This window comes from bacterium, assembly GCA_016708025.1.
Classification (GTDB): domain Bacteria; phylum Zixibacteria; class MSB-5A5; order GN15; family FEB-12; genus FEB-12.
Genome location: JADJGQ010000001.1, coordinates 807,400 through 864,811 on the forward strand (window position 1 = coordinate 807,400; position 57,412 = coordinate 864,811).

Below are 57,412 nucleotides of genomic sequence, written 5' to 3' on the forward strand. Positions count from 1 at the left end.
AGCGAAACTCTCGAGTTGAAGACCCGGAACCTGAACTTCTCACTGCGGCTTTGTTTATTCTGGTCGCCTCGCTTATGGCCGGGCTGTTATTGATCGGCGTTCGCGGCTATTCGTCTTTCCTTTTTCTCTCCGTGATTCTCATGGGAGGGCTCGGCTTACTCCTCCGGCAATATATTCGGTGGCCGATATTGATCGCTATTGCGGGGGTGTCGCTCGTCATGATCGGCATTTACCCGTATATTTGGGGATCTCTTGCGGCTGCGGCACTGGTCCTGGTGTTGGGGCTGCTCTTCAATGTGGCCGGATGGCGCGCCGCTCTGCTGGTGTTGGTGATGGCGGCGGCCGGGTTCTCGGTCCATTATTTCATCTGGGTTCGGTCTGCGCAGAAACCGTATATCAATGAAAATAACCCTTCCCAGAGTTGGGATCAGATGCGCGGGTTCCTCGAGCGCAAGCAGTATGGCAGTCAGTCGATGACCGAGCGGATGTTTGAGCGCCGGGGAGAGTGGGAAAACCAGTTTGGTGCATGGCGCCGGATGGGGTACTGGGGATTTTTCCAGAACCAGTACGGCATCAACGGCCGGGCATTTTTTGCGGTCTTCATCCTCGGTGTGTTGGGACTCTGGGAAGCGATCCGAAGGCGATCGGAATTGGGGCTGGCTTTGGCCTTACTGATCATCGTCTCTTCTATCGGCTTGGTTTTGTATATGAATTTTGCAGATGGAACCAGACAGGATCCGATCACGGGAGAGGACTATCTGGAGGTTCGGGATCGCGACTACTTCTTTACACCGGCCTACGTTCTTTTCGGGATGGCGATCGGAATGGGGATCACTGCTCTGGTGCAGTTTATCCGCGATGCGCTGGGACACTTCAGCGGGCCCGCCCGACAGGTGGTACTTGGCTCGCTCCTCGTCCTGTTCCTTCTGCCGACCTTCGCTCTCGCGAAAAATTACTACGAGTGCGACCGAAGCGACAATTGGATCGCGCACGACTACGCCAAGTCACTGCTTTCTTCGGCCGATCAGAATGCGGCGTTTTTCACCTACGGAGACAACGACACCTTCCCGCTCTGGTGTATGCAGGAGGCGTATAAATACCGCAAGGATGTCAAACTGGTCAATCTCTCCCTGGCCAACACTAAGTGGTATATCAAGCAGGTCCAGGAGTACATGGGGCTCGATCTCGGCATGACCGAAAAACAGATCGACGATATGCGCCCGTTCCGCACTCAGGATGGCCGTTCCTTCTATTTGAATAATCAGGTGATTGACGCTATCATCACGCACAACCGACACCGGGTGCCAATCAATTTCTCAATCACGGTTGCCAATGATGCGCGTAAATACCTTGGACGGCCGGTCGACTCGCACCTGACTCTCAGTGGCCTGAAGTGGCGACTGGGTGACACAGCCGATGGTCCGAAGATGGCGGTAGATGAAGGGTTGAGATACTTCCATGACCTGTCGCAGTTCCAATTGCGCGGTATATTTGATTCCACCGTTTACAAGGATGACAACCAGCTCAGGCTACCGCGGAATTTCTCGAACGCGATGATAATGGTGGCGGATTCGCTCCGCAAAGCTCGTCGTCACCCCGAGGCGATCCGCTTGCTGGAGTACGGTTACGAAGTCCTCCCGCTCGATAACGAATTGGTCAATTACCTTGCCGGCCTGTATACTGATATCGGCCGCGAAGATGGCCTGCGCAAGCTGTTGGAGCGATCCGCAGGTGGGGACCCGAAATGGCTGTCCGTCCTGTTGGGGAGACAGATGCGCGCGGCCAGGAAATTTCAGGAGGCCGAGGCTACACTCAACCAGGTCTTCATCGGTGACCCGACCTACCGTGCGGCGTATGAAGAACTCTGCATGCTGTACAATGACCAGCAGAATTACCGGATGCTTCGAGCGACACTCGTGACCTGGGTCAAAGCCAATCCTGGCGATACTGAGGCATCGGAAATGTTGACGCGTCTCGATGAATTCATGGCCACTTATAAGAGTACCGACACCGGCAAATGAATATACTCGCCCTTAACTGGAATGACCTCAAGAATCCGTTTGCCGGTGGGGCAGAGGTGCACCTCGAAGAGCTGCTTCGGCGGTTGGTCAAATACGGCCATCAAGTGACTTTATTCTGTTCGGGATGGGAAGGCTGTCCGGCCGAGGAGCAGATTGAAGGGATCCGGATCATCCGACGGGGAAATCGCTACAATTTCAATCTGATCGCGCCACTGCACCTTCGGCGACTGGCGAAGGAGAATCGGTATGATCTGTTGATCGAAGATATCAATAAGATCCCGTTTTACACGCCGGCCTATCTTGATCTAAAGACCATGGTGGTTATTCCTCACTTGTTCGCCACGACCGTCTTTCAGGAGATCAATGCAGTCCTTGGCACGTATATCTATCTTGCGGAAAAACCGTTGATCTCAGTCTACAAGGGGAGACACTTTAATGTTATCTCCGAATCAACTGCCGCTGAGATCGAGGCCCGCGGCGTCCCGCACAAAAATATCTCGGTCATACACTGCGGGATCGATAGAGAGCTGTATTCGTATCGTGCAGACATCACCAAGTTCGAAAAGCCGACTGTGCTTTATCTCGGTCGTCTCAAGAAATACAAATCGATACAACATCTGATAGTCGCTTTCAATCAGGTGAAAAAGCAACTGCCGGATGCCCGCTTAATGGTCGTCGGGACCGGCGATTATCTTCCGGAGTTGCAGAAGTTGGTCCTGTCGCTTGGCCTGAGAGATTCAGTGGAGTTTCCCGGCTTCGTCACGTCGGCCGACAAAGTCGAGAGGATGCGTCGTTCGCATGTGTCGGTCCTCCCCAGTCTGAAAGAAGGGTGGGGGTTGACCAATATCGAAGCAAACTCAGTCGGCACGGCGGTGGTAGCGGCCAATACTCCCGGTTTGCGCGACTCAGTTCGACACAACGAAACGGGATTGCTGTATGAGTACGGTGACACCAACCAACTGGCGTCGCACCTCCTGTCTATCTTGACTGACCAGCCGTTGCGTGAACGGCTCCAGCAGGGGGCACTCGCCTGGGCGGCACGGTTCAGTTGGGATGATGCCGCGAAGAAGTTCGATTCGCTGATCACCGAATATGTCGCGGGGCGTCGATGACTCGATCGAACAAACGGACGCTCTTTGTTCTGCTGGGGATCGCCATTTCGATCGGTCTGCTCTGGATGCTATTTCGTAAGATCAATTTCGCCGAACTGGGACAAGCGCTCGCACAGGCAAACTACTGGTGGCTTCTTCCCAATATGGCCTTGGTCGTGTTCGCCATGTATCAGCGGGCCTATCGCTGGCGCTTTATGCTGGCCCCGATCAAGCAGGTCAAATACAGCAATCTTCTCGCGGCAACCTCGATCGGTTTTATGGCGAACAATGTCCTGCCGCTCCGACTCGGCGAATTTGTACGAGCATACTCGCTGTCATATCAGGACCCCGAAATCACCAAGTCCGCCTCTCTGGCCACGATATTTGTCGAGCGAATGGTTTTTGACCTGGTCGCTCTGCTGTTGATCTTTGGCGCGGTCCTGCCATTCTCGCATTTGCAGATCCCCGAAGAGATGAAGTTCGGTACGACGATCGCCGTCGCGATCGCGCTCCTTGGTGTGGCCTTCATGCTGTTGATGGCGCACCGGCCGGCGAAAGCGGGGGAGATGATGACCCGCTATCTCTTTTTCGCGCCGGAATCAGTTAAGTCGCGCATCAAAGACATCGTGCTGCGCTTTGCGCGTGGTCTCGAATTTATCACCGACCCAAAGATACTGGGTTCGGTCACACTCCAGACGATCCTCATCTGGATATGTATGGGGATCTCCAACTACTTTGTTTTCCTGGCATTCGGGTTTGATCTGCCGATTTCCGCTTCCTACGTGCTATTGGTGGTAGTGTCGGTTTCCATCCTGATCCCATCCTCGCCAGGGTTTGTCGGTGTTTATCATGCCGGCACGGTCTGGACCTTGCTCTCCTACAATATCAGCCGTGAGCAGGCGCTTTCCTTTGCGCTGGTGCTTCACGCCGCCCAGTATATCCCGATAACTGTCATGGGGTTCTACTTCCTGCGGAAAGAACATTTGTCGCTCAAAAAGCTCGAAGCTGATGCCGTCGCCGAGGATGTCGTCTGATTCCCGCGACCATCGCGACAAGTTCAAACTTGACACTCTACCTCTATTTCCGTTACCAATCTGGCAGAAAGACAAAATGCTGCCATGAAAAAACTCGCTTTAGCCTTCGTCCTGCTTCTCGCCCTGTTAGCGATCAGCTATGTGACCTCGCTCAGGTCACAGGCCAAGCTGAAACAACAGTATGATCAGGGATTTGAGCGGGGAAATCAGGAGACAGTTGAAGCGACTCGACGCGCCGATTCGCTCCGCACGGCGATGGAGCAGTCAACCAGCCGGTATCAGGAGTCTTTGAAAGTGGTTCAGGCGGAGTATGCGTCTGAGACTGATTCACTCCAGTCCATCATATCCGACAAAGACTCCACCATCCTGGCGCTGAAGCAAAAAGCGAAAGTGACCAAGGCATCGGCATCCAAGCCAACCACAAAGCCCGCGGCATCGCAGGCATCCTTAAATCACACACAGATACTTAACTACTATAAGCGGCGGTTGGGTGATCTTCCCAAGGACCTCTCCGAGTATGAACGACGAGTCGCCCTGACCGAGCTGCGTGATGAAACCGCCCGCAAATTTGCCATATCGCTGGGGGAATTGGACAAGATACGTCAGAACAATAGTCTGAAGGACTGACCCTGCACGCGAGGCTACTACTTGCCAAGCCGTAAGATACCTGAAGCTCTGGTGGAGCGGCTTTTTGTCGAGTCCAAAGCCAATGAGGATTCGATCTATGCCAATGGCTACTATGTGGCGCTCGATGAGAAACGTCGGGCAGAGCTGATCGCCAAGTTTACCTGGCATGTGAATCACTCACTCTCTCCACGACAAAAACAGGTACTTAAACTGCATCTGATCGGTTATACCGAACGGGAAATAGCCGCCAATTTAGGGGTGACCCAGCAGGTTGTGCACATTTATAAGATGCGTGCATTCAATAAATTACATGAAAAGCTAAGTTAAGTCGGTGTATGTCAAAGCGCCCCCTATTAATAAGGGGAGTGACGTGCGAATAGTAGACTTCGGTGACCCATTGTGGTCTCGATTTGAAGGAGGTGGTAGCGTTCAGTAGACGGCATCCCTTACTTTCACTGCAATCTACTGTCTTGTTTTTGGGTAACTACTTCAAGGTAGAGGGGAAGAAAGAATAGGGAGTTGCACATGCCAAAGAGAAAAGAGGCCGAAGTATTTGCCGATGTCGGCAAAAAGGATTGCTGGCATTCCTACAGCCTTCAGGTACTTGCACCGGGCAAGTTCGCACGTGTCGTAGGAAACATTCTTAAAGGGAATTATGTGTTGGTCAACTCAAGGATGGAGGATAGAGCCTCCGCCTGACCGTTGACGCAAGTGGTTCAAATCCTGAACTGCCAGCAGTGACGAACTGACCCTGTGGTCAGGAAAATAATGGGCCGGTTGCCAAACCGGCCCTTTTTGATGCCGATAACTCCATGATTTTCACTTGACTAAGCCTGACATGCCCCCTTCATTGGCGACCGTGCAGACAACCCTGATTTACTATTCAGCCATACTTTTCATCGCCGCTTTTCTCTTCGGCCTCCTGACGTTGGTCCGGAAATGGTCGGATGAATGGCTTCACCTCTTCATTTCGTTCGGAGCCGGGGTATTTCTCGGGGCAGTCTTTTTTGAACTGCTTCCGGAAGCAATGGCGGTTGATCACCGCGAGATGGTGGGAATCGCCATTCTGGCGGGTTATCTGCTCATTTTCTTCGTCGAGAAGTTCCTCTTCAGCCGGGCGGGGAGTGGCGAGGTCCACAGCCACCGGGTGATCTCCATTGCGGCCTTCATCGGGCTCTCTGTCCATTCGCTGATCGATGGTTTGGGGATGTCTGTCACCGCAGTCGACCCGCACCTTGGACGGACCGTTTTCTATTCGATCCTGGCGCACCATCTTCCGGCGGCGTTTTCAGTCGGTTCGTTATTAACCCTCGCCAGAATCAAGAAATCATCCGTGGTGGGACTTCTGGCGCTATTTGCGGCCATGCCACCGCTCGGGGCGCTGTTGTTCGCCCCTTTGGTCGAACATAGCTCTGAACAGACCTACTCGATGATCGTAGGCTGTATGACAGGCACTTTTCTCTATGTCGCTACTGGTGATCTCCTGCCGGAGGTCTTTCACTCCAAATCGAAACGGTGGCAAAATCTCGGTCTGCTGGTGATCGGTTTGGTGGTTATGGCGCTGATCGGATTCGGCTTCGAACATGTCCATTAAAAGAGTAGTGAACTAACGGTTCGGGCGCGGGTATAACCTCGAAACCAATGGGGTAGAAGATCTTGAAATCAACGTTCATGCAATTACTGATCCTGCTTCTGATCTCGTGCGCCGTCAGTATCGGCGTTAACGCGGTCTCGCCAAATGGCATTGACCTGATCGGGAAGTACCGCGACCTTTCCAGCTCCGAAGGACCGATCGTCCCGCCGACCGCCGAACCGAGTGATCCGCCTTTCATCGACATAAATGTCGCCCAGATGGAACATGCCGCCGGTCAGGCGTTGTTTGTCGATGCCCGCAATCCGGAAGACTTTGAATGCTCAACCATCCCGGGATCGGTCAATCTCCCGTTTGAGATGCTTCCCGAGGGTGACCTGGCGCCATTTTTCGACTCTGTCTTAGCGGCCCCCAAAGACCGTATGCTGATCGTCTTTTGCTCGGGAGAGGAGTGCGATCTCTCGCTGCACCTCGGGCGCAATCTCCAGCTTCAGGGATATACCAATATCGCCATCTTCTTTGGCGGAGCGAGAGAGTGGGAGAAGTTTGGGCTTGATGTCGAGCGGAGGAAGCAGTGCGAATAGTTCACAACGATTATCTGACCATGCTCTCCCGCCTGGTGATTGGCATCATGCTGATCTATGCATCGTTCTACAAGATCATCGAACCGGCATCCTTCGCCAAAGCGATCTGGTATTATCATCTGGTCCCCGGCAACCTAATTAATCTGATGGCGCTGATCCTCCCGTGGCTGGAATTGATATGCGGACTTGGGCTGATCCTGGGGATATTCTACCAGGGGGCAAAAGTCTGGACCGCGCTCATGATGGTGATGTTCATGATCGCACTCGCTTCGACCATTGTCCGGGGGATCGATATTGACTGCGGATGCTTTAAAGCGTCGCAGGGAGCGACCGGTTCGGCCTGGAACTCCCTGATCTTTGATCTGGTCGCGATGCTGTTTGTCATTCAGATGATGATCAGCAAATCGCGACGGTGGTTGATCTGCCCCTGATGATCAGGGGAGAATGCGCGGCGTGATCAGGATGATCAGGTCGGTGGTCGATTTCTCTTTCGATTTGTGAGTAAAGAGCGCGCTTCCCAGAAGCGGAATATGTCCCAGGAAGGGGACGCGCTGGGTTGTTTCAATCACGTCTTCTTTCAGCAATCCACCTAAAGCGGCCGTTTCTCCCTCTTTCACCGTGATCCGGGTCTTGATCGAACGGGTCGCCGTAATCGGCTTCTGATTGCCCGAGGGCCCGCTGTATCCGATGATATCTTCGACGATCGGTTCGACATCCAGCGTGATATTCCCATCCCCATTGATCCGCGGCGTTACTTTCAATGAAATGCCGACCTCGAAATCCTGGAACGTGACGATATCCTGCGTGGCCGCAGCTTCGGTGAATCTATTGATCGTCTGGATCGGGATGACGGTCGCGATTTTGATCTCAGCTTCGTGATTCTCAACAGTCGTAATGCGAGGATCGGAGAGCAATTTGGAGTTTCCATCCTGATCGAGCATATCCAGAACTGCCGTGAGCTGGTTGACCGAAAGCGTTCCCCAGACCCAGCGCCCGTCTTCGAGATTCATGGAGCCCATCGCGCTTGAAGTTGATGTCTCTCCTTCGGTACCGGTCGAAGTACCATCGCTTGCCCCGGCTATCTTTCCGGAGATGGCTGTCGGCCATGAGAAACCGAGTTGGGTATCGTTACTCACCTTTGTCTCGACTATGCGGGCCTCGATCTGGACGATCCGCTCGGGGATATCAATTTCGGCAACCAATCTGGCCATATCATCCACCACCGAAGGATAGTCTGTGATCAGGATCCGATTCGGGTGGTAGGAGGATGTTGTGCCGGAGGATGCACCGGTGACATCGGTTCCGACTTTGTCCAGTATGATCACCTGTCCTTTGGCGGATTTGCGGGAATCGAGCGCGGATTTCACCGTCACTGGGTCGCTGTAATTGAGGCGGATCACCCGGGAGGCCAGGATATCTGCCGATGCTTTTTCAACCGAAGTGATCACGACGACATTATCTCGAATGACATAGGCGAAGCCATTGGAGGTCAGGATCGCATCGAGCGCGGTCTTGAGATCGACATCTTCCAACTGCAGAGAGATCTCTCCCTGGATATCGTCACCCATGACCAGGTTGAGTTTGTTCTGGGTGGCGATCATCCCGAGTACCTTGGTCAGCGGGACCGACTCAAGCGAGATGCTCAATCTCTGCTGGGTATCCAGTGGAGCTGCACCAGCCGAAATTGTCGCGGCCAACAGAAGTATGACAGTAAACTTTTTCATATGCTCAACCTTTGGTTACCTTCAAAGCGACATGGCTGCCGTTGATCGACAGCGTGACCGTCTGTTTTTCTATCTTAACGACCCGGGCCTGATCGATCAGGTCGCCGACTTTGACCATTTTGCCGTTGATAAAGGCAAATGGGGTAGTGCCGTTGTCAATTATTCCGGTGAGCGACCATCCCTGGCGGTTTGATTTGGTCGTGGTGGTTTTGCTCTTCTGGCCGGAGACAGAACGAGATTCGGCCGTACGACTGATCGACCCGCTGAAAGGATCCCGCCCCCATCCCTCTTTTCGCTTAGCCTCGACATCGAATGAAACCTGCGCTGAGGCAGCAGTTACCGGAGCAGTCATTTCCGTCGCCGCAGGCGTTGCGGGCTGCAGGACAATTTTCCGGGGCGTCATCAGATTCCAGGCTCCCCAGATCACGGCCACCACCAGGATGCCGTACATCATCTGCTTGCGGCGTTGTTCGGTCATGACACTTCCTCCACTGTCATGCCAAGCAGTGCCTTAAATCCGAGCGAGTAAGTCACCTGTTCGCCGCTGTCTATATCGCGGGCAACCACACAGGACTGGACTGATCGGAAGTACGGGGCCCGTTCAAGCGTCTCAACATATCGACCGAAATCGATGAAATTCCCTTTAAGGACGACTGTCAAAGTCAGGATCTGCGGTTCGCCTTCACTTGGCAGTGCCCGATTCAGCTCCAGCAGTTCATTGACCGGCGGGGTGATATCGATCAGACGGAGCCCATTGTCCCTGGCACTTCGTTCCAGTTCATTAAACAGCAGCACCAGGTCTTCCTTGGCATAGAGATTGGAATTGGCCAACTGCAATTTTTTCTGCAGTTCCGCACGTGATTCGATATAAACCGGCAATTGCGCGATAGTAGTTTGGTACTCTCGAAATTGCGCCTGGGCAGACTCAACCTCGGCGCTCAATTTGGCCTGCTTGCTGTTCTCCGGGATGAACAGCAGGAAGATCCAGGCGACCGTGATCGCTAATGAGACCACGATGGTAATAGTCAGTCGGCGGGTCATTGGACACCTCGCATCGACATACTGAAATTCAGGTACGCTTTGCCATTCTCGGTTCGTTTGGTGTAGCGCTGGATAGTCACTGACTCAAAAAGCGGCGAACGCTGTAACGTCTCTACATACTCCGCCAGGATCACTTCGGGAGGGAGCGAACTTGAAATGACAAGCCCGTCCATGGCGATATTCTGGCTGGGGTCTTCGGTCTGATAGTTCAGATTCGCCAACTGGATCTCCTGCGGAGTCCGGTTGGATATCTCTTTGAGCAGGAGCGCAAAGTACGATGGTGCGCTCTTGATATTCTCAAGATACCGGTTACCCGCGGCTATCTCGCGCTTGAGCACATTATAGGTGTCGAACAGCGTCGACTGCTGGAAGCTGGCGATCTCGTTGTTGATATTCTGCAGACGGGACTTGGTGGCCGAGGTCTTCACGCTGAGTGAACCGTAGAAGATCATCAGAATCACCGCGAGCGCCACCGCTCCAAAATAGGCGGCTCGCTCAAGCCGTTTGCTTTTGGTCCGGCTCATCAACTCGGCAGGGATCAGGTTTGCTAACCCGACTGAGCAGACTGCCGAGGCAAGTACCGGCAAGCAGACCGACATCTCTTCCAGACGACCGCGATCACCAGAGACAGGCACACTCAGAGTTTCGGTCGGGAAGCGGCGGAATTCGTAACCAAATCGGTTATGCAACAATTCCAGCAATTCATCGGTGTAGGCCAGGTCGCCGTGAATGTATATCCGGGTGGTGAAAAGACCGGAATACTGACCCGTGTAGAAGTCGAGTGAGTTCTGGATCTCGCCCGCCAGCGATTCCGCGAAATACTCAAATACGGTCGGATCGGAGCGACGCGCCAGGAATGACGAGCCAATCGAGCAGTTGTGGTAGAATTCGAGGTTACTGCCGCGATAGTACGAGATCTCCGTCCGCGTTTTCTCAACATTGATCAACGTGTAATGCTGGTCCTGACTGTAATCCGGCAGGAACCGGAGCAGTTGGCCTATGACGTCGTGCGTATGATACACATGCGCGACGTCATACCCCAACTGGCGGAAAGGAGCCAGCCGTTCTTCGATCGCTCGATTCGTGGCCGCATGCAAAGCGACCTTGAGCGTGACCTTTGATCCGGACTGAATGCGGCTGACCGGACGGAAATCAAAGTGGCACTCGTTGGGTGGGAACGGGACCTGACGTTTCGCTTCAAAATTAACCGCGGATGCCAGCGCGCGGGAAGAGAGCTCAGGCATGTTGAAGACACGAAACGCCGTTTCGGGGCCGGAAGCGGAAAGGGCTATCTCCGCATGACTGCCGCCATGTTCGCCGACGTACTTAGCGATTGTGTCGGAGATAAAGGCGGCGCGAGCTTGTTCGCTTTCACTCTGAGACGGGAAATACAGCTTGCGGGCATCGATCAGTTTGCTTTCGACACCAAGCTGCGAACTACAGCCAAGCTGGATGCCGGACTGGTCGACATGGAAACTGATCTTGCGTTTGAATCCGAAAGTCGGTTTGGCACTGATCGGGGTCTCAATATAGCCGGCTTTCTGCTGCGGATCATCCGCAACAGCCGGTGCCGACTTGGTTGCTCGCTTGAAAATGTTTAGCCCGTTCATATGCATACTTTCGTCAGAACGTAACCACAAGACTGTCAGACCCACCGGTCGACATGATCCGCCGCGTTGCGCGATCGTAGCTGTAATTAACTCCCCAGGCATCCTGGAGATAACTTCCACCGGCGCTGTCGATATACGGGCCGTTCCAGCCGAGTCGCGTCAGCTTGTTGTAAGCTGCAATAGAATCCGGCTTTGCAGCGAGATCCTGCAGGCGCGATGGGGCATAGCCGAGGTCACCCTCAAAGCCGCGATCAATATACTCTCCTCCGGCGGTCGCCGAGGGATTGCCGATGATCGCCTTCTTCAGGCTTTGCATTTCATCCACGGTGGCCGTGACCTTGGCGTTCGCTGTCAAGTCGCCAAAGCGGGGGACAGCAAACGCGGCGATGATCCCCAGGACCACGATAACGATAACAAGCTCGATCAGCGTAAAACCGCGCCGATCGAGCTTTGAAATCTGCATGGATGGATGCGAAGATCGCATTCCGTTTACCAGGCGTTTTCCCCGGCGACGTTGGTGTTCGGCCAGACTTCGCCAGTGCTTGGCTTGTACGCCCAGCCACCGCGAGCGCCGACAACCACGCCTTTGGTCACGCCAGTGACGATCGAGTCGGGAGCGTTGGTGTCAGTCTGATACGGGTTTTTCGGGATCGACTGAGCCATCACGGTGTCAACCGCCGCAAGCTGAGCCACGGTCGGCCAGGTGGCGGTGCCGGTCACAACAGCCTTGTTGGCGTAGAAGATCGTGATACCGGAACGGAGCGCACCAAGCGCCGCACGCGCAGACGCTTCTTTCGCCTCGGACGTGATATCCTGATACCGCGGAATTGCTACCGCCGCCAGAATGCCGAGCACGACAATGATGATCACCAGTTCGATAAGGGTGAAACCCTTCTGGTTGTTTACACTAGTCAGACGCATGTTCTCTCCTTGTCTGCACAGGGTCATAGGTCGATTTATCTTATGTCACTTTATCGGCAAATTATGCTCAATCCTTGAGCATCCCTCACCCCTTGAACACCTTGATCAGGTTCCACATCGGCAGGAACATGGCCAGTGCCAGAATCAGGACGAACACCCCCATTACCACGGTCAGGATCGGCTCAATTATCGAGGTCATCTGGCGACTCCGATACATCACCTCTTTAGAGTAGTGATTGCCGACCTCTTCCAACGTGCGATCCAGAGATCCCGACTCCACACCAATTGCCATCAATTGTAACGCCATCTCGGGGAAGTACTTAAATTGGTCGAGTGAGCTGCCGATGTCCTGGCCCTTGCGAAACAGCTCTTGGAGGATCACCAGTTCGCCAGAGATCGCGGAGTTCTTGATGGCACCAGTCAGCAGGTCAATCGACTTGATGATCGGAATTCCAGAACGGAAGAGAATCCGGAACATCAGCGAAAAGCGGGCGACATTACTCTTGATTATCAGATCACCAAAGATGGGAAGCGATACCAGCTTGCGATCAAACCAGGCCCGTCCATTTGGATTATTCAGCATCTGGCGGAAGCCAAAGACCGAAGCGGCAATCAAAGCCAGGGTGTACGGCCAGTAGTTCGTCAGCAAATTGCTGGCGCCTATCAGCAGACGGGTGGGGAGCGGAAGCTCGGCAGAAAACGCGCTGTAGAAATCTATGAACTTCGGAATGACATAAACCATCATCACGGTGGCGGCCGCGAACAGGATGCCAACGACAATGAGCGGATAGCGAGTGGCGGTCTTGAGCTGACGCGCGATCTCCATCTCCCGTTCGAGCATGATCGCCAGCTCATCCAGGGTGACATCGAGCTTGCCCGACTCTTCGCCGGCGGCGACACCGGCAAGATACACTTTGCTGAAGAGGTCAGGATAGTCAGACATCACTTCCGAGAGCTGTCGCCCTGATTCGACTCCAACGCGAAGCTGGTTGATCACGTAATTGAACCGGCCATTTGCCTTGCCGATCTTCATTAGCGTCAAAGCGCGCAACAGCGGAATACCGGCTCGATACAGCGTGGCCAGTTGATTAGTGAAAGTGATCAGATCTTCATAGGTATGCCCCTTGAGCATACCGAATAGCGTGAGGGGGCGGCGTTCCTGAAGTTGTGAAATCGTGATCGGGAGCAGACGCTGCTGGGTCAGGTATTCTTCGACCTGTTGAGCGCTGACGGCCGCAATCACACCTTCTTGCGTACTGCCATCGACTGCCACTGCCTGATACTTAAATTGCGCCGGCATGGCTCGTACCTACTCGTGATTGGTCACCGCTATGATCGAAGTAATCTTCGATGTTGGAGGTCTCTTTGAGCAATTCTTCAAGGCAGATCAGTCCGCTGGTCAGTTTTTCCAGTCCGGACTCGAAGAGGGGGACATAACCGAACCGGCGTGCCTCGGTGCGCAGCCTGTGGAGCGACGCTCCCGACAGCATCAGATCGGCCAGCGGCGGGGTCACTTCCATATACTCGAATATGCCGGTCATCTTCTGATAACCGGTGCCGCGACATTGACTGCATCCGGTCCCGCGCTTGAACTCAAGCGCATCGGCCAGATCCTGAAGGCCGGACCGTCTCAGCAACGCATCCGGAGGGCGGTATGTCTCAAGGCAATTTTTGCAGTTCAGGCGGATCAGGCGCTGGGCCAGCACACCCTTGATAGCGGCAACCACCAGATAATTCTCCACACCGATATCGATAAGGCGTGTGATGGCGGAGGGTGCATCATTGGTGTGAATGGTCGAAAAAACAAGGTGGCCGGTCAGTGCCGAGCGAACTGCCATCTGGGCAGTCTCTCGATCACGGATCTCGCCGATCATGATGATATCCGGGTTCTGGCGGAGGATCGAGCGGAGCGATGCCGGGAACGTGAGTCCCGCCTTCTCGTTTATCTGCACCTGATTGATGACCGGCATCGAATACTCAACCGGGTCTTCAACCGTGATGATGTTTTTTTCGATCGAGTTGATCTCCTGGAGAGTCGCGTACAGAGTGGAAGTCTTTCCACTGGAGGTCGGTCCGGAGATCAGCACCAAACCTTCGGGCTTATGAATGATATTGGTCCATGCCTCCTGCATCGATTCGCGGAAACCAAGCTGGCGGAAAGAGAGGAGGAGGTTGCGGCGATCCAGAATACGGATAACGATCTTCTCTCCGTGAATGGTCGGCAGAGTGGAGACACGAAGGTCGACCGGCATGTTGTCGACCAGCATCATAAAGCGGCCATCCTGCGGGAGGCGCTTCTCGGAAACATCCAGATCAGCGGCGACTTTAATGCGCGAGATCACTTCGTTTTGCATGGATTTCGACGGAGAGGCTTCTTCACGCATATTGCCGCTGACACGGTAGCGAATACGAAGGGTTGTCTCATCCGGTTCGATATGGATATCGCTGGCACCTTCATTCACCGCTTTGGTGATGATCAGGTTGACCAGTTTGACGATCGGTGATTCGGCTTCCCCTTTGTCGGTGACCAGGACCGAGGTGATCCGGCGGTCGGCATCATCGGAACGACGGGTCCCCATGATCTCGTGAAGTGAATCGGCGACGGAGTAGTACTGGTCGATCGCCTGCTTGATTTCGGAGGACTTGGCGACCGCGCGCTTGATCTCATAGCCCGACTGATATTTGATCTCATCGAGAGCGATGATATTCAGGGGATCTGCCATCGCCAGCGTCATGGTCGTGCCGATGACAAAAATTGGTATAACGGTGTAACGACGGGCTGTCTCTACCGAGATCAACTGAGTGACTTCCGGGGAGAGCACCATCGAATTGAGGGAGACTTGTGGAATGCCGAGGCGTTCCGATATGGTATCAATGAGTTGGTCTTCAGTGATATTGCCATGTTCGACCAGGATCGCACCGATACGTTTACCGGTCGTCGCCTGTTCCCGGAGGGCATCCTCCAGGACATCGGACGTGATAAATCCCTTATCGACCAGCAGGTCGCCGATTTTCTTGCGCGTAGTTACCATGTTGAGACTGTTACTTTCGCTTTCGTTATCGGCAGAAATCGCCAATATTTTACGCGACAAACTGTTGCCTCAGTCGCCGGTTTGCCGCTATGTTACCGCGGAAAGGAAAGTTCACTCTCTGGCCAGACTACTTGCACAGCTTTTCTGGATCGTTCTGATTCTCTCGGCTGCCTCCGTTTCGGCTCGGTCCGGCGTGAATGTGTACGGGACGGTCACTTCGGAGAAAACCTCTGTCATTGAAGAGGATACGCTGTCCGAAGACGATGGCTTGGTCATTGACAGCCTGGTCATTGATAACCGGGATATCTACGACACCTCGGACCCACGATACGACAACTTCCTCTTCCGGACCGCCAACAAGCTGCACATTGTCACCAAAGAAACGGTCATCCGGCGCGAACTGCTCCTTGCCGTCGGTGAACCTTTCGCCGCGGCCAGAGCGGAAGAAACCGCGCGTAATCTCCGTCAAAAATGTCGGCTGGTGGATGCCTGGGTTGAGACGGAAATGCTATCGGATGGTCGGCTCCTGGTGCGAGTGGTAACGATCGACCAGTGGAGTTTGTTAGGTGGCGCAGAGTTTTCCCGCGATGGCAATCGGAGTCGCTATAAGATCGGTTTTGAAGAGAGAAATCTGATCGGCTACAACCAACTCCTCGGATTTGATTGGGTGGCACAGGAGGGGGACGATAACTACACTCACAGTAAATTTCAGGATTATCGATTTTTCGGCAAACCGATCATGGTCCTTGCCGAACATAATACCGACCCACGCAGTGAGCTCTCTCAGTTTGCGCTGATCCGCCCTTTCTACAGCCTTGAACAGCATCTCTATTGGAGCGCAACCATATCTCGAACCGGCGGGCGTCGCGATGTCTACCTTGACAGTGAGCGAACCGGGTATTGGAAGAGTCGGGCAGACCTGTTTGATCTGGTAGCGGAATACCGATTTGGCAGTCGTAACACCAAGATCGGAGTGGGGACCTGGTACACCTATCATGCCGACAAGGTGACCGAGAGCTTCGGGCACGGGTTTGAGGTTCCTCAGGATTCACTCTATCACATCCCAGCGTTGTTGCTGAAAGGACTGCACACTGACTACTTGCGCCTCCGCCGCATTTCGAATTTCCAGTTGCTCGAGGATGTCTCACCGGCGACCGGGATTGAACTACTGGTCGGGCGGGCATTCAATTCGGATTTCAGGAGCCATGTCTACGATGTGTTTGATGTCACCACTCGTTTCGGAGATCTCTTCGGCCACAACCTGATCCTGGCATCACACCAACAAACGTGGTGGCTGAAATCAGGTAGCCAGTTGCGGAGTCGAGGGATCAGCAGTCTACGCTATTACAATAACGGGCTCTCGTTTCTTACGGTGGCCGCTCGGTTACAATATCAGTCTGACGAATACGAATCACTGGAAACGCCCCTCAAGTTGGGGGGGACCTCCGGGCTTCGCGGCTATGACGAATACGCCTTCACCGGGGACAGGGCCGGGACATTCAATCTCGAAACCCGGTGGTTTCCGGGATTGGACTTTTTGTCAGCGTTGATTGGCGGCGTGCTTTTTCTTGATACCGGGAAGACCTGGAAGCGTGGAGAGTCGTTTAATCTGAATGACTTGCAGTACTCGGTCGGGGGAGGATTGCGAATCTCGCTAGAACGGGCGACCCGGTCCGAGATCATCCGGATCGATTGCGCTTTTCGCGAAGACGGGATAGTTCAGGTCGCCTTTGGCACCGGGCAATTTTTCTGACCCCTTTCCTCTTGACAAAATCTTGAATCACAATACATTACCGTTAGTCGCGGAAACATAAATACAACCGCTAACAGTCTTCGCACTACTTCCTCCCGCCGAGACCTGACGGGAGATTTACCGTTGGTTGCCGAACATAGTCAAAGTACGCCGTCACGATAATACCGCGCCAGACTGAGCCGGTTGAAAACCTGGAGATCGTAGGGAGCCATATGAAGGGACCCATCGTAATTGCCATTACTATCATGCTGCTCGTTGCCGCATCGGCTGTGGCTTCGACCGGACATTCCCACCTTTCAGACAAAGACCCGATCGGCGCGATCGAACGTGATTTCGCCGCCGGTCAATTAACCTACAGCCAGAAAGCGCTGCTCCAGATCAAAGCAATCAAGCGCCCGACCGAACTTCCAGCCAAATACCAGCTTTTTGATGCCGCCACCGGCATGAGTCACTCGCGTTGTGCGACCGATGCCATTGTCGATATCAAACAGAATTGGTCACTCCTCGATCTGACCACCCAGCAGGAGATCACCACGCTGTTGCAGCGTTGGTCAACTGCATTCACCTATAATTCGCCGGGCGGGTTCTTCAAACTACATTACGATATCAGCGGCACCAATGCCGTCCCTTCTGCCGATGGTAACGGCAACACCATCCCTGATTACGTCGAAAAATGCGCCGCCTATATGGATACCTCGCTGGCTAAACACCAGGCGATGGGCTATCTCAATCCGCCATCCGATGGTTCCCTTGGTGGAGACGGACTTTTTGATGTCTATTTTGAATCAATGGGGTACTACGGCTATGCGGTCCCGGAGGGAGCCGGTCCCAATCCGTGGCCCGACTACTACAGTTATTTAGTGCTTCATCGCAATTTCCTCGGATTCCCGAACAACGACGATCCTGAAGGTAACCAGGCCGGTGCGGCCAAGGCGACCGCCGCCCATGAGTTCCATCACTGCATTCAGTTTGCCTATGACGGCAACGAAGCAAGCTGGTTCATGGAACTGGATGCCACCTACATGGAAGATATCGTATTCGATCAGGTCAACGACAACTACAACTACCTCGACAGCTACATGGATGATCCGCAGATCAGCCTCATGGATCAGACCATTCACATGTACGCCTCATTCGTTTGGGGAATGTATATGGCGGAGCGGTTCGACACGACACTTATGCGCGCTTGCTGGAATGGTGCCCGCTATAAGTCGGTCTACGACGCAATGTCGGACTCATTGGTTGCGATGACCGGATACACGCAGGATTCTGCCTTCGCCGAATTTGCGGTATGGAACTATTTCACCGGGTCCCGCGATCTTGGGCAGCACTATCTGGAAGGTTCATTTTATCCAGCTATGACGGTGGACCGTCAGCACACGATCTATCCCACCAATAACCAGACCAGCCCGGTCAGCCCGCAGGGATATGCCGCATGCTACGTTGAGTTTTATCCAACTGCCGCGACAGGAAAATTACGCGTGACCTTCGATGGCGGCAATGCCGTCGAGTGGGGCGCCTACCTGATCAAGTTCACGACCCCGACAACCTATACCACTGAAAAGTTCTTTTTGACCGGGCCGAATTGGGTCGACACTATTGATGTGTTGAACTTCAACACCTACCACAAGGTCGTTCTGGTGGGAGCGAATGTCACGCAGTTCGGGGTATCTTCCGCATTCAACTATTCTGCCGCCATAGCCCAGCCTCTGGAGATGAGCAGCAGCATCGGCGGTGGATCGCCGGTCTATTCCGGTGGACAGCGCACCTGTAGCGTGCTGGTGAAAAATACCGGGACTATCAACAACTCAGTGCGGGTCTCTTACAGCGATGCGCTCGGCTGGGTAACAACCGGGAACCAGTCGCGCTTCCTCGTACCCGGAGACAGTTCATTTGTGACTTTCCCGGTTCAGCCACCCCAGGGCACACCCCTAGGCTCAAATTCATATGTCACCGCTCAGATCGTCTCGCTCATTGACACCACCGTCACGCAAACGAGAAACACGAATGCGACCACGGTCCTTTATCGCGGCGATGTCAATTTCTCGGGAAGCATTGATGTGAGTGATCTTTCCGTGCTCATCGCCTATGTGCTTGGATTGGGCCCGCAACCCCAACCGAGTATCGAGGCCGGAAATATGGACTGCGCGGGAGGTGTGGACCTCAGCGACCTGTCGTATATGATCGCATACATGATCCTCGGCACCGGAGGGAGTCCCTGTAACCCATACTAGGTAGCCGACATAACCGGGACATTTTAGTTGACATTGTTGGGGGCTGCAAATATCCTGTAGGCAACAGGTATACAACACATTTGCTGGCATCACACGGACTGTGATGGCTTTGAGAGGGGGAACCCGGTGGAAAATAACTTCCAAAACAGGGTTCTTGTTTGCAGCGAATGTCGTGAGGAGTTTGTTTTTACTGTTCAGGCGCAGCAATACTTTGCTGAACGAGGTTATACAGAGGATCCCAAACGCTGTAAAACCTGCCACCAGCAGTACAAAAGGACGCAACGCGGCCAACATCACGACATGGAACATCAGGAAATCCAACTTCCTGAGTGAGTCGATTGAACAGAAAAATTAACCCCGGCTACTAGCCGGGGTTGATCAGAGAGGAGGGGGAAAGGGACACTCGCGTGTCCCATCGGAACAGGTCTGTCTAATTATCGCATCAAAACCATCTTCCGCGTCATCTGCTCGTAATCTGAAGTGAATCGATAAAGATATATCCCCGAAGCGACTGGCTGACCGTCATCGGTCGTCGCATCCCAGGTCAATGTCGTTTCGCCTATCGGCGCCCGATCAGAGTAGAGACGGCGCACTTTCTGCCCAGTCAAATTGTAAATGTCAACCGTGACATCCTGCGACACGATCAGTTCGAACTTGATCACTGTCGACGGATTAAACGGATTCGGATAATTCTGGTCAAGTGTCGCCGTTACCGGTAGGACCGACGGCGGGTCATCCTCGGTTCCCGATGCCAGGGTGACGATCAGGTTTGCCTGGATTATCTGGCCGATCGTCGCTATAGACGATACCTGGACATTGGTGGTCGCACCGGCATACGTGGTAGCGGCCGGAGTCGAGGAATCGGAGAACGTGGTGTTATTTGTATTTCCAGGGAACGGATCGCCGCCATCGCCGGCATCCACCTTATGCTCCAATTCATACAGGCCGTCTGCCTGTTCCAGCGCAACACCGTAGTGGTTGGCGGCTGTTTGGCCGGGCCACCATTCCTGCGAATTCGGAGTTCCACCCGCATTTTTGAGATCATCGATATGCCATATCAACAGGCCGGTCGATGGCAGATAGGCATCATAGCCAACATGCTGACGATTCTCGACCAGGAAGTAATTGGTCGTAATCAGGCCACCAGTCCACATGCGATAGATCGTTCCACCAGCCTCGACATTGGTGATCTGCTGGTTTGACAGCGGAGTCGTCACATTGGTGGAAGTCGCAAAGCCCATATCGATACGGCACCAGGCGGACGGATGCGAGGGGGATCCGCCACGGTTAGAGGGGCCATTCCAGCTTCCATAGGACATCAGGCACCAGCGGCCAATACCATTGGAGCTGTTGTCGGTGTCATACAGGTCGGGCAACCCAAAGCCGTGGGCCAATTCATGCGCATACACGCCGATGGTCATATCGCCGGGATTGGACCAATACTCCGGCTGCATGGTATAGTTGAAAACTCTCACGCCATCGAGAAGGCGCGGAGTGATACCCCACTTGTGCGACCAGATATCGGTATTGGCGCCGGTGAATTCCGCGCCACGTCCGGAGTGGATCACCATGACGACATCGACGTAACCGTCACTGTCATTATCATACTGAGTATAATCAACCAGTGGATTGATCTGATCTACCAGATCTTCGACCAATTTCTGGGAGTTATTCGGGTAAGAACCGAGACCCTGCGCATTATTGACATAATAAGCGTAGGTCTGCGGAGCGGTCCGCCAGCCGAGCGATGACGGCATATTGACCGTCACGATATCGATCTGCGCATACGAGACCTCATCAAAGTAGTCCCGCACGGTATTGCCTGAAGTACTGAAGACCAGGGAATCGAAAAACGTCGCACTGACCTGGCTGGCATGGTCCGAGAACTGAACCAGGATCGCCAGGATACGGAACGGCGTTCCGGCAGACGGGGAGAGCGATGCTTTCGCCTGACTGCGGGCCGCAGCCAACGCACGTTTCAGCGACTCGTCGGGAATACAGACGCCTTTGGCCTGTAATTCATCACGATGTTCGATATAATAGCTCGGGGCCTGCTTGCCCGCCGCTGTACTCTGCACCAGGTCAGGATGCGGTGGCATCGCCAGAGCTGATAACACGCCACTGAAAATGAAAAGCGTGGCGAAAATGAAAATTCGTGCGGTGGTCTTCATCTCTATCCTCATCTTCCGTTAGAATTGCAGTCCAGTGGAAAGGGCCAGGTGTACTCCTTTCGAGGAGTAACCGGAGCCGGTGGTGCCGGTGACAGCGGCGGCGTCGACATAAAAGGCCAGCAAATGCAGTCCGCTGCCAAACGAGAATGCGGCGTTGCGATCCCCACCGGTCGCATAACCAACGCGGAGCGGGAGCATCCCGATCGGTGACCACTCTGCACCAACCGCCAGACGCGGCTTGGTTGAAATGCCGTTCTGCGAACGGAACTTCTGCTGATAGTCAACCGCCCAGACCAGGCTGCCGGCGGTATTGGCAATACCGACAGTCATGACCGATGGTATCGTGGTCTCAAAACTGGCTATCTCGCGCGTGTAATTCTCAGAGACGACATAGTCTTCTTCCATGTTGTCAGCAGTCATGGTATCGAAATTGAAAATGTAACCATGTTCTTCCGTCTCATTATCCCAGGTCAGCTTGGAGAAGAAATTCTCGATCTTGATACCGGCGGTGTAGCTGTTGTTCAGCTTGAGCGCGGCGCCAAGATCCAAACCGTAGCCGGTTCCACCTGTCGCCGTCTGCGCGACCAAATTTCCCTGTCCGGCATAACCGGTCGCATAGGTCGCGACCATCCCCTGCAGCTCGACCACCTGTTCAATGGCGATTCCACGGAGATATTTTGCGGTGAAGCCGACCGAAAGCTGGCGGCTTCCGCTGGTGTAAATAGGCATGCCGTAGGAGAGTCCAGCCGAGGCATAGCTGACTGCATCGGAGTATGAACCGTCAACACTGATCGTATCAGCGAACGTATTGCCGTTGAGGACAAGTTCGAAGATATCGCGATTCAGATTTACATCGGCGGTACCGATCCCGAGGACGGTTAGTCCGAACGGTCCGGCGGAGATCGCCATAGCGGTCGCCTCAACATCGGCGGCTAGTCGCAAACCGTCATCCGGGATCTTGCCCAGAATATCTGCTTTGTCTTCAGCGGTCAGGAAAGCACCTGTGTACTTATTGTAATCCGCCAGCGTGAAGCTGTTGTTCGAAATATTCGCGCCAACTCCGACAAACTCGATGCCGGTGTTGCGGTGGGACGCCAGGCCGAGATTGGCCGGGTTATAACGCGCGGCATCAACGCCCGAGGCGAGGCCGATATGCGCGCCACCCATGGCGACCGAGCGAGCCGAGGACTGACCAGAGGCCAGCGCCTGCGACGAGAGGATCAGGACCAGCGTCAGAAGGCTGGCCATGACCAGCAGCCATCCAAATGCGAGCGGCCGCTCAACTGCTTTTTCCATCATTTTAGTCCGTTTCATTGCGGCCTCCCTTAAAATTCACCGTCAAATCGGTATTCAACTTCGATCCGGCCGATCACCGAGATGAAGTCATTCTTGGTCAGCTTCACCGGCTGGCCATTGGAGCCATGCAGGATCAATTCCTGGCCGATATACAGCTTCGCATGCTTCAGGATCTGGATATCCGCGCTGTCCAGCAGGATCGTCTGTTCGCCCGTGGAAAGCGTATCCACGACCACACTCGACACCACCGGCGCCGCACTGACCGAAATAGAGTCGATCACCAGTTCCGGATTGGTATACAGCGTGGCGGAATCAGCGGAAAAGACCAGGGAGATCGAGGCACCTAACGGAAGGTGGTTTGTAATATTGTACACCAGACGCGCTTCAATAACGTGGTCTGTGATCTGGTCGATATCATCCTGCTCGATCTCTTCGGATTCGATATCCGTTTCGATCGGGGTTTCCGGTATGATCATCTCAACTGGAGCATCGATCCGGACTGTGCCGGTGATATAGTCACCATCACGGATCGTCCCGGAGCTGCCATCACCGAATGAGGCGGAACCAGAAATGGAAACCTGCGACGGTAACGGGGAGAGGAAGTTGGCGACATCGGTTTCGGTCAGCGTGGTGGTGGCGGCCGTCGCCAGCACGCGAGCATTGACCAGCCCGTTGATATTCAGGGTCTTGCCGTTGTTGCCTACGAGATTGATATCCAACTGGCCGGGAAGGCCGACTGAGTTCTCAAGTTCGATCGTCAGCACGGCGTTAACCAACTGAATGGAGTCAAAGCCGGTCGGGACATCGATATCCTGCACGATCGGGTCGATCGTCATATTTGTGCTGCTGAAATTGCCGGTGACGGCGGTAAAGGTCAGGCCGCTGATCGAGGCCTGCACGCCGAAGCTGTTGATCGAACTGACCGTCACCTGGTTCGGCGCGGTTTCAGCGATCGTGGCGCTGATGTTGATCGGCAGTTCCTGCGGAAGTACGATATCTGCAGGCGAGAGCACATAGCCGGCAAGCGGGATAGAAACGTTAGTAGTTCCCGACGAAGTGACCTGGCGGGTCACCTGCAATGGGACGTTATTCAGTTTCAGGTCAGGGATGGTGATCTCCAGAGTCGCCGGCAGGGCAGAGTTGTTATTGATCGTCAGGCCGACCTGACCACCGGAGAGAACCGCACTGGTAATGACATCAGATTCATCGAGAGAAACAGCGTCGCTGAAATCGCGGCTGATCGCCGGGATTTCCGCCATCGCGCCATCCACTGTCAGATCGCTGACGAAATGGATCTCCACGGCAAATTCGCGACCATCCGCGGACGGGATCGCCCCGCCGGGAGTATGGCACATCGCGGTTGCCGAAAAACTATTGGAAATGGTCTGGCCATCGAGTACGAACAGCACAGAGTCGGTTTCGCCATCATTGATTCCGGCCGCGAACGTCTGGGTACCGACCGTCAGGCTTCGCCCTTCATCAAAAAGCGTCACCGACACGGTATTCAGATTGATTCCCAGATTATTGGTAGCGACCAGATAAAGACTGCCATCCGCGATCGTCGCTGAGGTCATTCCCGACAAAGCCGGGAAAGTCGCAGGTATATCAAAAGACAGATCCGGCACGACTGCCGGGTAGATCTGCGGAATGCTTGGCATGTCGCCGATCGGGACTGTCACCGGCGTGACATTCGGAGCGGCTATGGTGAACTGTCCGAGTTGCTGGCTGATATTATAGGAGAGCGAGGCCGTAGTTAGATTGGCGGCGTCAAGCTGGACCGTATCCAGCGCCTGCTCCACAGAGAAAACGACATTGCTGTCATCATCCATCGAGATCGCATCCTGATCGATGCGACTGATGATCTCCGGCATATCATAGGTGCGATTAACCAGCGGAACGACTAACTGCGTATTCCATTCGGGCGCCTCGGGCTTTTTCACGGTGCACTGGACCATGCTGAGCACCACGACCACAATTAGGGTCAGGAAGATCAGCTTGGCTCCCCAGTGGAGCATGAAATTCCCCAGGCTGACTTGTGAGTCATCTTTCTGCCTGGACCGACGGTTGCGTGACATACTTTCCCCTTTCCTCCTGTTTCCGTTTCAACACAGCAGGACAAACGCAAAGCCGATGCCAATCCGTTTTGCGCTCGTAATACAAAGAGAGGCAAGGGAATACGTCGGCGTCGCCGAACCGTCTCTCAGCGGTTCTGAGGGGAGAGTGCCAGCCTATGGGGGGATCCCCATAGGTCGGATAGATTTGACCTGATCGATCTTTCTGGTTACTTTGTACGACTGGGAGACAACTCGATGACGATGTCCAAATATGATCGGATGCTGCATATCCTGAACCTGCTCCGATCACGACGAAATCTCAATGCCGCCACGCTGGCCAAAGAGTGTGGTTGCACGGAACGCTCCATCTACCGCGATATCATTTCGCTGTCCGAAGCAAATGTCCCGATCTACTACGACAATGGATACAAGCTGGCGACCGACAATTTCCTGCCGCCGCTCAATTTCAATTTCGAGGAGTACAGCGCACTGCGACTGGCGCTGGAATCCACTCCGCTCAACCTGACCGGCAAGTACGGCGAGATACTTCGCCAGATCCGCGCCAAGGTGGAATCCAATCTTCCTGCAGTTGTTCGCGAGCAGAAAAAAACAGCAGTCAGTGCGACCGCGATCTCTATTGAATCAACTCAATCCGACCGAGCTGAGCTCTGGTTTGGTGAGATCGAGGCTGCCGCGCGTGAATCCTACTGTCTGGAAATGTCGTACAATTCGGTCGAGTCCGGCCCGACCAGCCGGGTGGTGGAACCATATTTTGTCGTCTTTCGGGGGCGCGCATTCTATCTGGTTGCCTACTGTCGGCTCCGCCAGGACTTTCGGACCTTCCGCCTCGACCAGATCCAATCACTGTCAAAATTCGACGAGCACTTCCAACCGCGGCAAGGGGTGACCGCCGAGCGGTATTTTGACGGAAGCTGGCAGGTTTACAGCGGTGACCCGATCGAGGTTCTGGTTCGTTTCACTGGTAAAGCCGCGAAAATCGTCTCTTCGCGAACACACCACCAGCACGAAGAAGTATCTCCCCAGGAAGACGGTTCGGTCCTCTATCGTATTACCGTTCGTGGAGTTGAGGAGATTCAGCGCTGGGTGCTGGGGTTTGGAAGCGAGGCCGAGATCCTTGAGCCAGACCAGCTCCGTTGGGAGATGAGCCGCCTCGCCCAGGCTCTCGATCAACTCTACCGAAAGAGCGACCAAGTCAGTCCCTAGCCTTCGACGTGGGCGGAAACTGCCTACAACTGCGTACAAATAACCTAATTATTCTCAAAATTGTTGAAAAGCCACTGCCGGATTTTGGCAGTGGCTTTTTCGATATTAGAACAGGAACCAATATCCATGTCGAGGCGCCGGGGGGGACGCCTCACTAAGTCTCACCCGGAGCCAAGTTTCCGACGAGACCAAAGTGAGGTTTCACCGGCCATAAGGATTTTGCAGGTGACTGTACGTGACCAAAGCTGAACGACTGATGCATCACTTGCGCTTGATGCAGACCCGCCGAGTTGTCACCGTTGATCAACTCTGCACAGCATCAAGCGTCTCCCCACGAACGATCTATCGCGACATGACCACCCTGGCGCGAATGAATGTCCCGGTCTATTTCGACAATGGCTACCGTCTCGAAAAAGACCACAATCTGCCGCTCCGCGAATTCAGCACCGATGATCTCGAACTACTCTGCTTTTGTCTGCGCAACAATCCGCTGGCGGAGTATCCGTTCTTTGAACGCCGCTTCCGCCTGATCGAACAGAAAGTCCTCTCCCGGATCGGTCAGCGCACCAAGCAGGAACATCGTACGCTGATCTACTTCGATCAGATCCTGCCGGTCGGAACCAGGGAAGAGGAGAGTAAGCTGATCCAGCGGTTTCTCCGTGCCGCTGCCCAGTCACTGAAAGTGATCCTCACGTTTCGTGACAGCTCTCCAATGCTGGAAGACTGCATGCCCGTTGGTTTGACCATGCGGGCGGAGAATCTCTTCATGGTTGCGATGGTCGGCAATGAGGCTGCGCCACGGGAAATAGAGATTCAGAAAGTTCGTTCTATCCGGATCACCCATCATAAGTTTGAGCCTCACCGGATCGCCTCGGCTCGCACCAGTCTTCGGCGCGGGAAAAAGGATTTGACCTCGTCCGACGATTGATGTACATCTGAGGTCGATGAACCCTCGACCGATCTCCCAGATCACCTTTGCCGGAGTAGTGGCGGCACTGTATGCCGTCCTGACCCTGGCGTTGGCGCCCATCTCATTCGGCGTCTATCAACTTCGCGTGGCCGAGGCACTCACTGTGCTTCCGTTCCTCAACCGCGGGGCGATCGCCGGGCTGTATGTTGGCTGTCTGGTGGCGAACTATTTTGGGGGACAGGGGATACTGGATATCATCATTGGGCCGATCCTCACGGCTGGCGCCGCGACGATTACCTACTGGTTGCGCCGATGGGAATTCGGATCTCTTAGACTCCGTACCTGGCTCGCCCCGATGCCTGCGGTCCTGTTCAATGCATTTGGCGTGGCCGCCTACCTTGCGCCTATCATTCAGGTCGACTATTGGTTTGCGGTCCAGATGATCGGGTTGGGTGAGTTGGCCGCCTGCTATCTGCTGGGGCTGCCGTTCCTCTGGATATTGGAAAAGCGGATCGGCTGGATTTTCAGGGGAGAGCAACCATCCGGTCAAGCTCGGACTTGATCTGCGGTCCATCTAACCTTTGCACGATGATCTCTGACCGTGCCCCTCGTTTCGCTCGTTTACTGGCGACATAGTGCGAATCGGCCAAACGCGCGATTTGGTGGAGGTGTGTCACCACCAGCACCTGGGTATCCTCAGACAGCCGCTTCAGCTTCTTGGCGACCTCAAAGGCAGTCTGCCCGCCAATACCAACATCGACTTCGTCGAATACCAGCAGAGATCGCTGCAGGTTGTTGTTTTTCTTTTCGGCGGCCTTGAGCGCCAACAGCACGCGGGATATCTCACCGCCCGATGCTGTCTTCACTAGCGATTTGAGTGGCTCGCCACGGTTGGCTGAAAAGAGGAAACGCCCGTTCTCCAGTCCGACCGCAGTCGGCTTGACTGTTTTGCCGTGATTCTCGATGCCGTTCGCATCCAGTTCGGAGACAAACTCAAACTCGAAATTCGCCCCCTCGATCGCCAACTCTCCCAGTTCCTTCACCACCAGTTTATGCAGATAATCGGCGGCTTTGCGGCGCAGGGAAGAGAGCTCTTTCGCTTTGATCGTATAGTCTGCCAGATGTTGCGCCTGTTCCTTTTCGAGACGAGCTATCAAGGAATCGATATCCGGGCGTTGCTTGAGCCGATCTTCGATTCCGGCAAGTGCCTCAAGAACCGCTTCAACCGTCCCGCCGAATTTCCGCTTCAGTTTGTAGATCTCATCCAGCCGTTCGTTGATTTCGTCAATTCGGTTCGGATCATCGGCAATCGAGCCGCCGTACTGCTCCACAAATCTCCGCATCTCCTCGATTCGATAGTCAAGGTCAGTCAGTTCCGCCAATTGTGGGGCGAGGCTGCTGTCGACCGCGGCCATCTTCTCAAGTTCTTTACGCGCGGCCCGCAACTGCTGGACCGCCCCGTTTTCATCCCCGCCGAGTATCTGCTCAATAGTCGCCGCCGCCGCGGCCAGAGCGCGGGAAGAGTCGAGGATCTTCCGCTCACGTTGCAGGTCATCCTCTTCGCCGACCCGAAGATTCGCTTTCACTATCTCGCTGCGCTGATACAGCAGTAGCTCTCGTTCTTCAATCAATTGCTGCCTGCGTGAGACCGTCTTCTTATATTCCGTAGCGGCCTTATCCCAGGCGGCATACAATTCACCAACCTCTGAGCGCAGGTTTTCGAGTGAGGCGAACCGATCCAGGAAGCCGAGATGATTCTCCTCATCCATCAGCATCTGGTTGGCATGTTGCCCGAGGATCTCCGCCAGCGGGGCGACAATATCCCGCAATTTTGCCAGTGTCGAAGGGGAGTCGTTGATCCTGATCCGGGAATTGCCGTCACGCGAAACCTCGCGCATCACCGTGATGCTGTTGTCAACTATACAATCAGCATACTGCTTGCGATAGGCGGCTGGCATCTGGGAGACATTGAAGGTTGCTGAGACGACCGCCTTCTCTTCACCATGGCGGATATATTCACGCTCCGCGCGACTTCCCAGCGCGAGGGAGAGGGCAGTGACAATAATCGACTTTCCGGCGCCGGTCTCACCGGTCAACACCAGCATCCCGCGATCGAACGACAGGTCTGCCGATTCGAGCAGGGCGATATTCTCGATGTGCATTTGCTTGAGCATTACAGTCCAAAGCTCTTGATCTGTTCTAAGAGAGCGCTGGCCCGTTCCTGGTCGCCGTCAGCTTCCGCTTTGGCCAGTTCCTTCTGGAGGTCAGCGCGAATCCGTTTCCGCTTTCGCTCCGCCATCAACTGAATATACTTTTTTGTTTCCACTTCCACCACGTCCGGTTCCCATTCTATCGAGGCAACCTCGGTGGCCAGTGAGATGGCGGTTTCATCGACGAAGTTCTCTATCAGCTTATCGGCCTGGATCATCCCAATCTTTTGATATTGTTGTATCATGGCCGAATAGAGCCGGGAAAGCTGTTTGGAGTCAAGGTCATCGGCGGAGATCGCTTCCAGGGCTTCATCCAGACAGCCAGGATTGCAGAAGAGCAGGGAAAGAAACTCCATCTCGATCTTCTGCCGCTTGGCATGGCGAAATGCCTGGTTCTGAGCCTCGACCCGTCCGGAGGGGACGGCGTTCTGGAAGATCGACTGATCGATTGACAACGATGTCGATGCTTCGGCATAGAACAGCGCCCGACGTGTCGGGTCAGTGATCTTCTCGGCCAGCGCGCTTAGTTCTTTGACCAGTTTCTCTTTGGCGATAATCCCCGAATGCTCCAGGTTGACTCTCTGGACGCGGAAGGGAATGAATCCGACCGCGTCGTATGCCAGATCATCGATCTTGTCGCGCCCGAATTTCCGGGCGACCGAATCCGGGTCCTCGCCCGGTGGAGGGATCATCACCCGCACCTCAAGGCCGGCATCATACAGAGAGTCAACCGACCGAAGTGCCGCATTCTGACCGGCCGAATCCGCATCAAAGAACAGATAGACTTCTTCGGCGAACCGTGCCAGCAATCTCGCTTGCTGTTGGGTGAACGCGGTCCCTGATGATGCCACCACATTTTTCACTCCCGCCTGCCAGAGCGAGATGAAGTCAAAATACCCTTCGACTATATACGCGCGATTGGCGTCACGGATAAAGTCGCGCGAGAAATTCAGTCCGTATAGCACATTCCCTTTGGAGTAGAGGGGAGTCTCCGGAGAATTGACATACTTCGCCGGTTCACCCTTCTTCAAGGTTCGTCCGCCGAATCCGATCGGCCTCTGACTGAGATTGAAAATCGGGATCATCAGTCGCTGGCGGAAGCGGTCAAAATATGACTTCTTGGTGTCGGAAAAGACGGCCAGTCCAGCTTGATGCAGTTCTTCACCGGTAATTCCTTTGGTCGCCGCATGTTTTATCAGGCCATCCCATGACTCGCCCGACAGACCGAACTTGAAGAACTGAATTGTCTCATCATCGATTTGTCGCTTTTTCTTCAGATAGCCGTCCAGCACCACTTTGTACTGCGACTGCATTAGTACTGACTGAAAGTACTCAAGCGCGACCTGCTGAGCGTAATTCAGCTTTTCGAACTGCTCACGTTTGGCGTCGGAGACCTCTTCCCGAATCGGGATATTCGCTTTCCGCGCGAGATGCTTCACCGCCTCGATGAACGACATCTTGTCATGTTCAATGAGGAAAGTGAAAACATTCCCTCCTTTGCCGCAACCAAAGCAATGATAAATCTGCTTGTCGGTATTGACCTTGAATGAGGGGGTTTTTTCCGTGTGAAACGGGCAGCAGGCTTCCCATGTCTTGCCTCGTTTTTTGAGACGGACATACTCACCGATTATCTGCGCGATATCGGTCGCTTGACGGATCTGCTCTATCGTTTCCTGTGGGATCATCGCTTCAACTTGACGATCGTCACACCCGCGCCCCCCTCGTTCCAGTCACCCAACCGGAGCGAGTCGACATCGCGATGTTTCTTCAGATACTCGGTCAACGTGCGACGGAGTGCGCCGGTTCCCTTCCCATGCACGACATAAACCTGCGTTAGACCGGCAACGATGGCTCGGTCAAGATAACGGTCGAGCGCTTCCTGCGCCTCTTCGCCGGTCATCCCACGAAGATGTATCTCCGGCGAGATCTGCTCATCCGGGTGTATGGAACCGACCGGCTTAAACTCAAACTCTTTGGTAACCTGGTCGACCCGTCGAAGCCCGCGCAGTTCGACGATCGTCCGGACATTCCCGATCCTGACCTTGGCGCGGTCATCGCCGATCAGGCTTTCGATTATCCCCTCTTTGTTCAGAGCGGCAAGCCGGACGGCATCCCCCTTCATGAAGCGGATCGCCTCGATCCCTTTCTGCTTGGCCTCGGTCGTTTTGGCCTTGATAGAAGTCAGGTCAGTTTCGGCGCTCTTGAGCAGCTTATGCATCTTTTTGACCGAATCTTTGTCCGCCTGCGTTTTGCGGATCTCGCCGACCAAGCGTTCCGTCTCCTTGCGCGCATTGTTGAGGAGAGTCTCGGTCTCTGCCAGCGCTTTTTCGCGCTCCTGCTGCATGTCTTTGTCAAACTTCTCGGTCAATTGCTTGTAGCGCTCTTCCAGTTCTTTCGCTTGCTCAAGTCGTTCGGTAAGTGCGGCGCGGTCTTCCTTCACCTTGATCAGTTCAGCCTCCATCGAAGCTATCAGATCGGCCAATGTTCGCTCGCCGCTCCCGAGCAGGGTAGAGGCATGGTTGGTGATCCCATCAGGCATCCCTAGCCGCCCGGCGATCTCCACCGCATACGATGACCCCGGAATCCCCAGTCTCAGTCGATAGGTTGGCGCAAGCGTCTCGCGATTGAACTCGAGCGAAGCATTCTCAATTGCCGGATGTTGCAATGGGAGAGACTTAAGCTGCGAATAGTGCGTGGTCGCGACCAGACGTGCACCTCGCTCCACCAGACTCAGGATAATCGCTTCGGCCAGCGCTGAACCTTCTTTCGGGTCAGTCCCGGCGCCGATCTCATCGAACAGGATCAACGACCGGTTGTCACAGTTTTTGACTGCATGAATGATATTGCTGATATGCGATGAGAAAGTAGATAGCGACAACTCAATAGACTGTTCATCGCCGATATCCGCAAACACTTTGTCGAACAGGCCAACTTCGGACCGTTCACCTGCCGGAATCAGCAAACCGGTCTGGGCCATCAGTTGCAGTAGCCCGATCGTTTTCAGCACGATCGTCTTGCCGCCGGTGTTAGGCCCGGTTACCACCACTGCTTGACGGTCCGCATCGAGCCCCAACGTCATCGGCACGACCTTTTCTTCCGAACCAAACTGCGCCAGAAGCAAAGGGTGGCGGGCATCCAAAAGCTTGAACCGTGCTTCCTCAACCATAGTTGGCTGATTTGCTTTGACCTGAGCGCCGAATTTCGCCGCCGCATAAAATGAATCAAGTTTCCCGATCAGGAAGATGTTTTTCTCCAGGTCATCAACCCGCGAGGCGATCCCCGCGGTCAGAGCGCGAAGGATCCGGTCCATTTCGATCCGCTCTTCCTGGAAAAGCATATTGAGGCGGTTATTCAGTTCGACCGTCTCTTTCGGCTCGACATAGAATGTCGCCCCGGATTGGCTCCGGTCATGCAGGATGCCGAGGTCATGCCGGAAGCCATCGGCTGGCACCGGGATCACATACCGTCCGTTGCGCTGGGTGACGACATCATCCTGCCAGCCTGGCTTTTTCGACTGTGCGCCAAGGATCGAGTCGAGGGAACGGATGATCTTCCTCTTCGACTCAATCAGTTCGTAGCGGACCTGGCGAAGCTTGGGGGAGGCATCATCCTTGATATCACCCTTTTCATCGATCGCCTTCTTGATATCCCGGACCAGCTCCGGATAAGCGCGGATTCCTTCGATATATTCACGAAGCGCCGGATATTTGGCGCGGCCATCCTTGTCGAAATTATGCAGGTCAATCGAGACCTCGAGCAGTTCCAGCACCGAGAAGATCTCTTTCGGGTCGAGAAAAATGCCGGGGATCTGGGATTTGCTCAACAGGTCGCGGCAATCCTCGAGGCGCGACATCGGGAACGGGTCCCCAAACAGGACAATATCCTTCATCTGGGAGATCTCGGTCTGACGTTGCGTGATAACGCGCAGGTCGGTGACCGGCTCCCATGCCGCGACCTCCTCTTTGCCGAATGGCGTAAGGGTCTTCCCGGCGATCAAGGACTTGACCTTGGGGTATTCGAGGGTATCGAGAGTGTGTTGTTCTATCATGTTCGTTCGCTCAATAAAAAAACCGGCCTCTTGGCCGGTTCTAATATAAGGGAACCAATGCTACGGGAAAACCGATTTACGTGCCTGGATTGAGATTGAAAAAGCGATCTAACTGGTACATCACCCGATACGCCTGCTCGCGGTCCTCGGTCGGCATCGTTTTGCCGGACTTCTGTGTGCCGGGAGCGCCGATCAACGTACTCTCCATCTTGGCAATGAACGACGGGGATTCCGGGTGGACCATCTTGGTCGACTCAAACATCAGCGGTACCGTTTTGGCTACCGCCTTGCCGAGGAATGAACTGTCAAAGGCCAGATAGAAGGAGTCGGGGAGAGGGAGCATGAAAGTGACCAATACCACAAAGCTGACAGAAACCCAGCCGCGCACCAGCCCGACAATCGCCCCGCCAACCTGATCAGGCTTCCCCTGGGATTTGACCGAGGCAACCTTGTAGAAGATATACCCCGCCAGCTTGAATATCCCATACGAGATCGCCAGCAGGAACATGAACGAGACAAACGCCGAAACCATCGGCGAGCCCCCCAATTTGCTGTATACCCAGATTGCGAACGAATCGATGTAAGTTAGGGTCAGGATGATGGCGGCAAAAAAGATGACAAAGGCCGACAGCTCCCGGACCAATCCCTTTTTCGCCCCGATCACCAGACCGGTCAATAGCAGCGCTATAAGGACGAAATCAATCCAATTCATCTTGGACTCCCTTAGTTGACAGTAACAATGGCGAGGGGAAGGGTAGGAAAGTTTTTAATCAGTTGGCAAGGAATTCCGTGACGAGCCGGCTGACCAGCTTGCCATCGGCCATTCCCTTGATTTTGGGGAGGAGCGCCTTCATGACCAGTCCCATCATCTTGGGGTTGTTGGCTCCGGTTTCGGCAATAGTCTCTTTGATGATCTCGCGAAGTTTCTCTTCGCTAAGTTGTTCTGGCAGATAGGAATTGATGATTGCCAGCTCGGACTCTTCAGCGGCCACCAGGTCGGCGCGGCCACCGGCTCCGTACTGCTCAATCGACTCTTTCCGCTTTTTGGCGGCAGAGGTCAGAACCCCGATCACATCGGCATCAGACATCTCATGCCCGATCTCGATCTGCTTGTATTTGATATCAGATTTGAGGCCCCGAAGTACAGACAGACGTTCTTTCTGTCCGGCTTTCAGGGCCTCTTTCAAATCAGTGTCGATTTGCTGAAGTAGAGACATGCTCTATTCTTCCATCCGCGAATTCCGACGCTGTTTGCGACGCGCGGCTGCTAATTTCCGCTTCTTTGTTTCCGAAGGTTTCTCGTAGTGCTGGTGTTTCTTGAAATCTGACAAAATGCCGGACTTCTCACAGAACTTGTTAAAACGTCGGAGAGCTTTCTCAAAGGACTCGTCGTCCCGAACTCTCACTCCTGTCAACTACTTCACCTCCTTCAGACGGCTATAACGTGCTATATCACAACTATATATCGCCAATTTCGTCAGATTCCCCCCGTTTGTCAACCAGATTTCGAAAAATAACGCAAAATCGACGGGTCGAAGCCCACACACCTACTCCAGCCAGGTCAGCCTGTCTTCCCCCCGGTTGGAGAGAATGTGGAAGTGGACATGGTCGACTTCCTGGCCGTAGCCGTTGTTGATAACTACCCGGAAATGGTCGGCGATCCCGAGCTTTTCAACCACCGTTTTGACCGTCTGGTTCATCATCGCCAGCAGATCGGGCGGGGATTTATAGAAATTCTGGTGGTCAACTTTCGGGAAAACCAGCAGATGGACACGGTCTTTCGGGCGATGGTCCGCTATCACGATCACTTCGTCGGTTTCGTAGAATATTTTGGCCGGGATCTCCCGAGCGATTATGCGACAAAAGATACAAGGCATGGGGCGAATATATGCCGGATAGGTCCGAACGCAACATGGATTTAGGTTCAATCTGCCCACTTGCCAACATGGTGAAGATGTATTAGATTCTCCATCCCGGCTGTGTGCCGCAACTCGGTAATGTCTGATTGTAAATAGAGTTAGAGGAGGTTGGTCCCATGTCAGGTCACTCAAAATGGGCAACGATCAAACGAAAAAAAGGGAAATTGGATCAGGAGCGGGGGAAGCTCTTCACCCAGCATATCAAAGAAATCACTGTCGCCGCGCGTGAAGGCGGCGGGGACCCGATCAACAATGCCCGTTTGCGTACCGCAGTTGCCGCCGCCAAAGGCGTCAATATGCCGGCGGACAATATCAAGCGCGCTATCCTCAAAGGGACCGGCCAACTCCCCGGTGTGACCTACGAATCGATCGTCTACGAAGGATACGGTCCGGCCGGTGTGGCGATCATGCTCGAAGTGATGACCGACAACAAAAACCGAATTGTCGCCGAGATCCGCCATATGCTGACCAAACATGGCGGCAACCTTGGCGCCGCTGGATGTGTTGCCTGGATGTTTGAAAAGCAGGGAGTGATCACGGTCGACCCGACGCAGGCCGATGAGGCGGTCGTCACCGAGACCGCTATCGAGGCGGGGGCCGATGATATTTCAGTCGATGAAGCCTCTATTGAAATTCTGACTCAGCCGGCTGACCTGGAGACGGTCAAGAGTGCGCTCGAATCAAAGAGCATCCCGATCGTGTCGGCCGAGATCACGATGAATGCAAAGAACTCGGTGAAGATCACCAACGAGACCGAAGCATCCTCGATGATGAAGCTGTACGAAGCGCTTGAAGAGCATGACGATGTGCAGAAGGTCTATTCGAATTTCGATATCGACGAAAAGCTGATGGAGAAGCTGGCGTAGAGTTTTTCTCAATCGCACAGCAGATGTGAAGGCAGGTGAAAACCTGCCTTTTTTGTTTGGCTATTGAGGCTTTTTGCATCATTGAAGTTGTGCAATTTCTACTTGAGTCTTTTGAAGGCAACGCCTATACTCGTTTTGCTTCGAATTTTTGCACGTCGAAACATCATAAGTCAGTGAAGTGACGACCTCATGCTGAAGAAGGATCATATGAAGTACGCACGTCTACTCATTCTCGCATTCCTCTGCGCAGCCATAACTCTCTCATTGCCGACGTCCAGTCATGCCCAGTTCGGCAAACTGAAAGACAAAGCCAAAAAGGCGGTCGAAAAAAAGATCGACGGAGATAAGAAAACAGAACCGAAAGAGACTGAAGAAGCGAAAGAAACCACAGAGGCGACCGAGTCGGACTCGGCCAAATCCGATTCCACCGCAGCTCCGGCCGACGAGTTCAAACTTTACACCAAGTTCGATTTTGTCCCCGGCCAGACCGTGCTCTTTTACGACGACCTCGCGGGAGAAGAGATCGCCGAGTTTCCGTCGCGCTGGAAACTGGATGGGGGCGTATTTGAGATCGCCAAGGTGGGGAAAGAGTCGTGGATCATGTCTTCCACTCGCGGGGAGATCTTGCCCAAATGAGCGTCAGCCAGTTCCCCGGAGAAGTATACTGTCGAATACGAGTTTTGAATCGGACGACGGATTATAGCGGGACATACGTATCAAGTTGGGTTTATGAGGAAGCAGACGGTTTACCCGGCCGCGCGAATCGACATTGGTCAACAGCGACCAGGCTTATTTTTATATGCACGATGATAAGGGGGATGACCATCGGATATCCGATAAGCAGGTTCCGGCGAATTGGCCGAAGGGGATCCACACCATTCGGGCAATGGTGACAAAAAGCACCCTCAAAATCTATATCGACAACGAGCGGATGGTAAACGCTCCGCGCACGGCGGGATTTTTGCCGGTCGGATTCCAGTTGGGCTTCTACGCAGGTGATGAGGATTTCGAGATGGAAAAGATGTTCTTCCGCAATTTCCGCTTTGCCGAAGGGGGCAAAACGATGCGCGAACAGCTCGACGAAGGCGGCAAGATCATCACCCACGGCATCTATTTCGATGTCAGCTCCGATGTCATCAAGGGAGAGTCGTATAAAACTCTCGCTGATATCGGCACGATGTTGACCGATGATCCGGTGCTGAAACTCTCGATCGAAGGGCACACCGACAGTGACGGGGATGATGCGTCGAATCTGGATCTCTCCAAACGGAGAGCAGAATCAGTCAAGAAATACCTGGTCGACAACTACAAGGTTGATGCCGCCCGTCTTGCATCCGCTGGGCTTGGTGAGACCAAGCCGATCGATGTCAACACCACCCCCGAAGGCAAGGCGAATAACCGTCGGGTTGAATTGGTGAAGATGTAGGCGAGAATCGGCAGGATCCTCTCTTACTTCGTTCGAGGGATCCTGCCCTACGAATTGCCCCGCTGTATATGATAGACTTCTCAACCGTCCGCGCGTTTTTGTTTGATCTTGATGGTGTCTTTTTTGTCGGGAAAGAGCCGATTCGAGGGGGTCGGGAAGCGATCGAGTTTCTGCACGCGCGCAATATCCCATGCCGCTTCACCACCAATACCACCACCCGATCGCTCGACACGATGTATGGCGAATTGGTCGAAATGGGACTGCCAATTGAGAAATCCGAAGTGTTCACTGCGCCACAAGCGGCGGTTCGATTCCTTCGTCAACAAGGTTCACCGCCGATTCATCTGGTGCTGAATGAGAATACTTCGCGTGATTTTGCGGAGTTCCCCCGTGAAGAGCATTATCCGAAATACATTGTGATAGGCGATGTCGGCGACAGATGGGATTACCCGTTGATGAACCGTCTGTTTGGACTGATCATGGATGGCGCCACAATTCTCGCGCTTCATAAGGGGAGATACTGGCAGGTCAGAGACGGACTCCGGATGGATATTGGTGCGTTTATTGCCGGGCTCGAATATGTCACCAGCAAACCGGCTCTGGTGGTCGGGAAGCCGTCGCGGTCATTCTTCGAGTTGGCTCTGGGAGATCTCGGCTGCCCGCCGGATCAGGTCGTGATGGTCGGGGATGATCTGTACAACGACATCGAAGGTGCCCAGCAGGCAGGGATGCGGGCCGTGTTGGTCCGTACCGGGAAATTCCGGGAGTCCGTGACCGAGGGATCATCGGTCAAACCGGATTTGATAATTGATTCTATTGCGGATCTTCCGGGGATGTTGACCTGGTAGTTGACGGCCCGACCGGTTGTTCGTAGGCCAGGTAGTCCCGAAATGGTTTAGAGAGAGAGACTGCCAGCGAACAGGCGACTGCACAGATCCCGCATCCAATAAAGATCGCCGGGATATTCTGATCTACCAGGTCGGCGACAATTCCGGCGAGTCCCATCGCAATCGGCGTCAGTCCAGTGCTCAGCGTGATCAGCAGACCGAATACCCGCCCACGGATCTCCGAAGGCGTAGTCGCTTGTAAGATGGTCGCGATATTGATATTGATGTAGCCATTCAGCACTCCCAGAATCAACAGCACAACCATCCCCTGAATCGGGGTGGTTGCCAGCCCTGTGACACCAACCAGCGCCGACATGACAGTAATGGCGACGATCATCATGCGCGACCGCATTCGCGGACTGAATTTAACCCAACCGGCGAGCCCATAACCGACGAGCGAGCCAACTCCCATCCCGGCCATCATATATCCCATCCAGTCGGGAGTCGACTTAAGTGTATCCTCGACAAAAAACGGGATCAGCACTGCCAGTGGCGTGAAGAAGAAATTCAGGGCCGCGGCGAACAGGAAAAGCGAGCGCATCCCCGATTGTTTCCAGACATATCGGAAACCATCGACCACATCCAGTTTGACCTGGCGAAGCGACTCCCGCGCGGTCACTTTCTTTTCCGGCAGGGTCTGCGGAATGGTGGCAAAGGATGAAAAGATCGCTCCGACGATATAAGAGAGACCATCAAAGAGAAAGAGAAACGGAGCTCCTATAAGTCGGTAGAGCACTCCGCCGGCGCCAAGTCCGATGAATCCAGACAACTGGTTTGATGCGGCATTGGCAGAATTGGCCGGGGCCAGTTTCTCCTTGGGGACTATGTCCGGAATTGAGGCAGAAAACGCCGGTCCAAAGAAAGAACTGACGGTGGCAACCAGAGCCGTTACTATGAACATCCACCAGAGGATCAGGTCGGTTTCATTGGGGTAGAAGAAAAGAAGTAACGCCAGGCTGACCACCGAAAGCCCGCAGATGATATCGGCAACAATGATAACGCCACGTCGGGAGTGACGGTCCGTGAACGCGCCGGCGAATGGTCCCATGATCACCCGGGGGATGGTCGCGGCCATCATGAAGGCTCCCATAAGGCTGGCCGAGCCGGTTGCATGCTTGACCCAGAAGGCGAGCGCAACGTAGTGGGCCTCGTTCCCTATCCGGCTGATCAATTGCCCCTGCCAAAGGAGCAGAAAATTGCAGTTGAAGAGCCGGGTTGGAGTAGTCATTTATTACTGTTTGATCCCGCCGCCGTGAATAAGCTATCGGTAGTTCGAATATATCAATTGCCGCATCTCGCACAAGTCTGAATAGCACAATCACATAAGACGAGGAATCTGAGATTTTAATTGATATTTCCGCCTCTGGCGCCTATTTATGCCTCTATGCGCGTACTTGGAATCGACCCTGGACTCAATATCACCGGTTACGGCCTACTGGATGCCGGCAACGACCACCCGATTGTGGTCGAGGCGGGGGTCGTGCGATCCAACGACAAGGATCAGTTTGAGGTCCGATTGTGCGAGATCGCGCGCGAAATCAGCGACATCATCGCGCAGTTTCACCCGGATGTAATCGTCGTAGAAGAGCTGTACTCGCATTACTCTCATCCGATCACCGCAGTGATCATGGGGCATGTGCGCGGGGTGATCTATCTTCGGGCCGCCGAGGCGAATGTCCCGGTCGTCTCTTACGCGGCAACCCGGATCAAAAAAGCGTTGACCGGCAATGGACGGGCGACCAAATCTCAGATGCAGCGGATGGTCAGTTCCGCACTCCGCTTGCCGACCATTCCGGAACCTCCTGATGCCGCCGATGCGCTGGCGGTTGCACTCTGCCACTGTCGCGCCAAAGCACACCATGGGATGATTGCCGTATGATAAGCCGGATCAAGGGAGAACTAGTTTCGGTAGGCGATGCTTCGGCGTTGGTCGAGGTCGCCGGGATCTCATATGAACTGATGATACCATCTGCTTTGGCCGAACGGTTGAAAGAGACTGGTATCGGTAAAGAGATATCATTCGAAACGATCTATTTCATTGAGGCGGGAGATAAAAAGGCAAACGAATATCCGCGGCTGGTCGGTTTTCTCGACCCGCTCGATCGCGAGTTCTTCTCGCTGTTGACCCAGGTTTCCGGTATGGGCGTGCGCAAGGCGCTGAAATCGCTGATCCTGCCGATACGGGATATCGCCTCGGCAATCGAAATGAAAGACACGGGATCGCTGTCAAGATTGCCGGGCGTAGGGAAGCGACTCTCGGAAAAGATCATCGCCGAACTTCACGGCAAAACGACCAAGTTTGCCCTTTCCCGTACTGAGGAACCGCTGGCTCGCCCGGAAACGGTAGTCACGCCGTTTGTTGATGAGGCGATGGAGATTCTGATTCAGTTGCAGTATTCGCGCACAGAAGCTCAGACGATGATCCAGGCCGCAATCAAAGCGAACCCCAAGATCGAACGGGTGGAGGATCTGATTACGATCATGTTCCGCAATGAACGTGAAGTGAAGGTAGAGTCGTAATGGCGAGAGAGAGAATTGTTTCCGGCGGACCAGTCACCCCGGATGAAGATATCCTGCAGTTCACCTTGCGTCCGCGAACGCTGGGCGAATATATCGGGCAGCGGGAGTTGAAAGAGAAGTTACAGGTATTGCTCGATGCCGCCAAGATGCGGAATGAATCAGTCGAGCATGTACTCCTGTATGGTCCGCCCGGACTCGGTAAGACTACGCTCGCGCACATCATCGCGAATGAGATGGGGTCGAAATTGATCTCGACCTCCGGTCCGGCACTGCAACGAACTGGCGATTTGATGGGCATCCTGACCAATTTGAATCCGGGTGATATCCTGTTCATCGATGAGATTCACCGCTTGTCGCCAATCATCGAGGAGTTCATTTATCCTGCGATGGAGGACTTCAAGGTTGATTTCGTGGTGGACAAAGGGGCGTTTGCTAAAGTCATCAATGTCCCCCTCAAAAAATTCACGTTGGTGGGTGCGACGACCCGCGCCGGAATGCTCTCCGCGCCGCTTCGCGATCGCTTTGGTCTGTACTACCATATTGATTTTTACGAGCCGAGCGATTTGCAGACAATCGTCCTGCGGTCGGCCTCGCTTTTGGATACGCCTATCGACAAAGAGTCGGCGCTGACCATTGCCCAGCGGTCGCGCGGTACACCTCGTATTGCCAATCGCTTGCTCCGGCGCGTTCGCGATTACGCGGCGGTCAAAGGGAATGGCTCGGCCACACCGGAACTGGCCGGCAAGGCGCTGGATGCCGAAGGAATCGACCTGATGGGGCTCGATGATATGGATCGAAAATTGATCAGGATCATCATCGAATACTACAAAGGGGGCCCGGTGGGGATCGAAGCACTGGCGGCGACACTGAACGAAGAGGTCGACACCCTGGTAGATATGGTCGAACCATACCTGCTCAAGATCGGTTATATTCAGCGAACCAAGCGCGGTCGGATGGCATCCCTGGATGCCGCTAAACATCTCGGTCTCAAGATACCGGGGAACGGTCAGGAATCGATGTTCTGATCGTCAGGTCATTTCGGCACAAGGAAGTATTGCATGGATGTTCGCAAAAATGATGACGCTTTCGCCCTCTTAATGCAGTCTCTCGGTGAGCAGATGTTCAACCGCGAGAATGACCCAAGCGGGGTAGTCGGCATGCTCCTGACCGAAACATTACGCCTGCGCGATAAACTTAAGAATGAGGCTGGGATCACGCTGACAGTCGAGGATACACGGACGGCGCTGGATGCACTGGACGGCTATATGCATGGCACACCGCTTCCCAATTCGCTGACCTCCGAACAGCAGACCCTGACCCAGCTCTGGATCGACCGTCTCACCACATTCAAAACCCGCTAGCGGTAGCCCATACCGCATCCATGGAAACCTCTCTCTTTGATTATCATCTTCCGCCGCACCTGATCGCCCAGGAGCCGCCCTCTAAACGAGGGATGTCGCGATTGATGGTTGTAGATCGAGCCGATGGCTCGATCCAGCATCGCAAATTCTCGGATATTCTCGAATACATTGCCCCGGGCGATGGTGTCGTGGTCAACAATACCAAAGTCTTTAAGGCCAGGCTCTGGGGGAATCGCGCAACCGGTGCGCGTGTAGAGGTATTCCTGGTGAGAGCTTTGCCTGATTCCGACGAGACTATCTGGGATGCCCTGGTCTCACCATCGCGAAAAGTCAAAGTCGGGGAGAGTATCCTATTCGGCGAGGCTGGTAGTGTCAGACTGCTGGAGGAATTCGGTGACGGCAAGTGGCGTGTTGGTTTCACCAGCCGCTCGGCCTGTCGGAAGGTGATCACCAAAGCAGGCCATATCCCCTTGCCGCACTATATCGCTCGCGAGGATAATGCGTCTGACCTTCGACGTTATCAGACCGTTTTTGCCGACTCATCCAAAGAGGGGGCAGTCGCCGCTCCGACAGCCGGATTTCATTTCTCGCAGGCGATCCTGGACAAACTGGCCGAACGGTCAATTCCGCTGATACAACTGACACTCCATGTCGGCCCGGGGACATTTAAGCCAGTCAAGGCTGAACAGATCGAGGATCACACTGTCGACCCGGAATTTGCCGAGCTGTCCGCCGAGTCAGCCTACCAACTCGAGCAAGTTTGGAAGAGAGGCAAGAAGGTCTGGGTGGTGGGGACGACTTCCGTTCGCACGCTTGAATTTGCCGGCAGAACTGAATCAGGTATCAAACCGTTTGCGGGGAAGGTCTCGCTTTATATTCGCCCTGGGTTTCGATTCAGTGTGACCGACCACCTGATCACCAATTTTCACCTTCCCAAGTCATCGCTCCTGATTTTGGTCTCAGCCTTTGCCGGTCGCGAGCTTATCCTGAGAGCCTATCGCGAGGCGATTGAAAACGGTTATCGCTTCTATAGTTATGGCGATGCCATGTTGATCCTATAATCCTCTTTTATGCCGCTTTTGACAGAGCTATATTCGTCGCCATGAGTACTACCGCCCTGATCGTTGCCGCAGGACAGTCGACCCGTTTTGGGGGAGAGATACCCAAGCAATTTGTCACCGTCTGCGGACGACCGCTTCTGGCCTGGACTATCAGCCGCTTCGAGGCCGCTTCCTCCATTGATAAGATCATAGTGGTGGTATCATCTGACTACCTGATGTTCACCGGCGACAACGTCATCGACCCGTTTCGTTTTGAGAAGGTCTATAAGATCGTTTCCGGGGGAGAGACACGCCAGGAATCAGTTCTGCTCGGGCTCCAATCTATGCCCGCCAATACCGAGTTTGTCGCTATTCATGATGGCGCGCGACCGCTGGTCCTTCCATCGGATATCGATCTGACAGTTGAGATGGCGCGCGAACATGAAGCGGCCATGCTGGCCACGGCCGTGACCGACACGGTCAAACGGGTAGAGGACTCGGTTGTAGTTGCGACTTTGGATAGACGAAAACTCTTCCTTGCTCAGACTCCTCAGGTCTTCCGATATGAGACGATCATCGCCGCCCATCAGGAACACCAGACTTCGGTCACCGATGATGCCTCGCTTGTTGAAATGCGCGGAGTTGAGGTGCATGTAGTCCCACCACATTCATCGAATCTGAAAGTCACTACTCCCGATGACCTGCTGATGGTCGAAGTCTTGATCGAACAGGAGATGTATGAGCAAGATTAGGATCGGACAGGGATTCGATATTCACCGACTGGTGGAAGGTCGCAAGCTGATTCTCGGTGGTGTTGAGATTGAGCATGATCGAGGGCTTCTGGGGCATTCCGATGCCGATGTCCTGTTACACGCGATTTGCGACGCATTGCTCGGAGCGGCCGGACTACCGGATATCGGACATTACTTCCCGCCGTCTGATCCGAAATTCAAAGATGCGGACTCGCTGAAATTGTTGACCGAAGTAAAACGCCTGATTGAACAAGCAGGTTACGCCAGGATCATCAATATTGATTCTGTGGTGATGGCCGAACGACCCAAAATCGCGCCACATCTTGCAACTATGAAAAGCCGTATCGCCTCAACCCTTAGTGTAGCCGTCGACCAGATCGGGATCAAGGCGACTACCTGCGAAACTCTCGGCACGATTGGACGGGAAGAGGGGATAGCAGCATCGGCCGTCTGTCTGATAGCTGACCATGACTGAATCACTGACCGACCTTAACGGAATCCTCGACCAGATCTTTGCCTATGGCTCGTTCTGGGTCTATGCCATGATCTTTATCGCCTGCTTTGTGGAGAATATTGTGCCGCCTTTCCCGGGGGACACCTTCATTTTGGCGGCGGGCGGACTAGTAGCGCTCCAGCGCCTTGATCTGACTACCACGGTCGCGGTGGTGCTGACCGGCGGGATGTCATCGGTGATGATCCTCTATTACATTGGACGTCATTACGGCCGAGAATTTGTCATCCGCAAGAACTACCGCTGGTTTACAGTCGATGATGTTACCCGGATGGAGCAACGACTTGAGAATTACGGCGGTTTGATATTGGTATCTTCCCGGTTCATCCTCGGGCTTCGCTCGGCGCTGGCGATAGCCGCAGGGATCGCCCACTACTATCCGATGAGGATGTTTTTCTATTCGCTGCTGTCCTACATTATTTTCACAGGTTTGCTGGTCACCCTGGCGATAAAATTAGTAGAGAACTTTAGCTTGATTGAACAGTACGTCCGGACGTATAACATCATTGTCTGGCCAATAGTCGGACTCCTGATCGGTCTTTTTGTCTGGCGTCGGATCAAACGGTACAGGACGAGGAAATAGCGATGCGCGTGTTGCTGCTGGCAGGGGGGAATTCATCGGAAAATCAGGTCTCGCTTAATTCCGGAAAAGCGATCTATGAAGCACTGGCCCGACTCGGCCATTCCGTGACCGCAATCGACCCTGCTGGCGGACGACTCCTGGTCGGCTCCGATGGCCAGTTCGATAATCTGCTCCCCACCAACCAACCGAATATCCCGGTCGCAGACCCTGACAAAACACTTTCGGTAGCACTGGCCAGCCCTGAGATCGGCAAAGTGGATATGGTCGTATTGGGCCTGCATGGCGGGGCTGGAGAAGATGGGACTATCCAGAGTCTGCTTGGTCTCGCAGGTATCAAATATACCGGCTCGGATATGGCGGCCTCGGCTATTGCTATGAACAAGGCGATTTCCAAGCGACTCTTTTCGACTGAAAATATCCCTACGCCAGAATGGCTGCTGGTCAAATATACCGGCGAAGGGTGCGAGAGTTCGACGGCAGCGGCCATATCATCCAAATTCACATTGCCGGTCATTATCAAGCCGAACGATGGCGGCTCCACGGTTGGCCTGACCAAAGTGCACAAGGCATCTGAGATCATCCCGGCCCTTCGCGCCGCAGCCAAAGAGGGGAAGCGGATACTGGTCGAGCAGTTCATCGAAGGGCGCGAGCTGACAGTTTCAGTCCTCGATGGCGAGCCACTTCCAATCGTCGAAATTCGCCCCAAAAACGAATTGTATGACTACCAGGCGAAATATACGAAGGGAATGTCCGAGTATATTGCCCCGGCCGATATTGAGCCATCCATCGCTAAGCGAATCCAGCAGGACGCTGTCAAAGCATTTGAGGTCGTCGGCGCCTCCGGTCTGGCTCGTGTTGATTTCATCCTGGCGCCGGATAGTCGTTACTATTGCCTTGAAATCAACACGCTGCCGGGGATGACCAACCTGTCGCTTGCCCCGATGGCGGCAAAATGTGTTGGCCTCAGTTTCGACCAACTTATCGAGAGAATCATTCAATCGGCGTTGAAGAAGTAGGCGTATGGAGAAGCTCAACCCCAAGGCGATCATCTTTGACCTCGGCTCGACCCTTATCGAGTATGAGGCAGTTGCCTGGGATGAACTAAATGTCCTCTGCGCTCACAATGCCCACGGATTTTTGCTAGAACATGGCTACCGGATCCCCGACCCGGTCGAGTTTCACCGCATGTTCGAGGAAGCCAAATCCGATTACCGAAAACGGGCCACCGAAACGCTGGTCGAGTGGGATGTCCCAGAAGTTGCCGCAGAAATGCTTCGGTCGTACACCGACTACGTCACGCCCGACTTTGTCGACCGATTCTTCGATGCTTACTACAAGCCGGTGGACACCTTGCTGTTCATTTACGACGATACGCTTCCGACTCTGGAGAGACTTCGCGCCAGATATTCCCGTATCGGGCTTATTTCGAATACCGTTTTCCCGGAACGGGTACATCGGTATGAGTTGGCCAAATTCGGTATTGAGCCGTATCTCGATTTTGCGATTTTCAGTTCAACCTTCCGACTTCGCAAACCGCACCCGGATATTTTCCGCAAAGGGGCAGAACTGGCTGGCTTTGCGCCCGAAGAATGTCTGTATATCGGCGACAGATATATTGAAGACATCACCGGACCGAACGGGATCGGCATGCCGGCGATTCTGCGACGCAAGGAGGGGAGGGAGTACCCCGCAACCATGCCATCCGACACCCGTATAATAAGTACCCTCTCAGAGCTGTTCGATCACCTGCAAAATTAGGTAGACGACAAAGACTTAGCATTCTATATTAGCGATTCCCGGCCAGGGGCCGGCGTTTGTTGGTACGTAATCAGATCAACTATTGAGGTAGAACCGTGGATTCATCAGAACTGCTGCTCAAAGAGCTCACTGAAGCGAATGGCGTCTCCGGATACGAGACCGAAGTTCGGAAGATCATGGCTCGCGAACTGAAAACGACCTCCAAAGAGGTCAGCTATGACAAAATGGGCTCGATCATGGGTGTCCAGCCGGGAAGTGCGGCTAACCCTCGTGTCATGGTGGTCGGTCATATGGACGAGATCGGCTTCATGGTGAAAGAGATCACGGATGACGGCTATATCAAATTCCTCCCGCTTGGTGGATGGTGGGGGCACGTCGCCCTTGGCCAGCGGATGCGGATCATCACGTCCAAAGGACCGGTGATCGGTGTGGTCGGATCACGTCCGCCTCACATCCTTGAACCTGCCCAGCGCGAAAAAGTACTCGATATCAAGGATATGTTCATCGATGTCGGCGTGGTGCAGAAGTTCGATGTCAAAAAGAAGCTTGGTATCAAGCAGGGTGATCCGATCATTCCGGATTCGCAGTTCACCATTCTGGGCAATCAGAAAGTCTACATGGCGAAGGCATTCGATAACCGCGTCGCCTGCGCAATTGTCATCGAGGTAGCCCGTCGCCTCAAAAAGATCAAACATCCGAATACCTACCTCGGCTGTGGCTCCGTCCAGGAAGAGGTCGGTTGTCGTGGCGCCCATACTCTGGCCTATCTGGCCGAACCGGATATCTGTATTGTGGTCGATACCGGCATCGCCCTCGATGTGCCGCCGGATTCGACCAAAAAGGCCGAACGGCTGGGTGGCGGAGCGGCAGTGCTCATTTATGATGCGCTGATGATTCCCAATCTCAAGCTGCGGGATATGGTGATCGACACGGCCGCCAAAAACAAGCTGCCGATCCACCTGACCACTATGGAGAGAGGGGCAACCGATGGTTCGCGTGTTCATATCAGCCGCGTCGGTGTCCCGTCAATCGTTATCGGACCGCCGGTACGCTATATTCATAGCCATAACGCGATGCTGCATCGCGATGATTACGAAACCACCATTAAACTGGTGGTCGAGCTGATCAAGAAGCTGGATAGCCGGACGGTCAAATCACTGACCGAAGGATAAGCAATGGCGTTACGTTTCAAGAATAGTCTGACGCGCCGCACTGAAGAGTTCAAGTCGCTCGAGCCGGGTCAAGTTCGCATGTATACCTGCGGCCCGACAGTCTATAATTTTGCGCATATCGGCAATTTCCGAACCTACATGTTCGAAGACCTGCTGCGCCGTTATCTCAAATACAAGGGGTACCAGGTAACACAGGTGATGAACCTGACGGATATCGATGATAAGATCATCCGCGAGTCGAATGCGAAAGGGATCACCACCAAGGAATTCACCAAGCCGTTCATTGACGCGTTTTTCGCCGACATGAAGACGCTTGGGATCGAGGCGGCTGAGCACTACCCGGCCGCGACCGATCATATTCCGGAGATGGTCCAGATCGTGAAAGAACTCGAGGCCAAGGGGCATGCGTACCAGATAAACGGCAACTACTACTTCAAGATTGGCTCATTCCCGGCCTACGGCAAATTGGCCAATCTCGATATGCAGGGGCTGAAACCGGGTGCGCGCATCGCCGCCGATGAATATGAGAAGGACTCCGTCTCCGACTTTGCGCTCTGGAAAGCCTGGGATGAAGCAGATGGTCGCGCTTTCTGGGAGACAGAAATCGGCAAGGGGCGTCCCGGCTGGCACCTGGAATGCTCGGCCATGTCGATGAAGTACCTCGGTAAAACGTTCGACATTCACACGGGCGGGGTCGACAATATGTTCCCGCACCATGAGAATGAGATCGCTCAATCCGAGGGGGCAACCGGCGAGAAATTCGTTTCTTACTGGCTGCACAGCGAGCATCTGATAGTCGAGGGGAAGAAGATGTCGAAATCGCTGGGGAATTTCTTTACCCTGCGCGACATCCTCTATAAGGGGTATCCGGGACTGGCCGTGCGCTATCTGTTGCTCTCGACGCATTACCGCCAGCAATTGAATTTCACGTTCGATGGTCTTGATGCCGCTCGAAGCGCGTTGGATCGGTACAACGACTTTGTCGACAATCTGGCGTTGTATGGCGGCGGCCGATCCGATGGCACCGCGCAGGGGGCTATCGACAAAGCGAAATCCGGATTCGAAGAGAATCTTGATGATGATCTGAATATCTCCGGCGCTTTGGGCGTGCTGTTTGACCTGATTCGCGATATCAATAAGCTGAAAGCTGAGGACAAGCTTTCAGCGCCTGAACGGGATGCTGTCCTTGCTTTGGTCGATCGCTTTGATTCGGTCCTCGGATTCAAAAAACAGGCCGGGGTGCTCGATGCCGATATCGAGGCGCTGATCCAGCAACGTCAGGATGCCCGCAAGGCAAAGGATTTCGCGAAATCGGACCAGATCCGCAATGACCTGCTGGCGCAGGGGATAGTTCTTGAGGACACCCCCCAGGGGGTAAAGTGGAAACGAAAGGTTTGAACAATTGAACATCTGTCGCGATTCAGGCTAACGAAAAGCACTTGAATCGCGGCGGTTGATTCAGTACCATATCCGACCAGGCCGGCGTAACTCAGTTGGTAGAGTACCTGATTTGTAATCAGGCTGTCGCAGGTTCGACTCCTGTCGCCGGCTCTTTCATTTATCCAATCCGATAGAGGGAGATGTCTATATGCGACGGATGGTTCTCTTTCGCACCTCCATGTTCCCTGACGAAACCTCTGCACTCGAGAATGATGAGTACCTTAAGCCCGGTAAGCATTTGGCAGAATGGCTCGCGCCGCGGTTGTCTGAAGCTGGGATCCAGATCGGCAATATTGGACCCGAGGATTGGGGATGGTATGTCGAATTGCGCGGCGATCACGGCTTGATTATGGTCTGTTGCAGCAAGGTGGATGACACCGACGATCAGTGGCTTATTCACACTCACGAGACGAGTGGTATCGGCAAGTGGTTCAGTCGAGCCAAAGGCAAAGCTGGTAAGGAGCCAGAAGTCATTAAGGCGATTGCTGCGGCGCTTGCGAATGAGAAGCGACTAGAGCAGGTGGGGTGGATAGATGAAAGTGTAAAGGGTTGGGAGGCGCTCAGTTCCGATCCATTTGCACCACCCGGCAAAAACGACATACTCGCCCACTGAATTCCGCAAATTTCGCTCAAAAGTTCTGGTTGAACATCGGTTCGGCGACGCCTATATAGGTCTCAAATGCCAGGAGTATCATTGACAAAATGGAGATAAGGGATTTCACTCGTCGCATCGCCGTCACCGGCGGAGCCGGATTTATCGGCTCTAATTTGCTTCTTCGGCTTGTCCCGAAACACCCTGACTACCTGTTTGTTAATGTCGATTGCCTCACCTATGCCGGCAATTTGACCAATCTGGTCTCGATCGAAAACGCCCCAAATTACGCTTTCGCCAAAGCAAATATCTGCGATTTCGAGTCACTGCAAGAGCTGTTTGAACGGTACCAACTCAACGGTCTGATCCATCTCGCGGCTGAATCCCACGTGGATCGATCTATCTCCGGACCAGCCGAGTTCATCACCACGAATATCATCGGGACATTCAATCTGCTTGAGCTGGCGCGCGAGGCAAACAAACGTGAACCATTCCGGTTCCACCATGTTTCCACCGATGAGGTGTATGGTTCACTCGGTGACCACGGCTTCTTCAACGAGGAGAGCCCGTTCCGTCCAAACTCACCCTATTCGGCCAGTAAAGCGTCGGCGGACCATCTCGTTCGTGCGTATCACAAAACGTATGGTCTCGATGTCGTCACGACCAATTGCTCCAACAACTATGGTCCATATCAATTTCCGGAGAAACTGATTCCCCTGATGATCCGGAATGCCGTCGCGGGCTTACCCCTGCCGGTGTATGGCGATGGCGGCAATGTGCGAGATTGGCTGTATGTCGAGGACCACTGCATCGCCCTCGATCTGGTCTTCCATAAGGGGATCACCGGGAAGACCTACGCGATCGGCGGTCACAGCGAGATCAGCAATCTGTCGTTGGTGCAATTGCTCTGCAAGACAATCGATGAGTCTCTTGGTGGAGGCCCACGTGAGTCGCTAATCACCTTCGTAACCGACCGTCCCGGCCATGACCGCCGTTATGCGATTGATGCCTCTCGTATCAAGAATGAACTTGGCTGGACGCCATCATGCACCTTCGAAGATGGGTTGCGCAGGACCGTGCGATGGTATTTGGAGCATGCCGAATGGCTTGAAAACTGCATCAGCGGTGAGTATCTTCAATATTATGAACGGATGTATCACGATCGCACACTGGGGAAACGATGAGCAGTAAGGTCACAAAGGGGATCATTCTCGCCGGTGGAAGTGGCACCCGGCTCTATCCGGTTACGCAGGTTGTCTGCAAACAGCTTCTGCCGGTTTATGACAAACCAATGATCTACTATCCGTTGTCGACCCTCATGCTGTTCGGGATTCAGGATATCCTGATCATCTCCACGCCACAGGATATACCAAAATTTGAAGCGTTGTTCGGGGATGGCCGTCAGCTTGGACTTTCCATCTCCTATGCCATACAACCGAAGCCGGAAGGGATCGCTCAGGCCTTTGTCATTGGCGAGAAGTTCATCGGCAATGACTCGGTCGCGCTCATTCTTGGTGACAATATTTTTTACGGTGTGTCCGATTTCCTGCCGTCCGCCTCAACCTTCCGCGATGGGGCATTGGTTTTCGGCTACTGGGTAAAAGACCCGGAAAGATACGGCGTCGCCGAGTTTGATGCTTCGGGCAAGGCGATCTCGATCGAGGAGAAGCCATCCAAGCCGAAATCGAACTTTGCGATAACCGGGCTCTATCTGTATGACAATCAGGTGGTGAATATCGCAAAAAATCTCACTCCCTCGAAACGGGGAGAGCTGGAGATCACCGATGTTAACCGGGCCTATCTTGAGCAGGGGAATCTGAAAGTCGTGCGCCTTGGACGCGGTATCGCCTGGCTTGATACCGGCACGCATGAATCGATGCTTGATGCCGGCGAGTTCATCGCCACCATCGAAAAGAGGCAGGGGCTCAAGGTCGCCTGTATCGAAGAGATTGCTTACCGCCAGCGATTCATCAATCGACAACAGATGGACAGCATCATTGCCTCCATGGGGAATAACGAGTACCGACGGTATCTCGCAGACGTTATCAACGAAGTCAATGGCAGTCACTGGTAAAATACTGATCACCGGCTGCCAGGGGCAGCTCGGCATGGACCTGATGGGGTATCTCTGCGACCATGCGACCGTGGTCGGGATCGACCAGGCCGATGTCGATATCTGCAATTTTACGGGACTGCTGGAGACCTTTCGCGCCATCAAACCGCAGTGGGTCATTCATACAGCCGCATATACCGATGTAGATGGTTGCGAAGCGAATCCCGGTCTGGCGCAGGCGATCAACGCTGATGGCACCGAAAATGTCGCTCGAGCAGCCACCAAAGTTGGCGCCAACATGCTTTACTACTCGACCGATTACGTCTTCGATGGTCACTCGAACCGTCCGTATCTTGAGACCGACGAGGTCAACCCGCAGACCGCTTATGGACGATCCAAGGCTGATGGGGAAGAGCGTGTGAAGGTATGTGTCGACAACTACGTGGTTATGCGAATCAGTTGGGTGTATGGCCTATACGGTAAGAATTTTGTCAAAACAATTCTCCGCTTGGGGCGTGAGTTTCAAGAGGCAAAGTTGTCAGGGAAGGCATTGCCGCCGCTGAAGGTGGTTGACGACCAGCACGGTAACCCAACGTGGACAGCGGAGATAGCGCGACAAACGAAAGTGATACTTGATAGCGGCATCTTTGGGTTATTGCATGCAACCTCAGAGGGGGAGACCACCTGGTATCGCCTCGCACGCCAGATCTTTGATGAGATGCATATAGCGGCTGACCTGGAACCGTGCAGCTCCGAGCAATTTCCTAGACCGGCGCCGCGCCCGAAATATTCTGTTCTGGAGAACGCCCGGCTCAAAGAGGCAGGGCTGAATCTGATGAGTCCGCACGATGCCGCACTGCACCAGTTCCTGTCGACCCATGGAGAAAAACTGTGATCCTCGAATGTCCCATCCCCGGCGTGATGATCAGGCAACTTGAACCTTTCACGGACAGCCGCGGATGGCTGATCGAGATCTTTCGCCATGACGAGTTGCCGGCTGAATTTCATCCGGTGATGTGTTACCTTTCGATGACCCGTCCAGGAGTGACACGCGGCCCGCACGAACACCGTGAACAGGCCGACCTGTTTGCATTCCTGGGGCCATCGACATTCCGCCTGTACCTCTGGGATACGCGACCTGAATCCGAGACCTTCAAAACCTCCTGTCGGTTTGATTTTGGTGAAACGAATCGAGCCATCGTGATCGTCCCGCCCGGAGTGGTGCACGCCTATAAGAACATTGGCACAGTCGATGGAATCGTGTATAATGCGCCGAATAGACTATACGCCGGATGGGGGAGGAAAGAGGCAGTTGATGAGATCCGGCATGAGAATGACCCAGATTCACCGTTCAGGTTAGACTGATGAAAGAACTGATACAGAAGACGATCGCCGAGCATCTGGCGGTCACCATGGCAGTGAATGGCCAGTTGATCGAACAGATCGCTGAGGTGGGCAAGCGTTTGATTGCCACACTTGAGGCAGGCAACAAGATACTGCTCTGTGGGAATGGCGGATCGGCCGCCGATGCCCAGCATATCGCTGCAGAGATGACCGGGCGGTATCTCGCCAAAAATCGTCGTCCACTTCCGGCAATCGCATTGACGACTGACACTTCCGCCTTGACCGCTATCGGCAATGATTTTGGTATCGAGCAGATATTCTCTCGCCAGGTTGAGGCTTTGGGAAAGAAGGGGGATTTCCTGATCGCCATCTCTACTTCTGGCAATTCCTCCAATGTCTTGGCCGCGGCGGCTACGGCACGCAGAGCGCAGATGACTGTCATCGGAATCACCGGCGGTAACGGTGGAGAGCTAAAGGCCGCATCCGACCTTGCTTTGATCGTCCCATCATCTCACACGCCGCATATTCAGGAAATGCATATCCTGATCGCCCATATTCTGTGCGATCTGGTAGACCGTCATTTCGCGATCTCGTAGCGGTCGTTTCGGAAATCTTTTCCTTCACACGCCAGTAATCGTTTCCGTTTTCTATCGGTCAACCGGAGGCGGTGGAATCTTCGCTAAGTCTAAGCTATGGTTCCACAAAGCGATGCTGATCTGTCTCCTTTTCGGCACTCTTCTTGATATATTGAAAGCGGATAGATACGGACATCTGTCGCATGCACCTCCAGCCACCGTGGCCAGTGTAGCACATGGGCTGGTTTCGTCGAGTTTTGGTTGAACTGTTGCGGGTAGGGGCATACGTTGCCTGTTCATCAAGGATGATGACTGTGACCGATATTGTAACATCAGAAATTGACATAGCTTCCAAATCTCCCGAGGCACAGCCGTTCCGCTATTCCGGACGGCAACTAGCCCGTAACAGCCTGTATAATTATGCCGGTCTGATCGCACCGCTGGTGGTCGGTTTTGTGTCGATCCCGGTGCTGGTGGCGAATTTGGGGACCGATCGGTTTGGCTTGCTGTCGCTGGCCTGGATGGTGGTTGGCTATTTCAATATTTTCGATATGGGGATTGGCCGCGCCACCACCAAGTTTGTCGCCGAATACAGCGCCCAGGGAAGAAAAGCGGAACTCGCCCCCCTGGTACTCAACGCACTCGTGCTGGCGGGAAGCGGCGGACTGATCGGCACGATTCTGGTTTCGCTACTGGCCCCAACCGTCGTTAATGACTGGCTGAATATTCCGCCGGAACTTCGCGCTGAAGCGCTCGCAACCATGTACGTTGTGGCTGCGTCTATCCCGATCTTGCTGACCAATGCTTGCGCCCGTGGTGTGCTGGAGGCACAACAAAAATTCGCGCTGGCCAATTCCATTCGAGTGCCAAGCAGTGTCTCCGCATTTCTGGTCCCGATCTTGGTACTCCCATTCTCCCGCGACTTGTTTGTGATTGTCCTGGCCCTGACAATGGCCAAAACAATAGTCATGACCGTCTATCTGCGGTTTGCCCTTCGCGGTTTGGGGATCTGGAAATATGGGCGCATCAGTCGCACCATGTTGCTGCAATTGTTGGGATACGGGAAGTGGGTGACGGTCAGCAATATCATCGCCCCAATGATGGGGCAGGCGGATCGCTTTCTGGTCGGCTCTTTCCTGACCCTGACAGCTGTAGCGTACTACGCAACTCCGTTTGACTTGATGACGAAATTGTTCATAATCCCGACCGGTCTGGTTACGGTCCTTTTCCCTGTATTCAGTTCCTACTCGGCCAAGCCGGGAGAGGATGTCGTGCGGCTGCATCAGAAAGCGGTGCGATATATTCTTCTCACCATGTTGCCGATCGTTGTCGGAGCGATCACGCTGGCTGAACCTTTCCTGAATCTCTGGCTCAATGCCGACTTTGCCGCACACAGTGCGATCGTCCTGCAACTCATGGCGGTTGGCGTGCTGATTAATTCCATCGCGCGCGTCCCGCTTTCGGCGATCGAAGCTCTCGGACGTCCTGACATGACCGCAACCATGTACCTGATCGAGCTGCCGATATACATAGCGGCTCTCTGGTTTGCCACCACCCGATTTGGCATTGCCGGGGCAGCCATGGTCTGGACAGCCCGGCTGTTGATTGAATCAATTCTCCTGTTCACTCTTTCTGCACGTGTGATCGGAACGCCGGGGGAGAGCCTCTGGCCGAAAGCGAAGATCTGCACGCTGGTGCTGACCTCACTCGCGCTTGCCTGGACGATAACGTTTGTTCACTCGCCACTTCTTCGAGTGGCCGCGGCGTTTGGTCTTATTGCCGGTGTGGTCACCGTTGTCTGGATGCATGGGCTTAGTCTGAACGAGCGCGGAGAAGTGCTTCGCATAGTTACATCGCGAATCAAGCGGGGCAACTCATGACGCGGGGGAGCAAGAAGATCCTGATGCTGACGCATGAATTCCCGCCCATGCAGGGAGGGATATCCCGATATGCATCCGAGTTGGCAACTTCTGCCGTCACTTTGGGACATGAAGTAACGGTCATTGCACCGGACAGCTACGCGGACTGCAGTGGAATTGATAGCTCATCCCCGTATGCGGTGCGTCGCTTTCGAGCCGCCGCCTATGGACCAAAGGAACTACCGTCGTTGTTTCGTCGCGCTTCCCGCATTGATACCAGTAATTTTGATATAGTCCATGCGGTCGATCCTTCTTTCGTCATGGCCCTGGCCTTCGTGCGCCATTTCCGAAAAGTCGAATACCAGGCGACCGTCTATGGCACAGATATCCTCGGACTGCGGACCTCCATCCAGGCGACCCTCACCGGAACTCGTCGCATGTATGAACGTCCAGCCCGTCTGATCGCAATTTCCGATTTCACCCGCACAATGCTACTAGATAAGTGTCCGCATGTAGATAGCAACAAAGTCGATGTTTCACCCTTAGGTGTCAGCCGATACTGGTTTGAAGCGGCCGATGCAGACAATGTTCGCGAGCAGTTCGATATACCAAAAACAAATGATCTGCTGCTGACGGTCTCTCGTCTGGATAGCCGCAAAGGGCACCGGACAATGCTGAACGCATTGCGCGCACTTCCGTCAGAACTCAAATCCAAGTTGACGTACGCAATAGTCGGGACAGCTTCTGATGAATTATACCACCAGGAGATCCTAAAACTTGCTGCCGAGTGCGGAGCGGATGTTCGCTTCCTTGGAAGATTGAGCGACCGCGATCTGCGCGCCCTGTATGCCAGCGCGACTCTGTTTTGTATGCCGGGCGAGCCGGATCCCCACAAGATCGAAGGCTTCGGATTGGTTTATCTGGAAGCAGCAGCCCAGGGGTTGCCTTCGCTTGCTAGTTCGATCGGCGCAGTCCCCGAAGTCGTACTTGATAACCAGACCGGATGGCTGGTTGAACCTGCCAATACTGACGCTGTCACCCAACGACTAATTCAACTCTTGGGCAACAAACCGATGCTCCGTCAGGTGGGCCAGCTGGCGCGTAGCCGAGCCATGGAGTATACGTGGGAGAAGTGCGCTCGACTGACCTATGGGGAGGCGGCATGAGTCACGCCTTGGCCGCGTCATCCAATCGTCGGGGATTCCTGATCGGAGCTATCTCCGTGCTGTTTGCTATCGGATTGTATGTCAATATCGGGAAGGTCCTGCTCGGATCGCGCACACTTCTCCTGGCGACCGATGTCATGATTCTTGCGCTTTGCGCTGTGGTGGCCGCTCTCTGGCTGAGCGGGCGAGCAAGAGCAGGTGCTGTTGAGCTGCTTATTGTTGCGTTTACTATCGTCGGGACGCTGGAGCTGTTCCATCCAAACGTGCCATCCATTCTCCTTGGAATGGAAGGGTATCGTCGGTTGATCTTCCAGATGCTCGGATTTCTTGTCGGGATAGTTGCGATCCGCAAACGCGGCGATATACTCTTTCTCTGGAAATTACTGGCGTTCTGTGCCGTGCCGATACTTCT

At 54.1% G+C, this 57,412-nt stretch carries 58 protein-coding genes, 1 tRNA gene and 1 pseudogene (2 of these 60 running past the window's edge); 41 read left to right on the forward strand and 19 right to left on the reverse strand.

The window, feature by feature from the left end; genetic code table 11:
• The 9 genes from IPH75_03505 to IPH75_03545 form a co-directional block, all read left to right on the forward strand.
• On the forward strand, positions 1 to 2,021 hold the 3' portion of the coding sequence (locus tag IPH75_03505) for a DUF2723 domain-containing protein (protein ID MBK7141134.1). Its footprint begins 985 nt before the window's first position; only the last 2,021 of its 3,006 coding nucleotides appear in the window; the start codon falls outside the window, past its left edge; its stop codon occupies positions 2,019 to 2,021.
• Positions 2,018 to 3,133: a glycosyltransferase family 4 protein gene (locus IPH75_03510; protein ID MBK7141135.1), complete on the forward strand. Its 1,116-nt coding sequence runs from the start codon at positions 2,018 to 2,020 to the stop codon at positions 3,131 to 3,133. The genes IPH75_03505 and IPH75_03510 overlap by 4 nt, the downstream gene beginning before the upstream one ends.
• Positions 3,130 to 4,146, forward strand: coding sequence for a flippase-like domain-containing protein (locus tag IPH75_03515; GenBank protein ID MBK7141136.1), 1,017 nt, complete (start codon positions 3,130 to 3,132; stop codon positions 4,144 to 4,146). The genes IPH75_03510 and IPH75_03515 overlap by 4 nt, the downstream gene beginning before the upstream one ends.
• An 84-nt stretch (positions 4,147 to 4,230) precedes the next feature.
• Positions 4,231 to 4,773, forward strand: a complete 543-nt coding sequence (locus tag IPH75_03520) for a hypothetical protein (GenBank protein ID MBK7141137.1) — start codon at positions 4,231 to 4,233, stop codon at positions 4,771 to 4,773.
• 21 nt (positions 4,774 to 4,794) lie between these two features.
• Complete coding sequence (locus IPH75_03525) at positions 4,795 to 5,100, forward strand: hypothetical protein (GenBank protein ID MBK7141138.1); 306 nt, start codon at positions 4,795 to 4,797, stop codon at positions 5,098 to 5,100.
• Between the two features lie 198 nt (positions 5,101 to 5,298).
• Complete coding sequence (locus IPH75_03530; protein MBK7141139.1) at positions 5,299 to 5,472, forward strand: hypothetical protein; 174 nt, start codon at positions 5,299 to 5,301, stop codon at positions 5,470 to 5,472.
• Between the two features lie 160 nt (positions 5,473 to 5,632).
• On the forward strand, positions 5,633 to 6,367 hold the full coding sequence (locus tag IPH75_03535) for a ZIP family metal transporter (GenBank protein MBK7141140.1): 735 nt from the start codon (positions 5,633 to 5,635) through the stop codon (positions 6,365 to 6,367).
• 77 nt (positions 6,368 to 6,444) lie between these two features.
• Complete coding sequence (locus IPH75_03540; protein ID MBK7141141.1) at positions 6,445 to 6,948, forward strand: rhodanese-like domain-containing protein; 504 nt, start codon at positions 6,445 to 6,447, stop codon at positions 6,946 to 6,948.
• Positions 6,939 to 7,379 carry a DoxX family membrane protein gene (locus tag IPH75_03545; protein ID MBK7141142.1) on the forward strand — a complete coding sequence of 147 codons (441 nt, stop codon included), beginning with the start codon at positions 6,939 to 6,941 and terminating at the stop codon, positions 7,377 to 7,379. The genes IPH75_03540 and IPH75_03545 overlap by 10 nt, the downstream gene beginning before the upstream one ends.
• A gap of 3 nt (positions 7,380 to 7,382) precedes the next feature.
• On the opposite strand, the gene IPH75_03550 is transcribed toward IPH75_03545, so the two are convergent.
• From IPH75_03550 to tadA, 8 genes and pseudogenes are all read right to left on the reverse strand, one after another.
• A complete protein-coding gene (locus tag IPH75_03550) occupies positions 7,383 to 8,672 on the reverse strand; it encodes a hypothetical protein (GenBank protein MBK7141143.1) in 1,290 nt (429 codons plus the stop codon).
• 4 nt (positions 8,673 to 8,676) lie between these two features.
• A complete protein-coding gene (locus tag IPH75_03555) occupies positions 8,677 to 9,150 on the reverse strand; it encodes a hypothetical protein (protein ID MBK7141144.1) in 474 nt (157 codons plus the stop codon).
• Complete coding sequence (locus IPH75_03560) at positions 9,147 to 9,713, reverse strand: hypothetical protein (protein ID MBK7141145.1); 567 nt, start codon at positions 9,711 to 9,713, stop codon at positions 9,147 to 9,149. The genes IPH75_03555 and IPH75_03560 overlap by 4 nt, the downstream gene beginning before the upstream one ends.
• On the reverse strand, positions 9,710 to 11,323 hold the full coding sequence (pilM, locus tag IPH75_03565) for a pilus assembly protein PilM (protein MBK7141146.1): 1,614 nt from the start codon (positions 11,321 to 11,323) through the stop codon (positions 9,710 to 9,712). Before pilM ends, IPH75_03560 begins: the two co-directional genes overlap by 4 nt.
• A gap of 364 nt (positions 11,324 to 11,687) precedes the next feature.
• Positions 11,688 to 11,786, reverse strand: a pseudogene (locus IPH75_03570) (prepilin-type N-terminal cleavage/methylation domain-containing protein).
• A 26-nt stretch (positions 11,787 to 11,812) separates the two neighbouring features.
• The gene (locus IPH75_03575) at positions 11,813 to 12,271 is read right to left on the reverse strand and encodes a prepilin-type N-terminal cleavage/methylation domain-containing protein (GenBank protein MBK7141147.1); all 459 of its coding nucleotides are present in this window, start codon (positions 12,269 to 12,271) and stop codon (positions 11,813 to 11,815) included.
• 58 nt (positions 12,272 to 12,329) lie between these two features.
• Positions 12,330 to 13,544, reverse strand: coding sequence for a type II secretion system F family protein (locus tag IPH75_03580; GenBank protein ID MBK7141148.1), 1,215 nt, complete (start codon positions 13,542 to 13,544; stop codon positions 12,330 to 12,332).
• On the reverse strand, positions 13,528 to 15,276 hold the full coding sequence (tadA, locus tag IPH75_03585) for a Flp pilus assembly complex ATPase component TadA (GenBank protein ID MBK7141149.1): 1,749 nt from the start codon (positions 15,274 to 15,276) through the stop codon (positions 13,528 to 13,530). Before tadA ends, IPH75_03580 begins: the two co-directional genes overlap by 17 nt.
• Here tadA and IPH75_03590 point away from each other — a divergent pair.
• The 3 genes from IPH75_03590 to IPH75_03600 all read left to right on the forward strand — a co-directional run bounded on the left by IPH75_03590 (position 15,275) and on the right by IPH75_03600 (position 19,596).
• Entirely contained in the window at positions 15,275 to 17,029 is a 1,755-nt protein-coding gene (locus IPH75_03590; GenBank protein MBK7141150.1) for a hypothetical protein, read from the forward strand. The two genes, tadA and IPH75_03590, sit on opposite strands and share 2 nt — an antisense overlap.
• A gap of 212 nt (positions 17,030 to 17,241) precedes the next feature.
• Positions 17,242 to 19,263, forward strand: coding sequence for a dockerin type I repeat-containing protein (locus IPH75_03595; protein ID MBK7141151.1), 2,022 nt, complete (start codon positions 17,242 to 17,244; stop codon positions 19,261 to 19,263).
• Positions 19,264 to 19,389: 126 nt separating this feature from the next.
• Complete coding sequence (locus IPH75_03600) at positions 19,390 to 19,596, forward strand: zinc-ribbon domain containing protein (protein MBK7141152.1); 207 nt, start codon at positions 19,390 to 19,392, stop codon at positions 19,594 to 19,596.
• A 101-nt stretch (positions 19,597 to 19,697) separates the two neighbouring features.
• Here IPH75_03600 and IPH75_03605 read toward each other — a convergent pair whose 3' ends face one another.
• From IPH75_03605 to IPH75_03615, 3 genes are read right to left on the reverse strand one after another with little or no spacing between them, the layout of a single operon-like run.
• A complete protein-coding gene (locus tag IPH75_03605; protein MBK7141153.1) occupies positions 19,698 to 21,434 on the reverse strand; it encodes a M6 family metalloprotease domain-containing protein in 1,737 nt (578 codons plus the stop codon).
• Between the two features lie 18 nt (positions 21,435 to 21,452).
• Positions 21,453 to 22,748: a hypothetical protein gene (locus IPH75_03610; GenBank protein ID MBK7141154.1), complete on the reverse strand. Its 1,296-nt coding sequence runs from the start codon at positions 22,746 to 22,748 to the stop codon at positions 21,453 to 21,455.
• Positions 22,749 to 22,759: 11 nt separating this feature from the next.
• On the reverse strand, positions 22,760 to 24,805 hold the full coding sequence (locus IPH75_03615; protein ID MBK7141155.1) for a hypothetical protein: 2,046 nt from the start codon (positions 24,803 to 24,805) through the stop codon (positions 22,760 to 22,762).
• A gap of 234 nt (positions 24,806 to 25,039) precedes the next feature.
• Between IPH75_03615 and IPH75_03620 the strand changes: the two genes are divergently transcribed.
• The 3 genes from IPH75_03620 (at position 25,040) to IPH75_03630 (ending at position 27,480) form a co-directional block, all read left to right on the forward strand.
• Entirely contained in the window at positions 25,040 to 26,008 is a 969-nt protein-coding gene (locus IPH75_03620; protein ID MBK7141156.1) for a YafY family transcriptional regulator, read from the forward strand.
• 235 nt (positions 26,009 to 26,243) lie between these two features.
• Complete coding sequence (locus tag IPH75_03625; protein ID MBK7141157.1) at positions 26,244 to 26,936, forward strand: HTH domain-containing protein; 693 nt, start codon at positions 26,244 to 26,246, stop codon at positions 26,934 to 26,936.
• A gap of 16 nt (positions 26,937 to 26,952) precedes the next feature.
• Positions 26,953 to 27,480, forward strand: a complete 528-nt coding sequence (locus tag IPH75_03630) for a QueT transporter family protein (GenBank protein ID MBK7141158.1) — start codon at positions 26,953 to 26,955, stop codon at positions 27,478 to 27,480.
• Here the strand turns inward: IPH75_03630 and recN are convergent.
• The 7 genes from recN to IPH75_03665 form a co-directional block, all read right to left on the reverse strand.
• Positions 27,443 to 29,092, reverse strand: a complete 1,650-nt coding sequence (recN, locus tag IPH75_03635; GenBank protein ID MBK7141159.1) for a DNA repair protein RecN — start codon at positions 29,090 to 29,092, stop codon at positions 27,443 to 27,445. The two genes, IPH75_03630 and recN, sit on opposite strands and share 38 nt — an antisense overlap.
• Positions 29,092 to 30,813 carry a DNA primase gene (locus IPH75_03640; protein MBK7141160.1) on the reverse strand — a complete coding sequence of 574 codons (1,722 nt, stop codon included), beginning with the start codon at positions 30,811 to 30,813 and terminating at the stop codon, positions 29,092 to 29,094. The genes recN and IPH75_03640 overlap by 1 nt, the downstream gene beginning before the upstream one ends.
• Positions 30,810 to 33,176: an endonuclease MutS2 gene (locus IPH75_03645; GenBank protein MBK7141161.1), complete on the reverse strand. Its 2,367-nt coding sequence runs from the start codon at positions 33,174 to 33,176 to the stop codon at positions 30,810 to 30,812. The genes IPH75_03640 and IPH75_03645 overlap by 4 nt, the downstream gene beginning before the upstream one ends.
• Before the next feature lie 76 nt (positions 33,177 to 33,252).
• Positions 33,253 to 33,888 (reverse strand): CvpA family protein, encoded by a 636-nt coding sequence (locus tag IPH75_03650; protein MBK7141162.1) that lies wholly within the window; start codon positions 33,886 to 33,888, stop codon positions 33,253 to 33,255.
• 58 nt (positions 33,889 to 33,946) lie between these two features.
• A complete protein-coding gene (locus tag IPH75_03655; GenBank protein ID MBK7141163.1) occupies positions 33,947 to 34,393 on the reverse strand; it encodes a GatB/YqeY domain-containing protein in 447 nt (148 codons plus the stop codon).
• 3 nt (positions 34,394 to 34,396) lie between these two features.
• Positions 34,397 to 34,591, reverse strand: coding sequence for a 30S ribosomal protein S21 (rpsU, locus tag IPH75_03660; protein MBK7141164.1), 195 nt, complete (start codon positions 34,589 to 34,591; stop codon positions 34,397 to 34,399).
• Positions 34,592 to 34,723: 132 nt separating this feature from the next.
• A complete protein-coding gene (locus IPH75_03665) occupies positions 34,724 to 35,053 on the reverse strand; it encodes an HIT family protein (GenBank protein MBK7141165.1) in 330 nt (109 codons plus the stop codon).
• 158 nt (positions 35,054 to 35,211) lie between these two features.
• On the opposite strand from IPH75_03665, the gene IPH75_03670 reads away from it, so the two are divergent.
• The 4 genes from IPH75_03670 (at position 35,212) to IPH75_03685 (ending at position 38,235) form a co-directional block, all read left to right on the forward strand.
• Positions 35,212 to 35,961 carry a YebC/PmpR family DNA-binding transcriptional regulator gene (locus IPH75_03670; GenBank protein ID MBK7141166.1) on the forward strand — a complete coding sequence of 250 codons (750 nt, stop codon included), beginning with the start codon at positions 35,212 to 35,214 and terminating at the stop codon, positions 35,959 to 35,961.
• Positions 35,962 to 36,168: 207 nt separating this feature from the next.
• The gene (locus IPH75_03675) at positions 36,169 to 36,597 is read left to right on the forward strand and encodes a hypothetical protein (GenBank protein ID MBK7141167.1); all 429 of its coding nucleotides are present in this window, start codon (positions 36,169 to 36,171) and stop codon (positions 36,595 to 36,597) included.
• A gap of 163 nt (positions 36,598 to 36,760) precedes the next feature.
• Positions 36,761 to 37,387, forward strand: coding sequence for an OmpA family protein (locus IPH75_03680; protein ID MBK7141168.1), 627 nt, complete (start codon positions 36,761 to 36,763; stop codon positions 37,385 to 37,387).
• 68 nt (positions 37,388 to 37,455) lie between these two features.
• The gene (locus IPH75_03685) at positions 37,456 to 38,235 is read left to right on the forward strand and encodes a TIGR01458 family HAD-type hydrolase (GenBank protein ID MBK7141169.1); all 780 of its coding nucleotides are present in this window, start codon (positions 37,456 to 37,458) and stop codon (positions 38,233 to 38,235) included.
• Here IPH75_03685 and IPH75_03690 read toward each other — a convergent pair.
• Positions 38,201 to 39,502: an MFS transporter gene (locus tag IPH75_03690; protein MBK7141170.1), complete on the reverse strand. Its 1,302-nt coding sequence runs from the start codon at positions 39,500 to 39,502 to the stop codon at positions 38,201 to 38,203. The genes IPH75_03685 and IPH75_03690 overlap by 35 nt on opposite strands.
• Positions 39,503 to 39,658: 156 nt before the next feature.
• Here IPH75_03690 and ruvC point away from each other — a divergent pair, with 156 nt between their 5' ends.
• The 22 genes from ruvC to IPH75_03800 form a co-directional block, all read left to right on the forward strand.
• Positions 39,659 to 40,153 (forward strand): crossover junction endodeoxyribonuclease RuvC, encoded by a 495-nt coding sequence (ruvC, locus tag IPH75_03695; protein ID MBK7141171.1) that lies wholly within the window; start codon positions 39,659 to 39,661, stop codon positions 40,151 to 40,153.
• Positions 40,150 to 40,794, forward strand: a complete 645-nt coding sequence (locus tag IPH75_03700; protein ID MBK7141172.1) for a hypothetical protein — start codon at positions 40,150 to 40,152, stop codon at positions 40,792 to 40,794. The genes ruvC and IPH75_03700 overlap by 4 nt, the downstream gene beginning before the upstream one ends.
• Complete coding sequence (gene ruvB / locus IPH75_03705; GenBank protein MBK7141173.1) at positions 40,794 to 41,819, forward strand: Holliday junction branch migration DNA helicase RuvB; 1,026 nt, start codon at positions 40,794 to 40,796, stop codon at positions 41,817 to 41,819. Before IPH75_03700 ends, ruvB begins: the two co-directional genes overlap by 1 nt.
• 33 nt (positions 41,820 to 41,852) lie before the next feature.
• Positions 41,853 to 42,155, forward strand: a complete 303-nt coding sequence (locus IPH75_03710; GenBank protein MBK7141174.1) for a hypothetical protein — start codon at positions 41,853 to 41,855, stop codon at positions 42,153 to 42,155.
• Positions 42,156 to 42,175: 20 nt separating this feature from the next.
• Entirely contained in the window at positions 42,176 to 43,216 is a 1,041-nt protein-coding gene (gene queA, locus IPH75_03715) for a tRNA preQ1(34) S-adenosylmethionine ribosyltransferase-isomerase QueA (GenBank protein MBK7141175.1), read from the forward strand.
• Positions 43,217 to 43,257: 41 nt separating this feature from the next.
• Positions 43,258 to 43,947 (forward strand): 2-C-methyl-D-erythritol 4-phosphate cytidylyltransferase, encoded by a 690-nt coding sequence (ispD, locus tag IPH75_03720; GenBank protein MBK7141176.1) that lies wholly within the window; start codon positions 43,258 to 43,260, stop codon positions 43,945 to 43,947.
• Positions 43,934 to 44,422 carry a 2-C-methyl-D-erythritol 2,4-cyclodiphosphate synthase gene (locus tag IPH75_03725; GenBank protein ID MBK7141177.1) on the forward strand — a complete coding sequence of 163 codons (489 nt, stop codon included), beginning with the start codon at positions 43,934 to 43,936 and terminating at the stop codon, positions 44,420 to 44,422. The genes ispD and IPH75_03725 overlap by 14 nt, the downstream gene beginning before the upstream one ends.
• Complete coding sequence (locus tag IPH75_03730) at positions 44,415 to 45,041, forward strand: DedA family protein (protein MBK7141178.1); 627 nt, start codon at positions 44,415 to 44,417, stop codon at positions 45,039 to 45,041. Before IPH75_03725 ends, IPH75_03730 begins: the two co-directional genes overlap by 8 nt.
• 2 nt (positions 45,042 to 45,043) lie before the next feature.
• Complete coding sequence (locus IPH75_03735) at positions 45,044 to 46,057, forward strand: D-alanine--D-alanine ligase (protein MBK7141179.1); 1,014 nt, start codon at positions 45,044 to 45,046, stop codon at positions 46,055 to 46,057.
• A 4-nt stretch (positions 46,058 to 46,061) separates the two neighbouring features.
• A complete protein-coding gene (locus IPH75_03740; protein ID MBK7141180.1) occupies positions 46,062 to 46,799 on the forward strand; it encodes an HAD family hydrolase in 738 nt (245 codons plus the stop codon).
• Positions 46,800 to 46,894: 95 nt separating this feature from the next.
• Entirely contained in the window at positions 46,895 to 47,971 is a 1,077-nt protein-coding gene (locus tag IPH75_03745; protein ID MBK7141181.1) for a M42 family metallopeptidase, read from the forward strand.
• Positions 47,972 to 47,974: 3 nt separating this feature from the next.
• The gene (locus IPH75_03750) at positions 47,975 to 49,369 is read left to right on the forward strand and encodes a cysteine--tRNA ligase (GenBank protein ID MBK7141182.1); all 1,395 of its coding nucleotides are present in this window, start codon (positions 47,975 to 47,977) and stop codon (positions 49,367 to 49,369) included.
• A gap of 80 nt (positions 49,370 to 49,449) precedes the next feature.
• Positions 49,450 to 49,522 (forward strand) — tRNA-Thr (locus tag IPH75_03755).
• Positions 49,523 to 49,559: 37 nt separating this feature from the next.
• Positions 49,560 to 50,024, forward strand: a complete 465-nt coding sequence (locus IPH75_03760; GenBank protein MBK7141183.1) for a hypothetical protein — start codon at positions 49,560 to 49,562, stop codon at positions 50,022 to 50,024.
• A gap of 89 nt (positions 50,025 to 50,113) precedes the next feature.
• Entirely contained in the window at positions 50,114 to 51,187 is a 1,074-nt protein-coding gene (rfbB, locus tag IPH75_03765; GenBank protein ID MBK7141184.1) for a dTDP-glucose 4,6-dehydratase, read from the forward strand.
• Positions 51,184 to 52,077 carry a glucose-1-phosphate thymidylyltransferase RfbA gene (gene rfbA / locus IPH75_03770; GenBank protein MBK7141185.1) on the forward strand — a complete coding sequence of 298 codons (894 nt, stop codon included), beginning with the start codon at positions 51,184 to 51,186 and terminating at the stop codon, positions 52,075 to 52,077. Before rfbB ends, rfbA begins: the two co-directional genes overlap by 4 nt.
• Positions 52,061 to 52,951, forward strand: a complete 891-nt coding sequence (gene rfbD, locus IPH75_03775; GenBank protein MBK7141186.1) for a dTDP-4-dehydrorhamnose reductase — start codon at positions 52,061 to 52,063, stop codon at positions 52,949 to 52,951. Before rfbA ends, rfbD begins: the two co-directional genes overlap by 17 nt.
• A 26-nt stretch (positions 52,952 to 52,977) precedes the next feature.
• Positions 52,978 to 53,421 carry a dTDP-4-dehydrorhamnose 3,5-epimerase family protein gene (locus IPH75_03780; protein ID MBK7141187.1) on the forward strand — a complete coding sequence of 148 codons (444 nt, stop codon included), beginning with the start codon at positions 52,978 to 52,980 and terminating at the stop codon, positions 53,419 to 53,421.
• Positions 53,421 to 53,996, forward strand: a complete 576-nt coding sequence (gene gmhA / locus IPH75_03785) for a D-sedoheptulose 7-phosphate isomerase (GenBank protein ID MBK7141188.1) — start codon at positions 53,421 to 53,423, stop codon at positions 53,994 to 53,996. The genes IPH75_03780 and gmhA overlap by 1 nt, the downstream gene beginning before the upstream one ends.
• A gap of 293 nt (positions 53,997 to 54,289) precedes the next feature.
• The gene (locus tag IPH75_03790) at positions 54,290 to 55,855 is read left to right on the forward strand and encodes a flippase (GenBank protein MBK7141189.1); all 1,566 of its coding nucleotides are present in this window, start codon (positions 54,290 to 54,292) and stop codon (positions 55,853 to 55,855) included.
• Positions 55,852 to 57,000, forward strand: a complete 1,149-nt coding sequence (locus tag IPH75_03795) for a glycosyltransferase family 4 protein (protein MBK7141190.1) — start codon at positions 55,852 to 55,854, stop codon at positions 56,998 to 57,000. Before IPH75_03790 ends, IPH75_03795 begins: the two co-directional genes overlap by 4 nt.
• Positions 56,997 to 57,412, forward strand: the start of a protein-coding gene (locus IPH75_03800) for an O-antigen ligase family protein (protein MBK7141191.1). Its footprint extends 883 nt past the window's final position; the window shows 416 of its 1,299 coding nt (coding positions 1-416); the start codon lies at positions 56,997 to 56,999; its stop codon lies off the right edge, out of view. The genes IPH75_03795 and IPH75_03800 overlap by 4 nt, the downstream gene beginning before the upstream one ends.

What these genes read in the sequence shown, in the direction of transcription:
- IPH75_03515 (MBK7141136.1), top strand. Translation starts at nt 3,130, where the DNA reads ATGACTCGATCGAACAAACGGACGCTCTTTGTTCTGCTGGGGATCGCC.
- IPH75_03780 (MBK7141187.1), top strand. Translation starts at nt 52,978, where the DNA reads ATGATCAGGCAACTTGAACCTTTCACGGACAGCCGCGGATGGCTGATC.
- pilM (MBK7141146.1), bottom strand. Translation starts at nt 11,323, where the DNA reads ATGAACGGGCTAAACATTTTCAAGCGAGCAACCAAGTCGGCACCGGCT.
- IPH75_03540 (MBK7141141.1), top strand. Translation starts at nt 6,445, where the DNA reads ATGCAATTACTGATCCTGCTTCTGATCTCGTGCGCCGTCAGTATCGGC.
- IPH75_03555 (MBK7141144.1), bottom strand. Translation starts at nt 9,150, where the DNA reads ATGACCGAACAACGCCGCAAGCAGATGATGTACGGCATCCTGGTGGTG.
- IPH75_03740 (MBK7141180.1), top strand. Translation starts at nt 46,062, where the DNA reads ATGGAGAAGCTCAACCCCAAGGCGATCATCTTTGACCTCGGCTCGACC.
- IPH75_03605 (MBK7141153.1), bottom strand. Translation starts at nt 21,434, where the DNA reads ATGAAGACCACCGCACGAATTTTCATTTTCGCCACGCTTTTCATTTTC.
- IPH75_03725 (MBK7141177.1), top strand. Translation starts at nt 43,934, where the DNA reads ATGAGCAAGATTAGGATCGGACAGGGATTCGATATTCACCGACTGGTG.
- IPH75_03680 (MBK7141168.1), top strand. Translation starts at nt 36,761, where the DNA reads ATGCACGATGATAAGGGGGATGACCATCGGATATCCGATAAGCAGGTT.
- IPH75_03685 (MBK7141169.1), top strand. Translation starts at nt 37,456, where the DNA reads ATGATAGACTTCTCAACCGTCCGCGCGTTTTTGTTTGATCTTGATGGT.
- IPH75_03530 (MBK7141139.1), top strand. Translation starts at nt 5,299, where the DNA reads ATGCCAAAGAGAAAAGAGGCCGAAGTATTTGCCGATGTCGGCAAAAAG.
- IPH75_03665 (MBK7141165.1), bottom strand. Translation starts at nt 35,053, where the DNA reads ATGCCTTGTATCTTTTGTCGCATAATCGCTCGGGAGATCCCGGCCAAA.
- IPH75_03750 (MBK7141182.1), top strand. Translation starts at nt 47,975, where the DNA reads ATGGCGTTACGTTTCAAGAATAGTCTGACGCGCCGCACTGAAGAGTTC.
- IPH75_03700 (MBK7141172.1), top strand. Translation starts at nt 40,150, where the DNA reads ATGATAAGCCGGATCAAGGGAGAACTAGTTTCGGTAGGCGATGCTTCG.
- IPH75_03590 (MBK7141150.1), top strand. Translation starts at nt 15,275, where the DNA reads ATGTTGAGACTGTTACTTTCGCTTTCGTTATCGGCAGAAATCGCCAAT.
- IPH75_03760 (MBK7141183.1), top strand. Translation starts at nt 49,560, where the DNA reads ATGCGACGGATGGTTCTCTTTCGCACCTCCATGTTCCCTGACGAAACC.
- IPH75_03730 (MBK7141178.1), top strand. Translation starts at nt 44,415, where the DNA reads ATGACTGAATCACTGACCGACCTTAACGGAATCCTCGACCAGATCTTT.
- rfbA (MBK7141185.1), top strand. Translation starts at nt 51,184, where the DNA reads ATGAGCAGTAAGGTCACAAAGGGGATCATTCTCGCCGGTGGAAGTGGC.
- IPH75_03630 (MBK7141158.1), top strand. Translation starts at nt 26,953, where the DNA reads ATGAACCCTCGACCGATCTCCCAGATCACCTTTGCCGGAGTAGTGGCG.
- IPH75_03580 (MBK7141148.1), bottom strand. Translation starts at nt 13,544, where the DNA reads ATGCCGGCGCAATTTAAGTATCAGGCAGTGGCAGTCGATGGCAGTACG.
- ruvB (MBK7141173.1), top strand. Translation starts at nt 40,794, where the DNA reads ATGGCGAGAGAGAGAATTGTTTCCGGCGGACCAGTCACCCCGGATGAA.
- ruvC (MBK7141171.1), top strand. Translation starts at nt 39,659, where the DNA reads ATGCGCGTACTTGGAATCGACCCTGGACTCAATATCACCGGTTACGGC.
- ispD (MBK7141176.1), top strand. Translation starts at nt 43,258, where the DNA reads ATGAGTACTACCGCCCTGATCGTTGCCGCAGGACAGTCGACCCGTTTT.
- IPH75_03615 (MBK7141155.1), bottom strand. Translation starts at nt 24,805, where the DNA reads ATGTCACGCAACCGTCGGTCCAGGCAGAAAGATGACTCACAAGTCAGC.
- IPH75_03645 (MBK7141161.1), bottom strand. Translation starts at nt 33,176, where the DNA reads ATGATAGAACAACACACTCTCGATACCCTCGAATACCCCAAGGTCAAG.
- IPH75_03795 (MBK7141190.1), top strand. Translation starts at nt 55,852, where the DNA reads ATGACGCGGGGGAGCAAGAAGATCCTGATGCTGACGCATGAATTCCCG.
- queA (MBK7141175.1), top strand. Translation starts at nt 42,176, where the DNA reads ATGGAAACCTCTCTCTTTGATTATCATCTTCCGCCGCACCTGATCGCC.
- tadA (MBK7141149.1), bottom strand. Translation starts at nt 15,276, where the DNA reads ATGGTAACTACGCGCAAGAAAATCGGCGACCTGCTGGTCGATAAGGGA.
- IPH75_03670 (MBK7141166.1), top strand. Translation starts at nt 35,212, where the DNA reads ATGTCAGGTCACTCAAAATGGGCAACGATCAAACGAAAAAAAGGGAAA.
- IPH75_03620 (MBK7141156.1), top strand. Translation starts at nt 25,040, where the DNA reads ATGACGATGTCCAAATATGATCGGATGCTGCATATCCTGAACCTGCTC.
- IPH75_03735 (MBK7141179.1), top strand. Translation starts at nt 45,044, where the DNA reads ATGCGCGTGTTGCTGCTGGCAGGGGGGAATTCATCGGAAAATCAGGTC.
- recN (MBK7141159.1), bottom strand. Translation starts at nt 29,092, where the DNA reads ATGCTCAAGCAAATGCACATCGAGAATATCGCCCTGCTCGAATCGGCA.
- IPH75_03575 (MBK7141147.1), bottom strand. Translation starts at nt 12,271, where the DNA reads ATGACCCTGTGCAGACAAGGAGAGAACATGCGTCTGACTAGTGTAAAC.
- IPH75_03650 (MBK7141162.1), bottom strand. Translation starts at nt 33,888, where the DNA reads ATGAATTGGATTGATTTCGTCCTTATAGCGCTGCTATTGACCGGTCTG.
- IPH75_03510 (MBK7141135.1), top strand. Translation starts at nt 2,018, where the DNA reads ATGAATATACTCGCCCTTAACTGGAATGACCTCAAGAATCCGTTTGCC.
- IPH75_03550 (MBK7141143.1), bottom strand. Translation starts at nt 8,672, where the DNA reads ATGAAAAAGTTTACTGTCATACTTCTGTTGGCCGCGACAATTTCGGCT.
- gmhA (MBK7141188.1), top strand. Translation starts at nt 53,421, where the DNA reads ATGAAAGAACTGATACAGAAGACGATCGCCGAGCATCTGGCGGTCACC.
- IPH75_03710 (MBK7141174.1), top strand. Translation starts at nt 41,853, where the DNA reads ATGGATGTTCGCAAAAATGATGACGCTTTCGCCCTCTTAATGCAGTCT.
- rfbD (MBK7141186.1), top strand. Translation starts at nt 52,061, where the DNA reads ATGGCAGTCACTGGTAAAATACTGATCACCGGCTGCCAGGGGCAGCTC.
- IPH75_03560 (MBK7141145.1), bottom strand. Translation starts at nt 9,713, where the DNA reads ATGACCCGCCGACTGACTATTACCATCGTGGTCTCATTAGCGATCACG.
- IPH75_03675 (MBK7141167.1), top strand. Translation starts at nt 36,169, where the DNA reads ATGAAGTACGCACGTCTACTCATTCTCGCATTCCTCTGCGCAGCCATA.
- IPH75_03595 (MBK7141151.1), top strand. Translation starts at nt 17,242, where the DNA reads ATGAAGGGACCCATCGTAATTGCCATTACTATCATGCTGCTCGTTGCC.
- rfbB (MBK7141184.1), top strand. Translation starts at nt 50,114, where the DNA reads ATGGAGATAAGGGATTTCACTCGTCGCATCGCCGTCACCGGCGGAGCC.
- IPH75_03610 (MBK7141154.1), bottom strand. Translation starts at nt 22,748, where the DNA reads ATGAAACGGACTAAAATGATGGAAAAAGCAGTTGAGCGGCCGCTCGCA.
- IPH75_03520 (MBK7141137.1), top strand. Translation starts at nt 4,231, where the DNA reads ATGAAAAAACTCGCTTTAGCCTTCGTCCTGCTTCTCGCCCTGTTAGCG.
- IPH75_03690 (MBK7141170.1), bottom strand. Translation starts at nt 39,502, where the DNA reads ATGACTACTCCAACCCGGCTCTTCAACTGCAATTTTCTGCTCCTTTGG.
- IPH75_03640 (MBK7141160.1), bottom strand. Translation starts at nt 30,813, where the DNA reads ATGATCCCACAGGAAACGATAGAGCAGATCCGTCAAGCGACCGATATC.
- IPH75_03655 (MBK7141163.1), bottom strand. Translation starts at nt 34,393, where the DNA reads ATGTCTCTACTTCAGCAAATCGACACTGATTTGAAAGAGGCCCTGAAA.